Source organism: Pseudomonas sp. MIL19 (assembly GCF_028680365.1).
Lineage (GTDB): Bacteria > Pseudomonadota > Gammaproteobacteria > Pseudomonadales > Pseudomonadaceae > Aquipseudomonas > Aquipseudomonas spirodelae.
The window spans coordinates 1-57671 of record NZ_JAPPVG010000007.1; the positions used below are offsets into that span (position 1 = coordinate 1).

The 57671-nt window shown below is 60.0% G+C and carries 50 protein-coding genes (1 of these 50 running past the window's edge); 25 read left to right on the top strand and 25 right to left on the bottom strand.

Going from position 1 to position 57671, the window contains the following annotated elements:
* Nucleotides 1-71: 71 nt before the first annotated feature.
* From ltrA to N1078_RS06755, 4 genes are all read right to left on the bottom strand, one after another.
* Nucleotides 72-1493: a group II intron reverse transcriptase/maturase gene (gene ltrA / locus N1078_RS06740; RefSeq protein ID WP_042920460.1), complete on the bottom strand. Its 1422-nt coding sequence runs from the start codon at nt 1491-1493 to the stop codon at nt 72-74.
* Between the two features lie 482 nt (nt 1494-1975).
* Nucleotides 1976-3343 (bottom strand): DUF1329 domain-containing protein, encoded by a 1368-nt coding sequence (locus N1078_RS06745; protein ID WP_274087440.1) that lies wholly within the window; start codon nt 3341-3343, stop codon nt 1976-1978.
* 30 nt (nt 3344-3373) lie between these two features.
* On the bottom strand, nt 3374-5344 hold the full coding sequence (locus tag N1078_RS06750) for a DUF1302 domain-containing protein (RefSeq protein ID WP_274087441.1): 1971 nt from the start codon (nt 5342-5344) through the stop codon (nt 3374-3376).
* A gap of 372 nt (nt 5345-5716) precedes the next feature.
* Nucleotides 5717-7399 carry a fatty acid--CoA ligase gene (locus N1078_RS06755; RefSeq protein WP_274087442.1) on the bottom strand — a complete coding sequence of 561 codons (1683 nt, stop codon included), beginning with the start codon at nt 7397-7399 and terminating at the stop codon, nt 5717-5719.
* Nucleotides 7400-7571: 172 nt separating this feature from the next.
* On the opposite strand from N1078_RS06755, the gene N1078_RS06760 reads away from it, so the two are divergent.
* A complete protein-coding gene (locus N1078_RS06760; protein WP_274087443.1) occupies nt 7572-8747 on the top strand; it encodes a thiolase family protein in 1176 nt (391 codons plus the stop codon).
* Between the two features lie 68 nt (nt 8748-8815).
* Here the strand turns inward: N1078_RS06760 and N1078_RS06765 are convergent, their stop codons facing one another.
* The 5 genes from N1078_RS06765 to N1078_RS06785 all read right to left on the bottom strand — a co-directional run bounded on the left by N1078_RS06765 (nt 8816) and on the right by N1078_RS06785 (nt 13528).
* Nucleotides 8816-9973, bottom strand: coding sequence for a phospholipase D-like domain-containing protein (locus tag N1078_RS06765; RefSeq protein WP_274087444.1), 1158 nt, complete (start codon nt 9971-9973; stop codon nt 8816-8818).
* Between the two features lie 109 nt (nt 9974-10082).
* Nucleotides 10083-10421: an amidase gene (locus tag N1078_RS06770; RefSeq protein WP_274087445.1), complete on the bottom strand. Its 339-nt coding sequence runs from the start codon at nt 10419-10421 to the stop codon at nt 10083-10085.
* Nucleotides 10418-11542, bottom strand: coding sequence for a serine hydrolase domain-containing protein (locus N1078_RS06775; RefSeq protein ID WP_274087446.1), 1125 nt, complete (start codon nt 11540-11542; stop codon nt 10418-10420). Before N1078_RS06775 ends, N1078_RS06770 begins: the two co-directional genes overlap by 4 nt.
* Nucleotides 11543-11664: 122 nt before the next feature.
* Entirely contained in the window at nt 11665-12450 is a 786-nt protein-coding gene (locus tag N1078_RS06780) for an MBL fold metallo-hydrolase (RefSeq protein ID WP_274087447.1), read from the bottom strand.
* Nucleotides 12451-12640: 190 nt separating this feature from the next.
* Complete coding sequence (locus N1078_RS06785; protein WP_274087448.1) at nt 12641-13528, bottom strand: acyl-CoA dehydrogenase family protein; 888 nt, start codon at nt 13526-13528, stop codon at nt 12641-12643.
* 140 nt (nt 13529-13668) lie between these two features.
* Between N1078_RS06785 and olsB the strand changes: the two genes are divergently transcribed.
* Together olsB and N1078_RS06795 are read left to right on the top strand one after the other, a co-directional pair.
* Nucleotides 13669-14427, top strand: a complete 759-nt coding sequence (gene olsB, locus N1078_RS06790) for an L-ornithine N(alpha)-acyltransferase (RefSeq protein WP_274087449.1) — start codon at nt 13669-13671, stop codon at nt 14425-14427.
* A gap of 82 nt (nt 14428-14509) precedes the next feature.
* Nucleotides 14510-15298, top strand: a complete 789-nt coding sequence (locus N1078_RS06795) for a lysophospholipid acyltransferase family protein (protein ID WP_274087450.1) — start codon at nt 14510-14512, stop codon at nt 15296-15298.
* Here N1078_RS06795 and N1078_RS06800 read toward each other — a convergent pair.
* Nucleotides 15295-15879: an acyl carrier protein phosphodiesterase gene (locus tag N1078_RS06800; protein ID WP_274087451.1), complete on the bottom strand. Its 585-nt coding sequence runs from the start codon at nt 15877-15879 to the stop codon at nt 15295-15297. The two genes, N1078_RS06795 and N1078_RS06800, sit on opposite strands and share 4 nt — an antisense overlap.
* Nucleotides 15880-16007: 128 nt before the next feature.
* Between N1078_RS06800 and N1078_RS06805 the strand changes: the two genes are divergently transcribed.
* The 6 genes from N1078_RS06805 to codA all read left to right on the top strand — a co-directional run bounded on the left by N1078_RS06805 (nt 16008) and on the right by codA (nt 22777).
* Nucleotides 16008-16310, top strand: coding sequence for an ArsR/SmtB family transcription factor (locus tag N1078_RS06805; protein ID WP_274087452.1), 303 nt, complete (start codon nt 16008-16010; stop codon nt 16308-16310).
* Between the two features lie 37 nt (nt 16311-16347).
* Nucleotides 16348-17514: an MFS transporter gene (locus N1078_RS06810; protein ID WP_274087453.1), complete on the top strand. Its 1167-nt coding sequence runs from the start codon at nt 16348-16350 to the stop codon at nt 17512-17514.
* A gap of 17 nt (nt 17515-17531) precedes the next feature.
* Nucleotides 17532-18581: an alkene reductase gene (locus N1078_RS06815; protein WP_274087454.1), complete on the top strand. Its 1050-nt coding sequence runs from the start codon at nt 17532-17534 to the stop codon at nt 18579-18581.
* Between the two features lie 448 nt (nt 18582-19029).
* Nucleotides 19030-20304, top strand: a complete 1275-nt coding sequence (gene codB, locus N1078_RS06820) for a cytosine permease (RefSeq protein ID WP_274087455.1) — start codon at nt 19030-19032, stop codon at nt 20302-20304.
* Entirely contained in the window at nt 20301-21542 is a 1242-nt protein-coding gene (locus tag N1078_RS06825; RefSeq protein WP_274087456.1) for a PucR family transcriptional regulator, read from the top strand. The genes codB and N1078_RS06825 overlap by 4 nt, the downstream gene beginning before the upstream one ends.
* Nucleotides 21539-22777, top strand: a complete 1239-nt coding sequence (gene codA, locus N1078_RS06830; protein ID WP_274087457.1) for a cytosine deaminase — start codon at nt 21539-21541, stop codon at nt 22775-22777. Before N1078_RS06825 ends, codA begins: the two co-directional genes overlap by 4 nt.
* A 3-nt stretch (nt 22778-22780) precedes the next feature.
* On the opposite strand, the gene N1078_RS06835 is transcribed toward codA, so the two are convergent.
* The 4 genes from N1078_RS06835 to N1078_RS06850 form a co-directional block, all read right to left on the bottom strand.
* Nucleotides 22781-23650 carry an efflux RND transporter periplasmic adaptor subunit gene (locus N1078_RS06835; RefSeq protein ID WP_274087458.1) on the bottom strand — a complete coding sequence of 290 codons (870 nt, stop codon included), beginning with the start codon at nt 23648-23650 and terminating at the stop codon, nt 22781-22783.
* A 10-nt stretch (nt 23651-23660) separates the two neighbouring features.
* Nucleotides 23661-23867, bottom strand: a complete 207-nt coding sequence (locus N1078_RS06840) for a DUF1656 domain-containing protein (protein ID WP_274087459.1) — start codon at nt 23865-23867, stop codon at nt 23661-23663.
* Nucleotides 23854-25842: an FUSC family protein gene (locus N1078_RS06845; protein ID WP_443218094.1), complete on the bottom strand. Its 1989-nt coding sequence runs from the start codon at nt 25840-25842 to the stop codon at nt 23854-23856. Before N1078_RS06845 ends, N1078_RS06840 begins: the two co-directional genes overlap by 14 nt.
* A 280-nt stretch (nt 25843-26122) precedes the next feature.
* Complete coding sequence (locus tag N1078_RS06850; protein WP_274087460.1) at nt 26123-26968, bottom strand: ATPase; 846 nt, start codon at nt 26966-26968, stop codon at nt 26123-26125.
* A gap of 248 nt (nt 26969-27216) precedes the next feature.
* Between N1078_RS06850 and N1078_RS06855 the strand changes: the two genes are divergently transcribed.
* Nucleotides 27217-27528: a hypothetical protein gene (locus N1078_RS06855; RefSeq protein WP_274087461.1), complete on the top strand. Its 312-nt coding sequence runs from the start codon at nt 27217-27219 to the stop codon at nt 27526-27528.
* 1 nt (nt 27529) lies between these two features.
* Here the strand turns inward: N1078_RS06855 and N1078_RS06860 are convergent, their stop codons facing one another.
* The gene (locus N1078_RS06860) at nt 27530-28522 is read right to left on the bottom strand and encodes an NAD-dependent epimerase/dehydratase family protein (RefSeq protein WP_274087462.1); all 993 of its coding nucleotides are present in this window, start codon (nt 28520-28522) and stop codon (nt 27530-27532) included.
* A 168-nt stretch (nt 28523-28690) separates the two neighbouring features.
* Between N1078_RS06860 and N1078_RS06865 the strand changes: the two genes are divergently transcribed.
* Nucleotides 28691-29746, top strand: coding sequence for a saccharopine dehydrogenase family protein (locus N1078_RS06865; protein WP_274087463.1), 1056 nt, complete (start codon nt 28691-28693; stop codon nt 29744-29746).
* A gap of 36 nt (nt 29747-29782) precedes the next feature.
* Here N1078_RS06865 and N1078_RS06870 read toward each other — a convergent pair whose 3' ends face one another.
* The gene (locus tag N1078_RS06870) at nt 29783-30679 is read right to left on the bottom strand and encodes a LysR family transcriptional regulator ArgP (protein WP_274087464.1); all 897 of its coding nucleotides are present in this window, start codon (nt 30677-30679) and stop codon (nt 29783-29785) included.
* Between the two features lie 98 nt (nt 30680-30777).
* Between N1078_RS06870 and N1078_RS06875 the strand changes: the two genes are divergently transcribed.
* The 4 genes from N1078_RS06875 (at nt 30778) to N1078_RS06890 (ending at nt 35099) form a co-directional block, all read left to right on the top strand.
* The gene (locus tag N1078_RS06875) at nt 30778-31179 is read left to right on the top strand and encodes an ACT domain-containing protein (RefSeq protein WP_274087465.1); all 402 of its coding nucleotides are present in this window, start codon (nt 30778-30780) and stop codon (nt 31177-31179) included.
* Between the two features lie 5 nt (nt 31180-31184).
* Nucleotides 31185-31811, top strand: a complete 627-nt coding sequence (locus N1078_RS06880; RefSeq protein ID WP_274087466.1) for a LysE/ArgO family amino acid transporter — start codon at nt 31185-31187, stop codon at nt 31809-31811.
* 172 nt (nt 31812-31983) lie between these two features.
* On the top strand, nt 31984-32565 hold the full coding sequence (locus N1078_RS06885) for a superoxide dismutase (protein ID WP_274087467.1): 582 nt from the start codon (nt 31984-31986) through the stop codon (nt 32563-32565).
* 470 nt (nt 32566-33035) lie between these two features.
* A complete protein-coding gene (locus tag N1078_RS06890) occupies nt 33036-35099 on the top strand; it encodes a putative bifunctional diguanylate cyclase/phosphodiesterase (protein WP_274087468.1) in 2064 nt (687 codons plus the stop codon).
* Between the two features lie 61 nt (nt 35100-35160).
* On the opposite strand, the gene N1078_RS06895 is transcribed toward N1078_RS06890, so the two are convergent.
* On the bottom strand, nt 35161-36057 hold the full coding sequence (locus N1078_RS06895) for a GIDE domain-containing protein (RefSeq protein ID WP_274087469.1): 897 nt from the start codon (nt 36055-36057) through the stop codon (nt 35161-35163).
* Between the two features lie 3 nt (nt 36058-36060).
* Entirely contained in the window at nt 36061-36633 is a 573-nt protein-coding gene (locus N1078_RS06900; protein ID WP_274087470.1) for a LemA family protein, read from the bottom strand.
* A gap of 202 nt (nt 36634-36835) precedes the next feature.
* On the opposite strand from N1078_RS06900, the gene N1078_RS06905 reads away from it, so the two are divergent.
* From N1078_RS06905 to N1078_RS06935, 7 genes are all read left to right on the top strand, one after another.
* Complete coding sequence (locus N1078_RS06905) at nt 36836-38158, top strand: imelysin family protein (RefSeq protein ID WP_274087471.1); 1323 nt, start codon at nt 36836-36838, stop codon at nt 38156-38158.
* Nucleotides 38159-38528: 370 nt separating this feature from the next.
* Nucleotides 38529-39944 carry a di-heme oxidoreductase family protein gene (locus N1078_RS06910; RefSeq protein ID WP_274087472.1) on the top strand — a complete coding sequence of 472 codons (1416 nt, stop codon included), beginning with the start codon at nt 38529-38531 and terminating at the stop codon, nt 39942-39944.
* 9 nt (nt 39945-39953) lie between these two features.
* A complete protein-coding gene (locus N1078_RS06915; protein WP_274087473.1) occupies nt 39954-41015 on the top strand; it encodes an imelysin family protein in 1062 nt (353 codons plus the stop codon).
* A gap of 9 nt (nt 41016-41024) precedes the next feature.
* Nucleotides 41025-42119, top strand: a complete 1095-nt coding sequence (locus tag N1078_RS06920; protein ID WP_274087570.1) for a DUF1513 domain-containing protein — start codon at nt 41025-41027, stop codon at nt 42117-42119.
* Nucleotides 42120-42392: 273 nt separating this feature from the next.
* Nucleotides 42393-44018, top strand: a complete 1626-nt coding sequence (locus N1078_RS06925) for a methyl-accepting chemotaxis protein (RefSeq protein WP_274087474.1) — start codon at nt 42393-42395, stop codon at nt 44016-44018.
* Between the two features lie 187 nt (nt 44019-44205).
* The gene (locus N1078_RS06930) at nt 44206-45336 is read left to right on the top strand and encodes an efflux RND transporter periplasmic adaptor subunit (protein ID WP_274087475.1); all 1131 of its coding nucleotides are present in this window, start codon (nt 44206-44208) and stop codon (nt 45334-45336) included.
* Between the two features lie 26 nt (nt 45337-45362).
* Complete coding sequence (locus N1078_RS06935; protein ID WP_274087476.1) at nt 45363-48413, top strand: multidrug efflux RND transporter permease subunit; 3051 nt, start codon at nt 45363-45365, stop codon at nt 48411-48413.
* A 100-nt stretch (nt 48414-48513) separates the two neighbouring features.
* On the opposite strand, the gene N1078_RS06940 is transcribed toward N1078_RS06935, so the two are convergent.
* From N1078_RS06940 to N1078_RS06960, 5 genes are all read right to left on the bottom strand, one after another.
* Nucleotides 48514-48738, bottom strand: a complete 225-nt coding sequence (locus N1078_RS06940) for a hypothetical protein (protein WP_274087477.1) — start codon at nt 48736-48738, stop codon at nt 48514-48516.
* A 584-nt stretch (nt 48739-49322) separates the two neighbouring features.
* Nucleotides 49323-50966: a chaperonin GroEL gene (gene groL / locus N1078_RS06945; protein WP_274087478.1), complete on the bottom strand. Its 1644-nt coding sequence runs from the start codon at nt 50964-50966 to the stop codon at nt 49323-49325.
* Nucleotides 50967-51024: 58 nt separating this feature from the next.
* The gene (locus N1078_RS06950) at nt 51025-51318 is read right to left on the bottom strand and encodes a co-chaperone GroES (protein WP_019827816.1); all 294 of its coding nucleotides are present in this window, start codon (nt 51316-51318) and stop codon (nt 51025-51027) included.
* Nucleotides 51319-51532: 214 nt separating this feature from the next.
* The gene (locus N1078_RS06955; protein WP_274087479.1) at nt 51533-51982 is read right to left on the bottom strand and encodes an FxsA family protein; all 450 of its coding nucleotides are present in this window, start codon (nt 51980-51982) and stop codon (nt 51533-51535) included.
* A 63-nt stretch (nt 51983-52045) separates the two neighbouring features.
* The gene (locus tag N1078_RS06960; protein WP_274087480.1) at nt 52046-52777 is read right to left on the bottom strand and encodes a HugZ family pyridoxamine 5'-phosphate oxidase; all 732 of its coding nucleotides are present in this window, start codon (nt 52775-52777) and stop codon (nt 52046-52048) included.
* Nucleotides 52778-52962: 185 nt separating this feature from the next.
* On the opposite strand from N1078_RS06960, the gene N1078_RS06965 reads away from it, so the two are divergent.
* The gene (locus N1078_RS06965) at nt 52963-53721 is read left to right on the top strand and encodes an SDR family oxidoreductase (protein WP_274087481.1); all 759 of its coding nucleotides are present in this window, start codon (nt 52963-52965) and stop codon (nt 53719-53721) included.
* A 182-nt stretch (nt 53722-53903) separates the two neighbouring features.
* Here N1078_RS06965 and N1078_RS06970 read toward each other — a convergent pair whose 3' ends face one another.
* Together N1078_RS06970 and N1078_RS06975 are read right to left on the bottom strand one after the other, a co-directional pair.
* Nucleotides 53904-54908 (bottom strand): DUF481 domain-containing protein, encoded by a 1005-nt coding sequence (locus N1078_RS06970; RefSeq protein WP_274087482.1) that lies wholly within the window; start codon nt 54906-54908, stop codon nt 53904-53906.
* A gap of 110 nt (nt 54909-55018) precedes the next feature.
* The gene (locus N1078_RS06975) at nt 55019-56017 is read right to left on the bottom strand and encodes a DUF481 domain-containing protein (RefSeq protein ID WP_274087483.1); all 999 of its coding nucleotides are present in this window, start codon (nt 56015-56017) and stop codon (nt 55019-55021) included.
* On the opposite strand from N1078_RS06975, the gene N1078_RS06980 reads away from it, so the two are divergent.
* Both N1078_RS06980 and N1078_RS06985 read left to right on the top strand, forming a co-directional pair.
* Nucleotides 56016-56408: an MGMT family protein gene (locus tag N1078_RS06980; protein ID WP_443218095.1), complete on the top strand. Its 393-nt coding sequence runs from the start codon at nt 56016-56018 to the stop codon at nt 56406-56408. The two genes, N1078_RS06975 and N1078_RS06980, sit on opposite strands and share 2 nt — an antisense overlap.
* Nucleotides 56409-56451: 43 nt before the next feature.
* Nucleotides 56452-57671, top strand: the 5' portion of a protein-coding gene (locus tag N1078_RS06985; RefSeq protein WP_274087484.1) for an AmpG family muropeptide MFS transporter. Its footprint extends 325 nt past the window's final position; 1220 of the gene's 1545 nt are visible here — the first part of the coding sequence; the start codon lies at nt 56452-56454; the stop codon falls past the right edge of the window.

A 57671-nucleotide genomic window follows, 5' to 3' on the forward strand; every position in this document is an offset into this window, starting at 1 on the left:
ATCGGGTAGGAGGCGGCCTCACGGCCGCCGTCCTCCCACACCACCGTGCGTACGGTTCCGTACACGGCGGTTCAGGCCATGCGGTTAAGCCGATTGATCGTATCCAGTATCGAGACCAGTCCAAGTCTGTCCCATAGCTTCTTCGGCAGCGCCTGATTCATATGCGGCGCTCCTGAGTTCCACCACGGGCCTCGGCCATTGAAGGCCGACTTGCAGGCACGCTCCTCGCTCAATCCCAGGCGCATCAGGTTGCGCGCCCTCGTAGAGGGCTGCTTCCATTGCCGCCAGATGACACAGCGAAGTTTGTGCCTGACCCAGCCATCCAGCTCTTCCAGTGGACGCTTGCTCTGGCTGAGCTTGAAGTAGCCTGCCCAGCCTCGCAGCACCGGGTTTACCCGCTCGATGACATTCGCCATCTTGTGGCCCCGCACCCCTCGCAGCAGTTCCCTGAGACGGTCGCGCACACGGCGCAGGCTCATGGTTGCCACTCGCAGTCTAGGCTGCGAGTGCCAACTCATCCCATACCCCAGGTAGTCGCATTTCCACGACCCAGCCACGCGACTCTTGTCCCGATTCAGTCTCAGTTTCAGACGGTGATTCAGGAACCGCTCGACACTGGCCAGCACTCGTTCGCCAGCACGCGGACTACGGACATAAATGTTCGCGTCATCGGCATAGCGCACGAAGCGATGGCCTCGCCGCTCCAACTCACGGTCGAGTTCATCGAGCAGGATGTTCGACAGCAGCGGCGAAAGCGGGCCGCCTTGCGGCGCCCCCTCCTGCCGATGGCTGACAACCCCGCCCGACATGACGCCCGCTTCGAGGTAACGGCGGATGAGTCTGAGCACCTGTTTGTCTTCGACATGGCGCTCAACACAGAACATCAGGATGTCGTGGTTGACCCGATCAAAGAACTTCTCCAGATCGAGTTCCACGCAACACCTATGACCCGCCGCCACATGGGTGCGGGCCATCTCGACAGCCTGGTGAGCGCTTCTGCCCGGACGGAAGCCGTAGCTATAGTCCGAGAACAGCGGATCGAAGATCGGCGTGAGCTGTTGCAGCAGGGCTTGCTGGATCAGGCGATCCACGACACTGGGAATGCCCAGTTGCCGCATACCGCCCTGCGGTTTGGGAATTTCGACCGCCCGCACTGCCTGGGGATGGTATTCACCTGCCAGCAGCCTGACCTTCAGGATGGGCCAATACTGTTTCACGTAGCCTGCCAAGTCGGCGACNGTCATGCCATCGGCACCCGGCGCCCCCTTGTTGCTGACCACGCGCTGATACGCACGCTTGAGATTCGCCGGTGCAAGCACCCGCTCCATCAGCGTGTCCGGCTCCGCGTTCATCCACGTCACCGACGCCGCCGATACCTCTGCGCTGTCAGGCGTCATCCTCGGCCTCTGGCCGGGACTCGGGGTGACAGTCTTCTCTTGGAGAAATTTCTGCATTTCGGTTATCGACGAGACGCTGACGCCTACTGGCGGCATGACCTGTTCGGCCCTTGATGGCGTGGTTGACCGCCACTTACTACGGCCTCGGCTGACTTCTGCACGCCCATCCCGTCGCCTCTCGACAATCGGTAGCACAATGGCAAGCGTACAGATCTCCCAGGGTAATTCGCGCGACCTTCCTGCTTATGCCTGTCGGATCTACGTCGCAGCGTTCCGTGCAAGTATCGGGCTTTGGCGATTATGGCCACCTCACCCCGCTGCGCCGCCTCATCCGCTTCCTGTTCGTCAGGCCAGCATTTTGCCTCGGGCTTCCTTCAGATTCGCAGTCGCCCGCGACACCCTTGCCTTCAGCTAACACTTCCCCTTGCCGGGTGTGTAGAGGACTTTCACCTCCAAGTCGCCAGGCTCACCACCACAGTGAACCCGACAGCGCCAGTCACGGCGCTACGCGCCATGCCTGGCGCACCATAAAAAAACCGGCCCTCTCAGGCCGGTCTTTTATGCCGCTTTACTCAGGTTTAGCGAACGCCCGCCTGGCGCAGGGCCGCAGGGGTGTAATCGCTTTCCTTAGCCGGATAGTCGAACTCGTAAGCGCTCTTCTCTTCGTTCTTCATACCCAGAGCCAGGTAACGACCGGACAGCAGGTCATACAGGGTCTCTACGCTGTACCACGGCACTTTCTTGTCGTAGTAGTACTGAGCATGGGCTTCAGCCACACGCCACAAAGTACCGCGACCGTCATAGTGGTCAATTACAGCTGCTTGCCAGGTATCTTCGTCGAGATAGAAGTCACGCTTGGCATAGATATGACGCTCGCCTGACTTCAGGGTTGCAGTCACATTCCATACGCGGTGCAGTTCGTAACGGGTCAGGTCCTGGTTGATGTGACCAGCTTTGATGATCTCGTCGTATTTCAGCTTCGGCGAGTCCAAACGATAGCTGTTGTAAGCAATATAGATATCCTTCTTACCGTTGAGCTTCCACTCGTAGCGGTCAGGTGCGCCGTTATACATGTCGAAGTTGTCGGAGGTACGTAGGCCATCGGCGGCAGTACCTGGGCCGTCGTAAGACACCTGTGGTGCACGCCGCACACGACGTTGACCAGCGTTGTAGAGCCAAGCCAGACGCGGTTCCTTCACCTGGTTAAGTGTTTCGTGTACCAACAACACGTTGCCGGCCAGACGCGACGGCGCCGTTACACGTTGCTTGAAGTAGAACAGCACGTTGCTTGGCTTGCTGGTGTCGGCATCTTTCAATGCACCCCGGAAGGTGAACTCATCCTGGAAGTAAACCAGGCTGTAGGAGCCATTGGCTTGCGGAGTCGCCTGAGTCACCAGACGCTTCACGCTGCCGCCACGGTAGCGGGTGATATGGTTCCAGATGGCTTCCAAACCGTCTTTCGGGATTGGGAAAGGAATGGCCTGATCGAAATTCTCAAGACCGTTACCGCCCTCAACCATCTTGGTATTCACAGCGTTTTTCTTCACTGCATCCAAGACAACATCCGGCATGGTGGCTGAACGATGAGTCGCGAAAACCGGCATTCTGTAGCTTTCCGGATAACGCTTGAACATCGCCAACTGGCCTGGGGTCAGCTTGTCTTTGTACTGATCCACGTTTTGCGCAGTAATGGTGAACAGCGGTTGCTCATTAGGGAACGGGTCCGCGAGAAAACCACCAGAATCAACAGCACCTGCGTTAGTAGGCAAACCACCCGTCCAGGCCGGGATCGAACCATCCGCATTGCCAGCCATTTCCGCACCAACAGGCGTCAGCGTAGTTCCCAGCTTGGCCGCTTCATCTGGCGATACTGCTGCCATCACACTGCTAGCCAGCAGCGTGAGTGTCAACGCGCCGGTTTTCAGCAGACTTTTTGTTGTTTTCATAGTCATAGTCGTCCTCAAAATCTCGTCCGCTTAGAAGTTCATACCAAAGCTGAGTGCTACGAAGTCGCGATCATCAACAGTCGAATACTTACCATCAAAGAAGTTGGTGTAAGAAAGGCTGGCGGTGTATGTATTTTGGTACTCAGCATCTAAGCCAAGGCTGACCGCTTTACGGCCTTCTTCAAAGTTACCACCTGGGCCAGGCGAGTAACCGTCAACGTCATGTGACCAGGCTACACTCGGCTTCAGGTTGATACCGGCGAACACATCCGGGTATTCCCAGATAGCACGTGCGCGGTAACCCCATGAGTCGGCCGTAGTAAACCCATCTTTGTCACAGGATTTACCCAGCAAACTGCCATTACTTTTCCCACCAGCAGTGCTGACGTTTACCGGACCACACATTGCACCAGCAGTGCCGAAAATCGGATCGCGGCCATAGCGAATATCATCGCTGCTTTCCAAGCCACCGACGTGAGTCCAGCCTACTTCACCCACCAAGGTTAGGCGGGATGCGCCCATAACTTGATCAAAAAAGTGAGTGAACGTGGTTTGCAACTGAGTGATTTCTTTGCGCTTATAACCGTGTAGTAACCCTTCCGAATCAGGACCTAGAGGCGACACTGCGTCATAAGGACTTAATGATCCTACTGGGTTCCCAGCATTCAAAATGCCAACATTTATTCCACGAAGACCCGCATACAAAATATCCGTGGAATTTAACTGCACAGGAGCATTCGGACGATAGCTAAGCTCTCCACTCCAAGCTGTACCAGTGGGCAAAGTGGTTGAAAAGCTTAAACCGTACAGTTTGATATCTTCAGGGTACTCAATGAAGTAGCCACCATTCGCAGCCATGGTAACCGCACCGATATTTGCAGCTGCAGGCACAGCTGCAGCATTGAAATTACCACTGGGGTTTGCTGCACCAGTAACGAGTGTATTTATTGCACGTGTAGCTCCAGCACTCGGCGATGCACCACTAAAAATCGGGGCACGGCTATGATAATTCATTGCATAGGCGCCAAACTCAGTATCGAGTGGCTCAAACATATAGCGGAAAGCCAACCCCCACTGACCGCTATCACGAGCGTCCACATCTCCACGGCGCGGAACGATTAGCCCCTCGCTGGTTGATGAAACCATTGCTGCATTGGTCCCAAGCGCTGTATTAAGAGCTTTCAAGTTCCCATTAATTGATGCCAATTGTGCCGGACTTAAAGAAGCCAGAACATTCAGATTCTGATCACAACCATCAGCAACGATATCCGCCTGAGCAAAGAACGTGCCGCAGTTGTCTGTTACCGTCTGGTCCCACTCAAGCTGGTAGAACGCCTCCATAGAGAGGTTTTCAGTCAGGCTTTGGGCAACATAGAACATATTAACTGGAATCAAGCCTTCCTTAATTTCCGCGCCAGGACGACGAAACGCTGACACATCAACCGGGTTGATTGAGTTAATACCGTTCTGGATAAAGGTACTCTCACCCCAACTAACAACTTGCTTGCCTAAGCGCACGGAACCCGGCTGATCAGCGATGGAGTAGTTGTGATAAACGAACGCATCGAGAATTTGGGCGCCAGAAGACTTCTGACCCTCTTTACGATTGTTGTCACTGATGTCTTTAAATTCGCGACCTTCATCTTTTAATTCAAAGTCATACCAATATTTGCCGCGAACAAATACACCGGTATCACCGTATTTCAACTCAAGGTCATGGATACCCTTGAAGATTTTGGAGAAAGTCTCTCCACGCTTGAAGTTCAGGTGACCGTCATCTGAGGTTTGCGACAGACCGCGACCACCGTTGTTAACACCGATCAGGTCTTTATCCGCTTTTTGCGTAGACCAGCTGGCGCCAACGGACATCGAGGAGTCGATTTGACCTTCGATCTCACCAATATTGAAGGTAACGCCGAATGCAGGGGCGGCGAGGGTGGATGCGAGGCTGACGGCCAGTGGCAGTCTTGCCAGGCGCCAGGTTTGTTTTGTTTTTGTCATCGACGCTACTCCATGTGTTTTTTTGTTATGGATGGTGCGGACTATAGCCAGCGGGTACTTCTCCTTGATCCCTCGAAAGGGTGATTTTTAGCTCCCAGGCACTCTGGCTCGCTGGTTTCAGCGTGCTCGCCACGACCGGCAGAGCCAAGAATGGTTTGAAGGGAGCAATTAGCAAGCCAAACGCTTGTTTGACTGAACAGTCACAAAAATCAATCTCGCTTGCAGTCACTGGTACAGCGCACAACGCCGCACAAGCAACTCTAAAAGCCGTCTAAAGAATCAACTTAAGCGCTTGATTTGCATGATCTAAATGACACTTAAAAGCTGCCGTGTAACGAACGCGGCCTAAGGCTGCGCCCGTTACAAAAATGCTTAAACAGTGGAGAGAAATGGACTACCGGCGGCCTGCCACTGAACGATATCCAGACGAATACGTTTCTTGTCGAGCTTACCGACGCTGGTCTTGGGAACTTCGGTAACAAGAGCAATTTGCGACGGTATCGCCCACTTGTTGATGCTGCCTTGATCGACAAACGGCTTGAGGTGTTCCTTCAGCCCCTTGGCATCCAGGCTCTGCCCTTCACGTAACACCAACAAAGCAAACGGCCGCTCGCCCCACTGCGGGTCGACCACACCCACCACAGCTACTTCTCGCACCGCGGGGTGACGGCTGATCAAGTCTTCCAGTGCTAGGGAGGAGATCCACTCGCCGCCGGTCTTGATCACATCCTTAATGCGGTCGCGGATATCGATAAAGCCGAAATCGTCGATGGTAGCCACGTCACCGGTGTGCAGCCAGCCGTGCTCCCACAGTTCAGCGCCCTTCTCCGGCTCGCGAAAGTAACCCTGAGTCAGCCACGGGGCACGCAGCACCAGCTCGCCCTGGCTTTCGCCATCAGCCGGTAACAGGGTGCCATCGGCAGACATAATGGCGGCTTCTACCAACGGAACGGGCACGCCGGCTTTGATTCGGTAAGTGGTGCGCTCGTCTTCGCTGCCGGCCATCAACTCATCATTGATATGTGCGCAGGAAATCAGCGGGCAGGTTTCTGACATACCGTAAGCAGCAGTCAGCTGAATGCCGCGCGCTTTAGCCGCGTCGTAGAGTGAGCGGTTGAGGGCGCTGCCGCCGATGATCATTTTCAACCCGCCGAAATCATGATCCTGAGCGATTGGGGCGTTCATCACCATTTGCAGAATGGTCGGCACACAGTGAGAAAAGGTGACCTTTTCCTGCTTGATCAGCTGGCACAGCATGTCCGGCTCATAACGACCGGGATAGACCTGTTTAACCCCCAGCATGGTGGCGACATAAGGGATGCCCCAGGCGTGCACGTGGAACATCGGGGTAATCGGCATGTACACATCGTTAGTACCCAGCAGGCGAATGCTGTCCAGGCTGCCCAGCACACTGGCCTCTGCCAGGGTATGCAATACCAGCTGACGGTGACTGAAGTACACGCCTTTGGGGTTGCCGGTGGTGCCGGTGGTGTAGAAGGTGGTGGCGATTGAGTTTTCGTCGAAATCTTGGAAGTCGTAGCGGGGGCTGGCCGCGGCGAGCAGGTTTTCGTATTCACCCACAAGGCCGCCCACGTCTGCGGACTTGTCCGCTGCGTCGGTGAGCAGAATGGTTTTCTCCACTGTGGTCAGCTGGCTTTCAATGCCTTTGTAGAGCGGTACGAACTCGCTGTTAACCAGCACGAACTTATCCTCGGCATGGTTCATGGTGTACAAAATCTGATCGGCCGAAAGGCGGATGTTGATGGTATGCAGCACCGCACCGATCATCGGGATGGCGAACATGCACTCCAGGTAGCGGTGACTGTCCCAGTCCATCACCGCCACGGTATCACCGGCTTTGACCCCCGCCTCAGTCAGCACGTTGGCCAGTCGGGCAATCCGCTCATTGAGGGTGGCGTAGCTGTAGCGCATCTGGTCGCGGTATACGATTTCACGACTTTTCTCATAACGAATACCGGACAACAGCAGGCGCTTGATCAACAAAGGAGCTTGATGAGCATTCGCGGCGGCGGGAATCAAACGGGTCTGCAGCATGGCGGTACCTTAATTCACGAGTTTTATCAGTGAGGCCAATTTAGAGCCCTCGGCGGTCGCCCAAATCAGCCCAAAGAATGATTTTCCGCATGACTCTTTGGGCATTTTTAGTCACGCAGTAGAATCAATGGTTCGTCATTGCGTTCATTTACCTCATATAGGAAGTTTTCCGATGTCCGATATTGTCATCGTCAGCGGCGCACGTACGCCGATGGGTGGTTTTCAAGGCAGCCTGTCGAGCGTTGCGGCGGTAGACCTGGGCGCAGCCGCTATTCGCGCGGCCGTTGAGCGCGCGGGCATTGCCCCGGCCGACGTGCAGGAAGTGATCATGGGCTGCGTGCTGCCGGCCGGCCTGAAACAAGGCCCGGCGCGCCAGGCGTCGTTGAATGCCGGCTTGCCGGCCGCCACGGGCTGCACCACCATCAACAAGCTCTGTGGTTCGGGCATGAAGGCGGTGATGCAGGCCTTTGATGCGCTCAAGGCTGGGAGCAATGAGGTGATGATCGCCGGCGGCATGGAAAGCATGTCCAACGCGCCCTACATCATGACCAAAGCCCGCGCGGGCCTGCGCATGGGGCATGGCGAGATCAAAGACCACATGTTCCTCGACGGCCTAGAAGATGCTCGCACGGGCCGCCTGATGGGCTCCTTCGCCCAGGAAACCGCCGACCAGTACGGCATCACCCGCGAGGAAATGGACGCCTATGCCATTGAATCGCTCAAACGCGCCCAAGCCGCCATCGCCAGCGGCGCGCTGAATGCGGAAATCGTCCCGATCACCGTCAGCGGCCGCAAGGGCGATGTACTGGTCAAAGACGATGAGCAACCATTGAACGCTAATTTGGAGAAGATCCCCGGCCTCAAGCCAGCCTTCCGCAAGGACGGCACAATCACCGCTGCCAATGCCAGCTCGATCTCCGACGGCGCCTCCGCCCTGCTGCTGATGACTGCCGACGAAGCCGCCAAACGTGGCCTCAAGCCGTTGGCGAAAATCGTCGCGCACGCGACCCAGAGCCAGGACCCGAGCGAGTTCACCATCGCGCCGATTGGCTCGATCACGACCCTGCTGAAGAAAACCGGCTGGAACAAGGCCGAGGTCGACCTGTTCGAAATCAACGAAGCCTTTGCCATGGTCACCATGCTGGCCATGCGTGAACACGGCCTGGATCACGCCAAGGTCAACATCTACGGCGGCGCCTGCGCCCAGGGTCACCCGGTCGGCTCCACCGGTTCGCGGATTATCCTGACCCTGATCAATGCGCTGAAAAACACCGGCGGCAAGCGCGGCATCGCCTCGCTGTGCATTGGCGGGGGTGAAGCGACGGCCGTGGCAGTCGAGCTGATTTAAGGCAATACAGCCTGCAACAGAGTGGCGCGCGCCCTTGCGTGCGCCGCCGCTCTGGGCAGCAGCCCGACTCAGCGACGACGATTTAACAGTTTGAACATCAGCTGATCCAAAATGCCCCAGATTTTCTGCTGCACGCGGATGTACCAAGGTCTGGCCAACCAGGCTTTGCCATCAATCAACTGGCTGTCGGCAAAGTCTCGCTCAAAGCACGCCGCCACGCTGGCGGTAAACGAGGGATCGAGCGCCTCAAGGTTGGCATCCAGGTTAAAGCGCAGGTTCCAGTGGTCGAAATTGCACGAGCCAATGCTCACCCAGTCGTCCACCAGCACCATCTTCAGGTGCAGAAAACGCGGCTGGTATTCGAATATCTGCACACCGGCCTTGAGCAAACTGGCGTAATAGCGCTGCCCGGCAAACCGGATGGGCGGATGATCCGTATTGTTACCGGCCAACAGCAGGCGCACATCAACACCCCGCGCAGCCGCTTGGCGCAGGACCCGGCGCACCCGCCACGTAGGGAGGAAATAAGGTGTGGCCAGCCAGATACGCCGCTTGGAGCTGCGCATCATGCGTACCAGCGAAAACAGAATGTCGCGATGCTGTACCGCATCGGCAAACGCGACACGGCCCAAGCCATCGCCCACAGCGGGTATTGCCAATAAAGTTTTCACACGCAATGGCAAGCGCGGTCGCCAGACGATCCAGCTTTGATCCACCCGCCACTGCCGTTCAAACAGCTGCAACCAGTCGGCCACCAGAGGGCCGCTGATTTCCACCATCACCTCATGCCAGCGGCTCTCGGCTTCACCTGGCAGCCAGAAGGCATCGGTGGCACCGGTGCCGCCGACAAACGCGAACTGCTCATCGACCACCAACACTTTGCGGTGGTCACGATGAAAGTTACGCACGCCATGCCGCCAGCGCACCGGGTTGTACCACCGCACCTGGATACCCGCGGCACCCAAGCGCTGACGGTCTGCCAGCAGCAAGCCTTGCCCGCCGTAGCCGTCAAACAGACAGCGCACCGTGACACCGCGCAGCGCCGCAGCACACAAGGCATCCAGCAACGCCGTGGCGCAGGCGCCGCTTTCCAGCAGATACAGCTCCAACTCAACATGGCGCTGAGCCGCATTAATACGTTTGAGCATTTGCGCGAAAAAACACGGTCCATCGACCAGCAGGCTTACCGCATTGCCGCGCCGCCAAGGGAATACGCTATAGGCCATGGGGCCCCACACAACACTGGGTTTCAGGCATGACAGGTCACGGAAAACAACGAAGAGGCCACCATAGCTGCCCTGCCCGGCAATGCAAGCCTGCGCAATGGCGTTGGCCTCAAGGCTTGGGTAACGCAGCGGGTTCGGGCAGCAGCTGACAACCCTGGCGCAGGCTCAGCCACTGCGCACTGTGCGTACGGCCCAGACCGCGAGCCGTAACGCGCTTATGCGCTGCATCATCCCAAAAGCCTGACAACGGCACGTACTGCGCCACGTAAGCCTCGCAATAATCCGCCGGATTGTTGGCCACGTAGCGGCATGAGCAATATTCCTTGGCTGAGTACGCGCCGATGATGTCGGGGAAGGCTTGCAGATGGGCGCGGTTTTGCCAGATCAAGGCGGCGAGCAACAACACGATCAGCAACAACACTGCACTGAACGGGCGACGACGGATCATGGCTGCACCTCAGTGGCCATGGCCGCGAGTACCAGTTTGAGGAAGTGATTGCGATCAAAGCTAGCATCACGATCATCGGCGTAACGCACAATCACCAGCTTCTCGTCAGGCAACACATACAAACCCTGCCCCCAGTGGCCTGAGGCGACCAACATGTTGCTCGGTGCATCCGGCCAAGGTTTACCCGCGCCAGCCACCGCCACGTTAAGCCACCATTGCCCGCCAGGCACCGCGTCACCAGGCTTCTCGGCCTGCGGCTGGTAATTGGCAAACGGCGTGCGGTTGAATTCGACCCAGGCCTTGGGCAGCAACTGCTGCTCGCCCCAGCGGCCATCGCGCTGCATCAGCAGGCCAACGCGGGCCAGGTCACGGGCACTCATGTAAGCGTAAGACGAGCCGACAAAGGTGCCCGCGGCATCGCGCTCCCACACCGCCGTCTTGATCCCCAACGGGTCAAACAGTGCAGTCCAGGGGTAATCGGCATAAGCCTCGGCGCCGACCATATTCTTCAATGCCGCAGCCAGTACGTTGCTGTCGCCACTGGAATAGCGAAAGCGCTGACCCGGTTCGGCGTCGGCGCTGTGTGCGGCCGTGAAAGCTGCCATATCGCTGCGCCCACGGGTGTAGAGCATCGCCACCACTGAGGATTTCAGCGGCGCGTATTCATAGTCTTCCTGCCAGTCCAGGCCCGAAGCCCAGTTGAGCAGGTGGCCGATTTTCACCTGCGGATGTGCGGCAAATGGCGGGTAGTAATCGGCCACCGGGGCATCCAGACGGAAACGCCCTTCACCGTAGGCGACTCCCATGGTGGTCGCCAACAGGCTCTTGGCCATCGACCACGTCAGGTGCGCGGTATCGGCCGTGGTGGGCGCGGCATAACGCTCGTACACCACTTGGCCATCACGTATCACCAGCAGGGCATCGGTGCGCACGCCCTGGCGGGTCGCGTCATCGCGGGTCGGGAAGGCGTAACGTTCAAGCTCACTGAGCGCGGCACTGGGCAGCGTCGGCTGGCTGGCCCAGTCGTCAGCTGGCCAGTTTTCGGCCTGCGCGGTCGCGCCACCCAGACCGAAGACACACGCCAGTATCAGCCGTCGTGCGGGAAACAGAGTGAAGGACATGGCGCCGCCTCTACAAGGATCGAAGGCGGCACCCTAGCATGGCGTCGATGACGACAAAAAGCGTCGAACGCGCCTGTTTATCCGGCGATTCGGCGCGAAACGTCAGTGCACTTAGCCGCCGATTACTTGGGTAGGCGGTAGTCTTCGGGGCCCATCAGGTCCATGCCGCATTCGAGGTTTTCGATCCAGTAGAGAAAAGCATTGATCATTTCCGCGCCGATAAACGGCCGCCCGTGTTGCGGCACGATCATCGCCACATCCATCTCGCGCACCATGGCCGCCCACAGTCGGCAAACCTTGTTGCCGGCCATGTAGCGCCGGTGAAAGCCGAGCATGTTCGGCACATGGTTGACGAAGTCCGTCACCGGGTGCGCGTCATCCACCAGGGAGGCGCCCATATCGCCAGAGAAGAGGATTTTGCTCACCGGGTCATACAGCTGGAAGTTACCCACCGAGTGCAGAAAGTGCGCCGGCACTGCTTTGAGCTTGCATTTGCCGAGGGCAAACGACTGGCCGCGATCCGGCAGTGCGATGATCCGGTCAAAGGTGTTGATGCCACGGCTGAGTGCCAGATAGTTGGCCGTCAGGTGCGGCAGAAAGCGCGCCCACAGCTTGGAGCAAATCACCTGCGCGCGGGTGTGCAGCAGCCATTTGTCCAGCGAGGCGATGATGTCCGGGTCCTGGTGCGACGCGAAGATGTAGGTCAGGTCCTGCACCGGGATGTGCTTGGACAGCTCCATCGACAGCGGCGTGTAGGTCAAGTCGCCGCCCGGATCGAGCAGTAGGTATTGCTCGTTGTCGGTGATCAGAAACTGGTTGGACTGCACGCCCTCACCGCTGACCAAGTCATCGAACATCATGCACTGATGCTCGCCGTTATCGAACAGCACTATAGGCTCGCGTCGCATGGCAGGCTCTCTCCCGAAAGGCGGCGAGCTTAATGCTGAAGCGAGCCGGCCTTACTGATCTGGATCAAGCCGACATGGCATGCGTTCGTTACGACTCATAAACCGCTGATCTCTATTTCGTCGTGGCTGGATAGCGCGCCATCCACCCTACATCTGAGCAAACGCTCGCGGATACATCCCAGGCATTGCATTACAGCGTTGTACCAAGCACTGCCAAAGCCTTCTCCAAGCGCTTGCGCCGCGCACTGTTGGCTATTGACAGCAGGCCCTTGTCGCGTTGCCACAACTGCGCCCAGTGCCAGTCGCCGGCGGCAAAGGCGGCATCCAGCTCACCACCCAGGCTGTCGAACTGGGCAAACAGACCGGCCAGCAGCAGATGGCTGCCAGCTGCGCTCGGGCATTGCCGCGCCATTTCTGCACAACCGGCCAACAGGCCAAGTAGGCGTAGCTGCAAGGCTTGCGGCCAGCTTGAGTCCTGGCCTACGGCAAACAGCCAAGCCGTCAATGCCGCCAGCACATGGGTGTCTTCCAGCGTGCGAAAGGGTTTCACGTAGTCATCCCAGCCATCACCCGGCAGGCGTTCGCAATGCGCCTCGTGCAGGTGCAAACGGCCATGGCTGATGTCCGGCATCAGCGGCAACGCTGGCAAGGTCTCGACGTGCACGCCCGGCGCGCCGTTGCGCACCACACCCAGCGCCAGCCTTACCGGCTGGCCGGGTTCATCCTCACGCGCGGCCACCAGCAGCCAGTCGGCGGCTTCAGCAGCGGTGACGAAATCCTTGCGTCCGGTGAGCGTCAGTGCGCTGATCCGCGTGCTCATGTCCGCCGTCTGGGTGCTGCGGTTTTCAGTCACGCACAACGCGCCCAACGTCCAGGGCGCAGCCGGCCAGAGTGCGCGCAACGCGCCTTGGTAACCGGCAAGAAACGCCAACCCCGGCGTTGCCGCCAAGCGCCCGCCGAGCACCGCCAGCTGCAACGGCGTCGGGTTAGCGCTGCGTTCGAGCAGGCTGGCGTACCACGCCTCTAGGCCCACGACGGGCAGACGCGCCTGCGGGCTCAACAATTGTTGCCAGTGCATGCATTGCTCCTTGTTGGCGTTATCTGTCACACAAGCATCACCAAAGCTTAACGGTGATGACACCACCGCTACCTAGCCTGAGCTTGCCCAACAAGATCGACCGGCCGCAAGACAAAAAACCGGCTTACGGAGACTCAGGCATGACTCAGATGGCAATCACCCGCGACCGCACTACTCCAGCACGGCGCCTGCAGGCCGAGCGTTTACTCGGTGCTGCCGCGCTACGCGAAGCCCAGGCCTTGCGCTTTCGCGTATTCAGCGCCGAGTTCGACGCCAAGCTCAAGGGTGCCGAGCAGGGTCTGGACATGGATGACTATGACATTCACTGCCAGCACATCGGCGTGCGTGACATGAACAGCGGCCAACTGGTGGCCACCACGCGTCTGCTCGATCATCAGGCCGCAGCCAGCCTGGGGCGCTTCTACAGCGAAGAAGAATTCAGCCTGCATGGCCTCGTGCACCTCGAAGGGCCCGTACTGGAAATCGGCCGCACCTGCGTTGACCCCGCCTACCGCAACGGCGCGACCATTGCCGTGCTCTGGGGCGAACTGGCCGAAGTACTCAATGAAGGCGGCTACCGCTACCTGATGGGCTGCGCCAGCATCTCTATGCAAGACGGCGGCATCCAAGCCCAGGCCATCATGCAGCGCTTACGAGAGCGCTACCTGTGCACCGAACACCTGCGCGCCGAGCCGAAGACCCCGCTGCCGGCGCTGGATGTGCCGAGCAACGTGATCACCGAAATGCCGCCACTGCTCAAAGCCTATATGCGCCTGGGTGCGAAGATCTGCGGCGAGCCGTGCTGGGACCAGGACTTCCAGGTCGCAGATGTGTTTATCCTGCTCAAGCGTGATGAGCTTTGTCCGCGCTATGCCAAACACTTTAAGGCAGCGGTATAAGCGCCCGTCGAGCACAGTTGCGCAACTCGCCGGCACGCTGTAGACAGTGCCGCCGTTTGTGTCTTGGCAACGAGAGAGCCTGATGAAGAAATTGCGTTTATACCTGCGCTTAGCGCGCCTGTTGGCAGTGATCAGCCTTGGCACCCTATTGGCGGCGGGCATCACCTTGCTAGAGCGCCTGGTACGGCATGACCTGATGCCAACCCGCCAACGCCTGACTCGCTGGTTTCTCGCACGTTTGGCGGCGGCGCTGCCGTTCCGTCTGCAGGTGCAGGGTGAGCTACCGCAGCAGCCGATGCTGTGGGTCAGCAATCACGTGTCCTGGACCGATATCCCGCTGCTCGGCATGCTCACTCCGCTGTCGTTTCTGTCCAAGGCCGAGGTGCGCAGTTGGCCCGTCGCAGGCTGGCTGGCACTCAAGGCAGGCACCCTGTTTATCCGCCGCGGCTCGGCGGATAGCGGGCTGCTCAATCAACAACTCGGCAACCACTTGCAGCAAGGGCGCAACCTGCTGATCTTCCCCGAAGGCACCACCACCGATGGCCTCGATCTGCGCACCTTTCACGGCCGCCTGCTGAGCAGCGCCATCGACAGCGGCGTCGCGGTGCAACCGGTGGCCATCCGTTACCTGCGCGGAGGCCAGCCGTGCAGCGTGGCGCCGTTTATTGGTGATGACGATATGCTCTCGCACCTGCTGCGCTTGCTCGGCAGTGACCTGGCTGAGGTGCAGATCCAGCTGCTCACGCCGATTGCCAGCGCCGAGCTGAGTCGCAATGCCCTGGCGCGCGCCGCACAGCAATCGATCCGGCAGGCACTGTTTGGTGCAGCCGAGGCTGAGCGGCCAGTAGCCATTCAAGACCAGGCCGCTTAATCCGCCAACCCTCGCTCACGGGCAACAAAGGCCTGTAGCTCGGGATAAAACTGCTGAAAATCCGCCAGCAGCGGCTGGTACAGCCGCTGCAACTCAGGCATCGCACCCTCCAACCCTTGTGGGCGCGACAGGCGTCGCTGAATCCCGCCGACCACCTGCTCCAGCACGGCAAATTCACGGTAACTGCCCAACCAGTCCTGCGCCGCCATACGTGGCGCAATCAGCGCCAGGCGCTCAGGCAAACGCGGCTCGGTATTGAGCACCTGATAAACCCGCCCGGTGAAGATAGGCAAAGGCTCGGCGGCGTAGTCGGTCCAGTTCAGCGCCAGGCAGTGATCGAAAAACACGTCCAGCAGAATCCCGGCATAACGTCGCCGCTCGGCAGGGAAACGCGCCCGCGCCTGCAACTGCAGCGGATGGCTGTCGGTAAACACATCAATGCGCCGGTGCAGGCGAATCGCCGCTTCGATATCCGCCGGCCACTGCCCGGCCAGCGGCCCTTTGACGAAATCGCCATACAGGCTACCGAGCAATTGAGCCGGCGCGTCGCCGCCGAGGTGTAAATGCGCGAGGTAATTCATGCCTTACAGCTTACACATCAGCACCCGTGATGATGACTATCGTCACGAACGATCTGTATATCGTCAGTGACCGATATAAGGTTCGCCCCATCGCGATATGGCGTGACAGCACACACGGGACGACCCGCATGCAACTCGACATTGATGAAGTGATCAAAGCCCTGTCCCACCCAGTGCGACGCGACATCCTGCAATGGCTGAAAGACCCGCAGGCGTATTTCGCCGACCAGGACCACCCGCTGGACATCGGCGTTTGCGCCGGGCAAATCGACCAACGCACCGGGCTGTCGCAGTCGACAGTGTCCGCGCACCTGGCGACCTTGCAACGCGCCGGCCTGATCAGCAGCAGAAAGGTCGGCCAGTGGAATTTCTTCAAACGCAATGAAGAGACCATCCAGGCGTTCCTCACGCACATCAGCCAAACGCTTTAAACCTAACCCTTATTCATCTTTATCAGGAACTGACGGCATGCCTACAGCGCTTCTCGTCCTCGCTTTATCCGCGTTTGCCATCGGCACCACGGAATTCGTCATCATGGGTCTGCTGCCGGAAGTGGCTGGCGACCTCGGCGTATCGATCCCCGGTGCCGGTTGGCTGGTGACCGGTTACGCCCTCGGCGTGGCCATCGGCGCGCCCTTTATGGCGCTGGTCACCTCCAGCTGGCCGCGCAAAGCCGCGCTACTGACGCTGATGAGCATCTTTATCGGCGGCAATCTATTCTGTGCCCTGGCCAGCGACTATCAAATGCTGATGCTGGCGCGGGTGATCACCGCCCTCTGCCATGGCGCGTTCTTTGGTATCGGCTCGGTGGTGGCCGCCAGCCTGGTGCCGGCTAACCGCCGCGCCTCGGCCGTGGCGCTGATGTTCACCGGCTTGACCCTGGCCAATGTGCTCGGCGTGCCGCTGGGCACCGCCTTGGGCCAATACGCCGGCTGGCGCTCGACCTTTTGGGCGGTCACGGTGATCGGTGTGATCGCATTGATCGGTTTGTGGCGCGTACTGCCGAATAAAACCGATGAAGTGAAGGCCGATTTTGCCAGCGAGGTGCGCGCCCTGCGCGGGGCTGGGTTGTGGCTGGCGCTGAGCACCACGGTCATGTTCTCCGCGTCGATGTTTGCCCTGTTCACCTATATCGCACCGCTGCTCGGTGATGTCACCGGCGTGTCACCCAACGGCGTGACCTGGACCCTGCTGCTGATCGGCCTTGGCCTGACCCTGGGCAACGTGCTCGGCGGCCGCCTGGCTGACCGCAATTTGAAAGCCACCCTGCTCGGCGTATTCGTCGCCATGGCCGTGGTCTCGACTCTGTTCAGCTGGACCAGCCAGGCGCTGATCCCGGCCGAAGTCACCCTGTTCCTCTGGGCCATCGCCGCCTTTGCCGCCGTACCCGCCTTGCAGGTCAATGTGGTGGCCTTCGGCAGCGGCGCCCCGAACCTGGTCTCGACCCTGAATATTGGCGCCTTCAACCTCGGCAATGCCCTCGGCGCCTGGGTGGGTGGCCTGGTGATTGCCGAAGGTTTTGGCCTCACCCGCGTGCCCCTGGCAGCAGCAGCCCTGGCTTTACTGGCGCTGCTCGCCACCCTGCTGACCTTCAGCACCCGTACGCCTGCACCTGAACTTGCACTCAACGAATAACCTGAGAGGACCGTCCCATGACTACGCTTTTTGACCCGATCAAGATCGGCGACCTTGAACTGAACAACCGCATCATCATGGCCCCGCTGACCCGCTGCCGCGCCGACGAAGGCCGCGTGCCCAACGCGATGATGGCCGAGTACTACGTGCAGCGCGCCTCAGCTGGCCTGATCATCAGCGAAGCCACCGCCGTGACGCCGATGGGCGTCGGCTACCCGGACACCCCCGGCATCTGGTCGGATGAACAGGTGCGTGGCTGGAGCAACATCACCAAGGCTGTGCATGCCGCCGGCAGCAAAATCGTCCTGCAGCTGTGGCACGTCGGCCGGATCTCCGACCCGATTTACCTGAATGGTCAGCTGCCAGTCGCGCCGAGCGCCATCCAGCCGGCTGGGCACGTCAGCCTGGTGCGTCCGATGAAGGACTACGTCACCCCGCGCGCCCTGGAAACAGAAGAAATCGCCGACATCGTCGACGCCTATCGCCTGGGCGCGGAAAACGCCAAAGCCGCCGGTTTTGATGGCGTGGAAATCCACGGCGCCAACGGTTACCTGCTCGACCAGTTCCTGCAAAGCAGCACCAACCAGCGCACTGACCGCTACGGCGGCAGCCTGGAAAACCGTGCGCGCCTGCTGCTGGAAGTCACCGATGCCGCGATTGAAGTCTGGGGCGCTGGCCGCGTGGGTGTGCACCTGGCACCGCGCGCCGACTCCCATGACATGGGCGACGCCAACCGCGCCGAGACCTTTACCTACATCGCGCGCGAGCTGGGCAAACGCGGCATCGCCTTTATCTGCGCCCGTGAGAAAGAAGCCGACGACAGCCTGTCGCCAAGCCTGAAAGAAGCCTTCGGCGGCGTGTTTATCGCTAACGAACGCTTCACCAAAGATCAGGCCAACGCCTGGCTGCAAAGTGGTAAGGCCGATGCCGTGGCCTTCGGCATTCCATTTATCGCCAACCCAGACCTGCCAGCCCGCCTGGCGCAAGACGCCGAACTGAACACCCCGCACCCAGAAACCTTCTATGGCAAAGGCCCAGTCGGCTACCTCGACTACCCGACGCTGTAAACCAAGTGGCTAGCCGCCTCAAGCCTAGAATCGAATAGGTTCCAGACCTGAAAACGCCCGGTGCATTGCATCGGGTGTTTTCAAATGCGCTATGCCTCGCCGTCATCTACGCGAAAAATTTGCTGCGCCCCCCCTATTGCGGGTCAGTTCGACACTGACTGGCGCTACGACGTGGTGATCAGTGACATCAAGACGTTTGCCAGCTTAGTTGCTCGCTTGCATCCGCTCATGACCCGAACCAAATGTGTGCAAACCAGTCACGACCTGCCCCGTTGCAGACCAGCCTGTTCACTTGTCACAAAAAAATGTTTGAAAAAACAGATAAACCCGCACTTTATTGTGCAAATTGCACAACTATCCTTGTACTTCTCGCCCAGGCATATGCCCCTAGATAAAGTGGCACGTTGCCTGCAAATGCCAGGTTCTTACCCACTCTGGAGAGATGGACATGAGCCAAGCCCCGCAAGACAGCGACTACCCCCTGAGTGAAGTGCCAAGTGGCGCCCGCAAAGGACTGCTATCAACCTCCGTTCTGCTGTTCGGCTTCACCTTCTTTACCGCTACCATGTTTGCCGGCGGCAAGATTGGCATGGCCTTCGACTTCAAAACCCTCATATGGGCCGCAGTGCTCGGTAACTTGCTGCTTGGGCTTTATGCGGCCGCACTGGGCCTGATCGCCTGCCGTAGCGGTCTCAACTCGGTGCTAATGGGGCGTTTCTGCTTCGGCGAGATGGGGAGCAAACTGTCAGACTTCCTCCTCGGCTTCACACAAATTGGCTGGTATGCCTGGGGTACTGCGACCATTGCTCTGGTGCTGGTACGCCTACTCGGCCTGCCCGAGGGGCTGACTATTCCGCTGATGGTGCTGTTTGGCTTTGGCTTCTGCATCACCGCCTTTATTGGCTACCGTGGCCTTGACCTGCTGTCACGTGTGGCGGTGCCGGCGATGCTGGTTCTGCTGGTTTCATCGCTGTGGATTGCTACGCGTGATGCAGGTGGCTGGACAGCATTGCTGGCCATCGAGCCCAAGGACAGCATGACGCTGAGCATGGCCATCACCCTGGTCTTCGGCACCTTCGTCAGCGGTGCGACCCAGGCCACCAACTGGACCCGCTTCGCCAAAAGCGGCCGCGTGGCGGTGTTTTCGAGCCTGATCGGCTTCTTTATCGGCAACGGTTTGATGATCATCGCCGGTGCCTATGGGGCCATCGTTTACCAACAACCGGATGTGGTTGAAGTGCTGGTACTGCAAGGCCTGTCCATGGCCGCCGTGGTGATGCTGTTCCTTAATCTGTGGACCACTCAGGACAACACCATCTACAACTTCGCCGCTGCCGGCTGCAACATGCTGCGCACAGACCGCCGCAAAACCGTGACCCTGGTCGGCGCCGGCATCGGCACCCTGCTGGCCATCGGCGGCATGTACGAAATGCTGATTCCGTTCCTGATCCTGCTTGGCTCAATCATTCCGCCCATCGGTGGGGTCATCATGGCCAACTATTTCTACTGCCATAAACAGCACTACCCGAAACTGGCCGAGGCGCAATTACCGGCCTTCAACTGGACTGGGCTTGGCGCCTACCTAATCGGTGCAGTGTGCGCGTACCTATCGCCCTGGGTTGCCCCCATCGTTGGCATTCTGGTCGGCGCGCTTGCTCATATCGTGCTGTTTGAAGTGCAACGTGCGCTGAACGGTCAACTGCAGGCCAAAGCCAACCCATGAGCCTACGCGTGGCTGACGTGCTCGCCCTCCCTGGTCTGCAAAGCCTGCAGTTACGGGCCGGCGCTGCTGGGCTGGACAACCCGGTACGCTGGCCATACGTGGCCGAGAACGAAGGTATTGCCGATTGGGTGATGGGCGGCGAGCTTATTTTCGTGACTGGCATCAACCACCCGCGCAACGAAGCCAACCTGCTGCAGCTGGTGCGTGAAGGCCACCAGCGGGTGGTCGCCGGCCTGGTCATTCTGACCGGCGAGGAGTTTATCCAGCACATCCCCCGCTCGGTGATCGACGAGGCCGAGCACCTCGGCCTCCCGCTACTGGAGCAGCCCTACCAGTTAAAAATGGTCATCGTCACCCAGGCCATCGGTACGGCACTGGTCGAGGAGCAAGTGCTCGGCCGCTCGCGCCAGCATGTGCTGGAACAGCTATTGGAGGGCGACTATCGCTCGCTGGAGGTGCTACTGCAGCGCGCCAACAACCTGCGCCTGCCGTTAGCGGTGCCGCGCCAGGTGGCGCTGTTCAAGCTCGAAGGTGGCGAGCGTTTATTCAGCACCGAACCGCCAGATCAAGCCGAACGTCAGCTGCAAAGCCACCGCCAGCAACTGCAACGCCAGTTAGAACAGAGCCTGAGTGAACTCGGTGACGCCCTGGCACCAATCTGCCAAGGCGAGCATTGGATCGCCCTGCTACCCGCCCGCGACAGCCAACACGAGCAACGCAATCGACGCGCCATGATGAAACTGCTGGAGCAGCTCAATCAGCAACTGGCACCGCTGCGCCTGTTTCTCGGCCTAAGCGACGGTGATCACCGCCCTGAACACTATGCCCACGGCCTGAGTGAAGCGCGCCAGGCCTTGGTCGCGGCGCAATCGTTCCCCGAGCGCCTAGGGCTTTGCAGTTTCAACGAACTGGGCGTGCTTGAATTGCTCGGCGCAATTCGTGACCGCACCCTGCTCGACCGCTTCGTCGAGAACATACTCGGTGCCCTGATCGGCGATGATTCGCGCCACGAACCCGTGCTAATGCCGACCCTGGAGGCGTGGTTCCATGAGAACGGTAACCTGGCCTTGGCCGCCCAGCGTCTGGCCGTACACCGCAACACCCTAGGCCATCGCCTGCAACGTATCGAAGCCCTGACCGGCTGTTCATTCGACGATCCGCATGATCGCCTGAACATCGCCGTAGCCCTGCAAATCTGGCGGCTCTCGCCGCCGCGAAGTACAAGGAATAGTGGATGAACATCGTCAACGCCCGCCTACGCAAGCAACCCGGCTTGTACCGCATCGAACTGGACGGTGAGCGCATTGCCGCGATCACGGAGCAGCCGGCCCTCGTTGCTGCCACGGCCAACGACCTGGACGCCGCCGGCAACCTGGTCACTGCGCCCTTTATCGAGCCACACATTCACCTCGACGCCACCCTCACTGCCGGCGAACCCGCCTGGAACATGAGCGGCACGCTGTTTGAAGGGATCGAGCGCTGGGGTGAGCGCAAGGCGTTGGTCACCCATGAAGACACCAAGCAGCGGGCGCGCAAGACCATCGACATGCTGGTCGACCATGGCATCCAGCACGTGCGCACCCACGTCGACGTGACCGACCCGACGCTCGCCGCGCTAAAAGCGATGGTCGAGGTACGCGAAGAGGTGCGTCACCTGATCGACCTGCAGATTGTGGCCTTCCCCCAAGAAGGTATCGAATCCTTCGCCAACGGCCGCGCATTGATGGAGCAGGCGATAGCCCTCGGCGCCGATGTGGTGGGCGGCATTCCGCACTTTGAGAACACCCGTGACCAGGGCGTTAGCTCAATCAAGTTCCTCATGGACTTAGCCGAGCGCACCGGTTGCCTGGTGGATGTGCATTGCGACGAAACCGACGATCCGCACTCGCGGTTTCTCGAAGTGCTGGCCGAGGAAGCGCGCGTGCGCGGCATGGGTGAGCGCGTGACTGCCAGCCACACCACGGCTATGGGTTCTTACGACAACGCTTATTGCTCAAAGCTGTTCCGCCTGCTCAAGCAATCGCAGATCAACTTTATCTCCTGCCCTACCGAGAGTATCCACCTGCAAGGTCGCTTCGACAGCTTCCCCAAGCGCCGCGGCCTGACTCGCGTGGCGGAGCTTGATCGGGCGGGGATGAACGTCTGCCTGGCGCAGGACTCCATCGTCGACCCTTGGTACCCACTGGGTAACGGCAACATCCTGCGTATTCTCGAAGCCGGCCTGCACATCTGCCACATGCTCGGTTACGACGATCTGCAGCGCTGCCTGGACTTCATCACCGACCACAGCGCGAAAACCCTGAACCTGGGCGAGCGTTATGGATTGGCGGTAGGGCGCCCGGCGAATGTGCTGATTCTGTCCGCGCCTGACGATTATGAAATGCTGCGCAGCCAGGGCCACGCGCTGGTTTCGATCCGTGCAGGCAAGGTGCTGATGCAGCGCACACCCGCGCAGATCAGCCGCCTCGGCTAGGCCTTAATCACGCGGGGCTGGCGGGGCAACCCTGACGCTGGCCGACATCCCCGCACTCAGGGGTACATCCTGCGGCAGGCTCTGCAACTCGATACGCACCGGAATCCGTTGGGCTAAACGCACCCAGTTAAAGGTGGGCTCAACGTTGGCCAGCAGCTGCGCATCTACCACTGCGTTGCGGTCGGTGATGCCGCGGCTGATGCTTTGCACCTTGCCCTGCAGCGGCTCATTGCTACTCATCAAGATCACCTCGGCTGCCGCACCGACTTGAATGCCGGGCAACTTGGTTTCCTCAAAATAGGCCTGCACATAGAAGGAGCCGTCGGCCACCAGCGCCATCACCGCCTGCCCGGCCTGCACATAGTTGCCCTGGGCCAATTGCAAGTTAGTGACCTGACCGTCACGCGGGGCGCGTACTTCGCTGCGCTGCAGATTAAGCACGGCCACCTTCACATCCGCCTCAGCCTGCTGAAGCTCGGCACGGGCGATTTGCGCGGTGATCAGCGCGTTTTCACGCAACTCCGCACTGATGGCCTGCGTGCCTAAACGGGCGCGCCGACTGGCCTCGTGTTGCCGCAGGTTTAGCTGCTGGCGACGGGTCTCCGCCATTGCCCGCGCCTTGTCCAGAGCGGCCTGATAGCGCTCACGGTCAATCGTCATCAACAGATCACCAGCCTTGACCTGCTGGTTATCCTGCACCTGCAGTTCGACGACCCAGCCGGACACATCCGGGGCAATGGTCACCACATCGGCGCGCACCCGGGCGTCACGGGTCCAGGGTGAAAACATATAGAAGTGCCACAGCCACCAGCCGGCCAGCACGGCCACTAAGACAACGACTAGGGTCACGACCACGCGGGGAAGTGCATTCATTTCCAACTCCTTACCAGGTGGCCAGCGTGGCGACTAACGCCGCCAGCACGCACACATAGAGGGCACAGTCGAACAACGCTTCGTGCCAGATCCAGCGCGCCAGGCCCGCGCGCTGTAAGCCCAGGCGCAATAGCCCGGTCAACAGCAACGCCAGCAGCGCATATAACAGCATTGGGCTGAGCAACACGCCGCCCACGGCCCATTCACGCAATTCCATCCGGCTCTCCTTGGCGCAGGCACCAGTGGCGCCAGCTGTGGGTCAATTGCAACAGTGCAGCCTCGGCCAGGCGCAGTTCGATGGCTGGCGGCTGCGCGTGCAGGGCTTGCACCAGCGTCTCGACAGGCGCTTGCAAAGCATCCGCACGCTCGGCCGCAGGCCCGCGACGTAGCAGGTCGCGCACCTCATTGAAGAAGCGCTGCTCGGCCGCGCGGGGCCGATTGCTAGCCGCCCCCAGGCACGCACGCAGGTGCAGCAGTTCATCACCCAGATCGAGGCTGTCGACACCATCGTCCCAGCGACTGCGGGCGGCCTCTGGCAGCTGCGGGTAATGCCGGGCCAGTTGCAACAAGCGGTCGGCCATGCGCCCACCGAACCAGTTCTCCGCACCCTCCAGCGCTCGCGTGCACAGCCGCGCCAGGTCATCCAGGGTCGCCCGCAATAAACGCCGGCCATGCCAGCACGGGTCGCGCAGGGTAATCAGGCGAAACGCCAGAATCGCGCAGCCAACACCGACGAGCATGGCCAGTGCCTCGTTGAGAAAGAACGCGACGTCATAAATCATGGTGTTGCTCGGCGCACAGAGCACGATGAAGTGCAAACAAAAGGAGGTTGCCGTGCCGGCCAGCGCCGGTCGCGCCATACCCAGCAGGCCGAAAAACAGTGGCACGCCGAGGACCAAGCCAAGCATGGCAAAGCTACTCAGTTGCGGCAGCAGCAGTTGGCCGACAATAAAGGCCACCGGCAACGCATAGAAAATACCGCGCAGGAAGGACATGCCGATCAGGTCGGCGTTCTCGCGGCTGGCAAACAGGCTGCACACCACCGACGCCAATAGCAGCGCACCACTGGCGGCGGGCCAGCCGGTCGCCAGCCAGAAGGCCGACAGCACCAGCAGCGCCAGGCAACTGCGCAGGCCATACACCGCCGCCGTCTGCAGATCGCGGTGCCAGGACAGTGCTGGCGAAGCATCGGCTGGAGCATCGCCCGACTCCACCGCCAGCAACGCCTGCTGCGCGCGCATCAGCTGACGCACCAACACCCCCAGGCGGGCCAAGCAATAGTGGCGGGGCGAGGTCATGCTGCCCTCATCAGATGCTGCACGCAGGCTGTCGTAGAGCGCTTGCTGCGGCTGCACTTCAGGGTTGGCCAGCAGCGCCTGAACCTGTTCCAGCCATGGCGCCAGTGCATGCGCATCCTGCGGCGCCAGTTGTTGCCACTGGCGCGCCACCCCACGGGCCAGCCGCAACAGCCCGAGCAACTCCCGGCTCAAGACCTGCAAGGCGCGCGCGCGCTGACGGCCGCTGCGGCCCTCGAACCAGGCATGTTCACGCTGGGCGTCCACCGCTACGATACGCCCGAGGGTTTCCAGCAGGCCCTGCCGTCCAGCCTCACGCCCCTGCAACGCGGCCGCCGCCACATGGCTAACGCCCAGCAAAGCCGCCCGCGCCTGCAGCACCAGCTGGTGTTCCACACGCTGCGGCCAGAGCACCGCGCTGACCACCATTGAACAGAGAATACCTAGGCAGATCTCGGTGCAGCGCGCCACCGCTTCATCGAACACCAGCAAGGGTTTGTCGACAATCGGCAGGCAGATAATCGCCACCGTGTAGCCGGCCAGCACGAAGGAGTAAGCCCACGCGCTGCGCAGCAAGGTAGACGCCGCCGTGCAGAGCCCCAGCCATAACGCCATGGTCAGCAGAAACAACCACGGGGCTTGAGCAAACGCGCCCATGAACACCACCGCCATGACCGTGCCCACCAGGGTACCCAGTAGCCGCGCCAAGCCTTTTTGCACGACCATGCCGGCCAGCGGCTGGGCCACGATGAAGGCCGTCATCAGCGCCCACTGTGGCTGATCTAACCCGAAACGCAGGGCACACCAAAGCGCCAGCCCGCCACTGAGCAAGGTTTTGCCCGCAAACTGCAAAGCGGCATTACTGGGCATCAGAAAAGCGGAAACAGCGTCGCGCACAGCGGCTACCTGAATGATTCACTAAACAAAAAGTAGCTGGCCATAACGGGAGCAGCTAAACATTCTCAGCTAATTATTAGCTGACTAACATTTTATATCCAGAATACCCTATCCATCTGTCGTCTTTGCTGAGCGCTACTGACGAGCCGTCAAACCCTGCGCGGCCAAGATGGAAAAACCCGCCGATTGGCGGGTCCATAACTGAAGGCGAGCGGTTAATCGCCCACTACTAGGTGCCACGGCAACAGACGCCCCGCGCACAGCCGAATCGCAAAGCGCCTCAGCGGGCGTCGATCTGCTGTTGTAGGTTCTGCACCTGGGCCTGCAGGGTGTTGATATTGCGGGTCATCTGCGCGCGGAAGGCGTCAAACTCGGCCGTGCTGTTACCGGCGGAACGGGTTTCCAGATCACCTTTAACCACCAGCAGATCCTGCTCCAGACGAGCGATGGCCTGGTTCGGGTTGCCGAGCTTCTTCAATGCCGCTACATCTGCGCTCATCCCGGCCACCTTCTCATCGAGTTTGGCTTGAGCCGCCAAGGCGCTCTTCAGGCTGGCCTGTTCTTTTGTCAGCGCTGCTTGCTCGCTACTGAGTTTGTTGAGTGTGGCTTCCAGCTTTGCGCCACCCCCTTCCTGGCTCTTCAGTTGCACGGCCAGCTGCTCAAGGCGTTTGCTTTGCTCGCTCTGCTGGCTGCTCGCACCCTGCTGGCGCTTGCCCAACTCCGCCAATTGGCTTTCCAGCTGTTTAACGCGCAGCTTCAGCGCTTCGCTGCCGCTGGTCACCGAAGACTCAGTGGCCACCACCTTGCCGGAAATATCCTGAATCCGCCCCGCCGCTTCCTCGCTGATCCGTGCGAAGCTCTCCTGGGTGGCTACCAGTTGCTGCTCCATCAAGCTGATCTGCTGAAAGCTCCACCAGCCGAGCCCGCCCAGGGCAATCATCAACGCGCCAACCAGCGCCCACAACGGGCCCGTGCTGGCCGGCTTGATCGGTGCAGCCGTGGCAGCACGGCCATAGCCATTGCCGCGCGGGGGCTCTGGGTGATCGGTCGCATACTCATCGTGATCGCGCTGTTCTGCCCGCAGGCTGGGCACGTGATCGAGTTCGTCGTGGGCATCGTTACGCATGGGTCAACCTTCAAGAAAGCGCGGGGGTCACAAATGCGGCGCAGTATAACGGTTCGCGCGCAACGCTTCAGTGTCGCGCCAAGTCGGGGCGAAACGCACTGACCAAGGGCACGGCACAGGTCATCGACACGCTGCAACCCGCGCAGTTCCGCAGACGCAGGGCTGGTATGCGCTTTGCAGTCACAGACTGGCGACATCGGCGCAACATCAGGGCATGCAGTCCGGCGGCAATAACGGGGGAAAGGTTCATGGAGCTAAACAGAGAAGTATTGGACTGTATGAAGAGCCTGCGCCGTCGGCTGCGAGAAGAGCTGGCGCTGGACATTCGCCTGAGCCAGCCAGACGCGATCAACAGCATGCTCAGCGCCTGTCTCACCTCAAGCAACGAGGAAACCCGCCGGCTGGGGCAGCTGCTCGCCCAGTACAGCGACCGCCCTTTCGCGCCGGCCGGCGCCGCCCCGCGCATGCAGGCCGGGCATCCGCTGCTGGTGGAAGAGCAGGCACCTCGGCCGACCAGTGACTCGGTGCGCATGTACCGCGGCCAACGCGTCTACGCCTGAGTCAGCGCGGGTGCTGCGCCTGCCACCCGGCGCAGAATTCATCCAACGCACTCCACAAACTGACCTTGGGGTCGTACCCCAGGTACTGCTGCGCGCGGCTGATATCCAGGGAGAAATCCTTAGCCATCACAGCCACGCCCAAGCGAAATAGCGTCGGCTCCGGACGGCCCGGCAAGAGCGTGCACAGCCCTTCATTCAACGTTGCGGCGCCGTAAGCCAGACCATAGGGCAGATGGCGTGTGACAGTTGGAAGGTCGAGTTTGCGCAACACATAATTGACCACATCCCACAGCGGCACTGGCGCGCCATTGCTGATGTTGTACACCTGCCCCAGTGCCGGCCCCGCGGCCAGCAGGCAACTCATCAAGGCCTCGTTAAGGTTGTGCACGCTGGTGAAGTCGACCTTATTCAAACCGTTGCCGATGATCGACAAGCGGCCCTTGCGCTGCATATTGATCAAGCGCGGGAAAATGCTGGTGTCGCCTGCGCCGGTGACAAACCGCGGACGCAGCGCCAGCACTTCCAGGCCAAATTCCTGGGCCGCGAACACGTGCTGCTCGGCGAGAAACTTGGTCTTGCCGTAATGATCGGAAAAACGCTTGGGCAGTTGCTCTTCCTTCAAACCGACATGTGCCTGGCCGTCGAAGTACACCGAGGGTGAAGACAGGTGCACCAGCCGCCGTACCTTCTGCTTCAGGCAGGCATCCACCACGTTTTCAGTAACACTGACATTAGCCTGATAAAAGTGCTCGTAACGCCCCCACACCCCGACAGCGCCAGCACAGTGCACCACCGCATCGATGCCCCGGCACAGCTGCTGCACCAGCGCCGGATCGGACAAGTCACCTTGGATAAACTCCGCACCACGTGCACACAGGTACTCAACGCCCTCGGCGCGGCGGCCGTTGACCCGCACATCCATGCCCTGCTCCAGAGCATGGCGGGCAAAACGCCCACCAATAAAACCGCTGGCCCCGGTTACCAGAATCTTCATTGCCGCCCCCCGCTGAACATACTCGATGCGCCACTTTAGCAGCGCCCAGTAGCGCTCGCCGTGGCATTGCAGGCCAGATCAACGACTGCGCCTACCCTCTAATAGCCCAGCAGCCAACGCGCTAGCAGCTAAGCTGTGCCCCACACCGTATGACAAAGGAGCAACTGAATGGCCACGCACTGGATGATCTACGGCGCAAACGGTTACACCGGCCACTTGATCGCCGCCGAAGCCAAGCGCCAGGGTCTCACACCGATTCTGGCAGGGCGCAACCCGGCGGCGGTGCATGCCCTTGGCAGCCTGCTGGGCCTGGAATGCCGGATTTTCGATATTCACCAGCCGGACCGCGCCAAGGAGGCCCTGGCCGATATTGCGGTGGTCGCCCATTGCGCCGGGCCGTTTTCTGCCACCAGTGCGCCGATGCTCGATGCCTGCCTGGCCAGCGCCACCCACTATGTCGATATTACGGGCGAGATCAGCGTGTTTGAGGCGGCGTATCGGCGTGATCAACAGGCGCGCGAACTGGGTGTGGTGGTATGCCCCGGCGTAGGCTTCGATGTAATCCCCAGTGATTGCCTGGCCGCCTGCCTGCATCAGGCGCTGCCCGATGCCACCCACCTGGCGCTGGGTTTCGACTCGGGCAGCGGGCTGTCGCCAGGCACCGCCAAAACCTCGGTGGAAGGCCTCAAGCTGGGCGGAAAAGTGCGCCGTGCAGGTGTCATCACCGATGTGCCGCTGGGCTATAAACGCCGCGCCATCAACTTTGGTCGCGGTGAAAAAACCGCGGTGACGATTCCCTGGGGCGATGTCTCCACCGCCTACCACTCCACGGGCATCGACAATATCGAGGTGTACCTGCCGACGCCGACAGCCGCGGCGATTGTCATGCGTCTGATCGACCCGCTGCGCCCTCTGCTGGGTCTGGATGCCGTGCAGAACTGGCTTAAGCGGCTGATTGAAAAACGCGTCAGTGGCCCCGATGAAGCCACCCGCGTACGCCAGCGTACCTGGCTCTGGGGCGAGGCGCGCAATGCCGCCGGCGTGGTGAAAACCGCTCGCTTGGAAACCGCCAACGGCTATGACGTGACCGTGCACGGAGCCCTGCTGGCGGTACGGCACCTGCTTGATTACAACGGCCCTGGCGGCTACTTCACCCCGTCGAAACTCCTCGGCGCACGCTGTGTGGAGCAATTGCCTGGCTCAAAAGCCATCCGCTTCGACTAAACCAATACCCGCTGCGCCACGGTTGGTGCTAGCGATTTAGCGCTTCGCGGCCACCAAACCGGCGACCGCATGGCGCTGCAAATGCTGGGTCAATGCGCTCAGCAGTTCGCCGCCGCTGCGCCAGTGATGCCAATACAGCGGCACATCCAGTGGCCGCTCAGGCAGTAACTCGCATAACCGGCCCGCCGCCAGCTCCCCCTGCACCTGCAGCTCAGGCATCAAGCCCCAGCCCAAACCGGCTTCGGCCAGCCGCACGAAGCCTTCGGACGACGGACACAGGTGATAAACAAATCCGCCTTCTACGCCCAGCGCCGACAGGTAGCGGTGCTGCAAGAGATCATCCGGGCCAAAGACAATCGCCGGCGCCTGCGCCAACTCCGTGGCTGTTACGCCGTGGGGAAAATGCCGCGCAATAAACCCGGGGCTGGCCAAGGCACGGTAACGCATGCTGCCCAGCAACAGTGCCCGTGCACCGGCCACCGGCCGTTCGCTGCCACACACACAGGCCGCCACCTCACCGGCCCGCATACGCTTGAGGCCAACATCCTGATCTTCCACCACCAGCTCCAGCAGCAAGCCCTGCTCCGTACAAAAACTGCCCACGGCCTGCGCCCACCAGGTGGCCAGGCTGTCTGCATTTAAGGCGATGCGTAGCCGCTCGGGTGGCCCGCCTTCATCCAGCCCAGGCACCTGCGCTTGGATATCACGTTCTAACAGTCGCACCTGCTGCACATGGTTAAGCAACCGCCGACCGATTTCCGTTGGTACCGGAGGCAGCGCCCGCACCAGCACCGGCTGCCCCACGCGCGCCTCCAGCAGCTTGATGCGCTGGGACACCGCCGACTGCGACAAACCCAGCACCTGAGCGGCGCGTTCGAAGCCGGCCTGCTCCACAACAGCCGCCAGAGCGGCGAGTAATTTGTAGTCGAGCAAATCAGTTTCCCTAATGAGTAATCACCAATATTTGTTTCTCTTATACATCCACGCGCAACAGACTCGCCACATTACCCACCACAATCAGAGCACTCTCCATGGCCGGCGAAACCTCACTGACAACCTTGCTACGCAGCATGACGCCCTTGCTGAATGAGGGTGCCTACGTCTTTTGCAGCCTACCTGACGCCACTCAACTGCAAGGTGTGCAGCCGCTGGGCAGCTTCCAGGAACGCGAAGGCCTAACCGTGATTGTGCAGCGCCAGCAGGCCGAACAGCTGCAGCTTGAAATCGATTATGTGGCGGCCTGGCTGACTCTCAACGTTCACTCAGCGTTAGCGGCAGTCGGTTTGACGGCGGCCGTGGCCGGCGCGCTGGCGGACGCAGGGATCAGCTGCAATGTGATCGCCGGCTATTACCACGACCACCTGTTTGTCGCCCATGCCGACGGCCCGCGTACCCTCGGCGTGCTGCAGCAACTGGCCAACGGCGCGGAGTAATCAGCATGTGGCAAAGCTATAGCAACGGCCTGCTGATCGCCGCCGGACTGATCATTGCACTGGGCGCTCAAAACGCCTTCGTCCTGGCGCAAAGCCTGCGCCGCGAACATCACTTACCCGTAGCCATGCTGTGCGTGGTGTGCGATGCCCTGCTGGTAACAGCAGGCGTGTTCGGTTTGGCGGCCGTGCTGGCACAGAACCCGATCTTGCTGGGCGGCGCCCGCTGGGGCGGTGCGGCGTTTCTGCTTTGGTACGGCGCCCAGGCCCTGCTGCGCGCCGCACGCCCGCAAGCGCTCAATCACGCTGACGAGACGGGCCCACGCTCACGTCGCGCGGTACTGCTGGCGGCACTGGCCGTCACCCTGCTCAACCCGCACGTTTATCTGGATACCGTGTTGCTGATCGGCTCGCTCGGCGCCCAGCAAACAGTGCCAGGGGCTTACGCCATGGGTGCAGCCAGCGCCTCATTTATATGGTTCACCGTCTTGGCACTGGGCGCCGCCTGGTTGGCCCCTTGGCTTGCACGCCCAAGCACCTGGCGCGTTATCGACCTGGGCGTGGCATTGATGATGTTCAGCATCGCCTGGCAGCTGCTACGCGACACAGCATTGGCTGAAACAGCTCTAAAATAAGCCCCTGCGTACTGCGCCAAGTTGGTTTCCCACACAGTTGTCGCGTGTTTAAGGCGCGGGGCCAGTGCTATGATCTTTGGCTTGCGGCGCAAAGAGATAACTCACGCCGCTCAAATGGCCGCCCGTGATCGGCCTCGCGCACACCGCACCTGACCTGATTAGGAGATAAACCATGGCTTTCGAATTGCCGCCGCTGCCTTACGCTCATGACGCCCTGCAGCCGCACATTTCCAAGGAAACCTTGGAATTCCACCACGACAAGCACCACAACACCTACGTCGTGAACCTGAACAACCTAGTACCTGGCACCGAGTTCGAAGGCAAAACCCTGGAAGAGATCGTCAAGACCTCCTCGGGTGGCATCTTCAACAACGCCGCCCAAGTGTGGAACCACACCTTCTACTGGAACTGCCTGGCACCCAACGCCGGCGGTCAACCGACAGGCGCTCTGGCTGACGCAATCAACGCAGCCTTCGGTTCCTTCGACAAGTTCAAAGAAGAGTTCAGCAAAGTTTCCATCGGCACCTTCGGCTCCGGCTGGGGCTGGCTGGTGAAGAAAGCTGACGGTTCCCTGGCGCTGGCCAGCACCATCGGCGCTGGCTGCCCGCTGACCAGCGGCGACACCCCGCTGCTGACCTGCGATGTCTGGGAACACGCTTACTACATCGACTACCGCAACGTACGTCCGAAGTACGTTGAAGCGTTCTGGAACTTGGTTAACTGGGACTTCGTCGCGAAAAACTTCGCGGCTTAAGCCTTGCGTTAGCTCACAACAAACCCGGCCAAGTGCCGGGTTTGTTGTTTATACGCATCTGGTTCTGACAACTGGCACGGCTATCCGCCAGGCAACTCAACCGACCACTCCCTAGGGTAGCCAACAACACTGAACCAACAAAGTGCGCGTCGCCCGCAAGCCTCCATAGCACCAGCGAATACTGCACCAAAGGTATTGTGGATAATCAGCTTAAGGCTGGTATACATTTCCAATCAGCACGGGCATTGCAATCAAAATGGCCAATCGTAAAAAAGCGCCCAACGGCGCTCAAGCCATACATAGCTCGCACCGATACACTGCAAACGACACCTAGATACGCCAGAATTCGCGCCATCGCAGCGCAACAGAATGTGTACGACACATGTGAGTAATGGCCCTTTGACTGCAAGCACGACTTTGCCAATACTCAGTGCGTCTGATGCCCACGGCTTCGAACAAGGAATCGCCACTTGAAGCTGGAACTCAAAAACAGTTTGTCACTTAAATTACTCCGCGTAGTGCTGCTCTCAGCGCTCATCGTCGGGGTTGTGTTGAGTTTCGCCCAAATCGTTTTCGACGCGTACAAAACACGCCAGGCCGTCGACAACGAGGCGCACCGAATCCTTGGTATGTTCCGTGACCCTTCTACCCAGGCGGTCTATAGCCTGGATCGGGAAATGGGCATGCAGGTAATTGAGGGTCTATTCCAGCATGAGTCCGTGCGCATGGCCTCCATCGGCCACCCAAACGAGCCGATGCTGGCAGAGAAATCCCGCGACCAGGTTGCCAGCCCCACGCGCTGGCTGACCGACCAGATTCTCGGCAAAGAACAGAGCTTCACCACTAAATTAGTCGGCCGTGGCCCTTACAGTGAGTACTACGGCGACCTCAGCATCACCCTCGACACAGCCCCCTACGGAGAGAGCTTCGTCACCAACTCGGTGGTCATCTTTATTTCCGGCGTGCTGCGCGCCATGGCCATGGGCCTGGTGCTGTATTTGGTCTACCACTGGTTGCTGACCAAACCACTGTCAAAGATCATCGAGCACCTAACCAACATCAACCCGGACCGCCCCAGCGAGCACAAGCTACCGATGCTCAAGGGCAACGAGAAAAACGAGCTGGGGTTATGGATCAACACCGCCAATCAGCTACTGTCCTCCATCGAGCGCAATACCAACCTGCGCCGTGAAGCGGAAAACAGCCTGCTGCGCATGGCTCAATACGACTTTCTCACGGGCTTGCCGAACCGCCTGCAACTGCAACAGCAACTCGACAAGATTCTCGAAGACGCAGGCCGCCTAAACCGGCGCGTGGCCGTACTGTGCGTTGGCCTGGATGACTTCAAAGGGATCAATGAGCAGTTCAGTTATCAGACTGGCGACCAGTTGCTGCTGGCCCTGTCAGACCGCCTGCGCAGCCACAGCGGTCGCCTCGGCGCTCTGGCCCGCCTCGGCGGCGACCAGTTTGCGCTGGTGCAGGCCGATATCGAGCAACCTTACGAGGCCGCCGAGCTGGCGCAAAGCGTACTCGACGACCTCGACAACCCATTTATGCTCGACCAACAGCAAGTGCGCCTGCGCGCTACCATCGGCATAACCCTGTTCCCGGAAGACGGCGACAGCACCGAGAAGCTGCTGCAGAAAGCCGAACAAACCATGACCCTGGCCAAGAGCCGCTCACGCAACCGTTACCAGTTCTACATCGCCAGTGTCGACAGTGAAATGCGCCGCCGCCGGGAGCTGGAAAAAGACCTGCGCGATGCCCTGGCCTTAAATCAATTGCACCTCGTTTATCAGCCACAGGTGGATTACCGCGACCACCGCGTGGTCGGCGTCGAGGCACTTCTGCGCTGGCAACATCCGCAACACGGCTTGGTTCCGCCAGATCTGTTTATTCCATTGGCCGAACAGAACGGCACCATCATCCCGATTGGCGAATGGATCCTCGACCAAACCTGCCGCCAACTGCGTGAATGGCACGATCAGGGCTTTAATGAGCTGCGCATGGCGGTCAATCTATCGACCGTACAATTGCACCACGCCGAGTTGCCGCGGGTGGTCAATAACCTGATGCAGGTCTATCGCCTGCCGCTGCGTAGCCTAGAGCTGGAAGTCACCGAAACCGGCCTGATGGAAGACATCAATACCGCGGCCCAGCACCTGCTTAGCCTGCGCCGCTCCGGTGCGCTGATTGCGATTGATGACTTCGGTACTGGCTACTCTTCGCTGAGCTATCTGAAAAGTCTGCCGCTGGACAAGATCAAGATCGACAAGAGCTTCGTCCAGGATCTGCTGGAAGACGAAGACGATGCGACCATCGTACGCGCCATTATTCAGCTGGGTAAAAGCCTCGGCATGCAGGTGATCGCCGAAGGGGTGGAAACCATCGAGCAGGAGGCCTACATCATCGCCCAGGGTTGCAACGAGGGTCAGGGCTACCTGTACAGCAAGCCACTTCCAGCCCGCGAACTGACGGCCTACCTGAAGCAGGCCAGACGCCTGAACAGCGCCGCCAACCCCGCAACGCTTTAATGCCAAACACCGATTAAAAAGCCCGCCAATCGGCGGGCTTTTGCTTATACAACGCATTCGCTTAAAAGCTATTGATCCCCAGTAGCCAGGCAGCGCCCAGCGCACCGGCCACACACAGCACCACACCGCCTGCCGCTTGCCAGTAGAGCTGACGCACCAGCTCATCCTCACCGGCGCAGGACAGAATAAACGGCTGAGTTTCGCGCGGTTTGGCCAAGTGATGCTGCACCGGCTGAGCACTTTGCCGACGATGACGGTCTTCGGCTTCCAGGCTCGCGGCGAGCTGCACCCGCTGCCACTCCCGCTCATCCAGCTGACCATTACCGTCGCTGTCGAAGCGCTGCAGCAGGCCGCCAAAGTCCCCCTTCCACTCACGAATCACAGCACCTTGTGCGGCTGTCAGATCCAGCCCCTGACGCCCGCCTCCGCTGCTGCGAAAGTCGCCGATGGCATACAGCGGTTGGCCGGCATGCAAGCGTTCCTCGGTATAGCGGTAGCGCTCGCCATCGCTAAATAGCGCCCGCCACCCGGTTTTCGCGGTGCCCAGCGGGTGGCGCAAGCTGCCTTTCCAGACATCACGCGTCTGCGGCCGTACCTGTGCGCCACGCGGGTCAATCAAACAACTGCCGGTGCTGTCGTCAAGTTGCAGCAAGGCTTCGCTGCTGGCGCTTTCGAGGGTACGCCAGCTACGTTTCTTGCCGCTTGAGGTGTATTCCTCGATTTTGTAACGCCACCACAGACAAGGGGTATGGGTCAGCGGCCCAAGCAGCGGCGCCTCGGCGCGGTCATGCAGCACGCCGTAGAACTCGACATAGCCCTGGGCGGCCGAGCGAATCTTCGAGGTTGGTGTGTCGAGCAGGTGCCGCGCCTGCGCAAAACGCTGCAAAAACAACCAGGCACCGCCTGCGCTCACCGCCACGCTGCAGGCCAGCCCAATCAATTGCCCGGGGTTATCCACGGTTTAACCAAACAGCGATTTGAGGTCGACATCAGCCTTTTCCGACTCGCTAAATTGCAACAGCACGGCTTCCTTAAAGGCAAATGCGCGCGCAATCAGCACATCGGGAAATTGCTCGATGCGCACGTTGTTCAAATTGACCGCTTCGTTATAAAGCTCGCGCCGGTCGGCAATGCCGTTTTCTAGGCCACTGATGCGCTGTTGCAAGTGCTGGAAACTTTCATTGGCTTTCAGCTCCGGGTAGTTCTCGGCCAGCGCAAACAGCTGACCAAGCCCGGCACGCAAACCCGTTTCGGCCTTGCCCAGCGCCTGCATGTCACCTTTTGCCTGAGCATTAGAAACCGCCTGACGTGCGGCAATGACGGCCTCCAGCGTGCCGCGCTCGTGCTGCATGTACTGTTTGCAGGTTTCCACCAGCTTGGGCAGTTCTTCGTGACGCTGCTTGAGCATCACCTCGATATTCGACCACGCCTTGCTCACGCCGTGCTTTAAACGCACCAGCGCGTTGTAGAGCACCACGGCGTAGGCCGCGAGCAGAATCAGTAGCACAACAATGACGACACTGGTCAGGCTCATGCGTTACTCCGAGCGGTTATCAAAAAACAATTATGTCGAGCATTTTAGCCCTATCAAATGGCCCTATCGCAGACCTTGCACACAGCTATTAGTGAAAAAACACCAACGACCCTTTGCGCAAAATGAAAATCTTTCGCATTATGGTTAAGTTTTTGCGCCTACTTGCACGGGCACTTCACTCTTACTTGCAAAGGATTCCGCCATGCTCCGTATGCCCCTGGCCTCAGCCAGCCTGCTTGCCATCGCCATTTCACTCGCAGGTTGCGGTGAAGACAAAGCCCCCGCCACCCCTGCTGCCAGCAGCACCAGCGCACCGGCAGTGGTCGCCAGCCAAGTCGACGAAGCCGCCAGCAAAGCTGTCGTCAGTCACTATGCGGACCTAGCCCTGGCCGTTTTCAGCGACGCGGCCAGCACCGGTAAGGCACTGCAAAGCGCAATTGATGCACTGCTCGCCAACCCGAACGACGACACCCTGAACGCCGCCCGTGAAGCCTGGTTGGCAGCCCGCACGCCGTATATGCAAAGTGAAGTGTTCCGTTTCGGCAACGCCGTAGTCGACGACTGGGAAGGCCAGATGAATGCCTGGCCGCTGGATGAAGGGCTGATCGACTACGTCGCCACGGACTACCAGCACGCCTTGGGCAACCCGGGTGCCAGCGCCAACATCATCGCCAACACTGAAATCCAGGTCGGTGAAGACACACTCAATGTCAGCACCATCACGCCAGAACTGCTGGCCAGTCTGAATGAACTGGGCGGTTCCGAGGCCAACGTTGCCACCGGCTACCACGCCATCGAATTCCTGCTCTGGGGCCAAGACCTCAATGGCACCAACCCAGGCGCCGGCGAGCGACCTGCAACCGACTTCGTGGTAGGCGAAGGCGCTACCGGTGGCAATACCGAACGCCGCCGTGCCTTTATCAAAGCAGCCAGCGATCTGCTGGTCAGCGACCTCGACGCGATGGTTATGCAATGGCAAGCCGGTAACGCCGACAACTACCGCGCCGAACTACAAGCCGACACCGCCGAGAACGGCCTGCGCAAGATGCTCTTCGGCATGGGCAGCCTGTCGCTCGGCGAATTGGCCGGCGAGCGCATGAAGGTCGCGCTGGAAGCTAACTCCACTGAAGACGAGCACGATTGCTTCAGCGACAACACCCACAACTCGCACTTCTACAACGCTAAAGGGATCCGTAACGTTTACCTGGGCGAGTACAAGAAAGTTGACGGCAGCACCCTGAGCGGCCCGAGTTTGTCGTCGCTGGTGGCCAAGGCTGACGCCGCCGCCGACAACACGCTGAAAGCGGACCTAGCAGCCACCGAAGGTAAACTGCAGGCCCTGGTCGACAGCGCCAACAACGGTCAGCACTTCGACCAGCTAATCGCGGCTGACAACACCGAAGGCCAGCAGATCGTTCGTGACGCCATTGCTGCCCTGGTCAAGCAAACCGGCGCCATCGAGCAGGCAGCCGGCAAGCTGGGGATCAGTGATCTGAATCCGGACACCGCCGACCACAGCTTCTAAGCGCGCAGGACTTGCCGCGCGTTTAGATGCTGCGTTGAAACAGCCTCTTTCGCGCTGGCTCACAACGTCCGAAAAGCGATAGCGCATAGAAAGCCGCGACGCCTTAACTGGAGTCGCGGTTTTTTTGTGGCCTACCATCCCTGGCGGCCACCCCTTCGGGGCCGCCTCTACGCAACATCAAAAATCGCTCCCGGCGACTCTTTGCGGCCTGCCCTACCTGACTGGGCTGTCGCTACATAACACCAGCAATCGCGCCTAGCGTTTTACGGCCTGCGACTTTTAACCACCACTGATAATGCAAATCCGTCTTATTTAATGCAGATCAGGCTGTTAATATCGGCGGCCTGTTTTTCTGTCGCGGACCTCTCCCATGCTTGCGCCGCATCGCATTGCTTTCCTGCTGGCCTTGAGCCTGAGCTTGGTCGCCTGCGATAAACCCCCACAGTTCACCCAGGCAGAGCCTGGCGAAGCCCTGTCTGCCGGCAGTGCCACTGTGCGCAAGGCAGACCAGAATGCCTTTTCCTTGCCCTCGGCTAATCTGTCGCCTTCACGTCGGCTGGATTTCAGCGTTGGTAACAGTTTCTTCCGCAACCCTTGGATTAGCGCACCGGCCACCACTACCGCGCGTGATGGGCTGGGCCCGCTGTTCAACACCAACGCCTGCCAGAACTGCCATATCAAGGACGGTCGCGGCCACCCACCAGGCCCGGATGCGCAGAACGCGGTGTCCATGCTGGTACGCCTGTCGATCCCGGCTGGCAGCGAGCATGCGCAGATCATCAAGCGCCTTGGCGTACTCGCCGAACTCACCTATGGTAGCCAATTACAGGACATGGCCAATCCCGGCACGGCGCCTGAGGGCAAGGTACGGGTCAGTTACAGCCTGCAGCGCGTGAGCTTTGCCGATGGCCTAGAGGTCGAACTGCGCAAGCCTACCCTTGAGATCAGCCAGCTCGGCTACGGCGCCCTGCATCCCGACACGCTGTTTTCCGCTCGTATCGCCCCACCGATGATCGGTCTCGGCCTGCTGGAAGCCATTAGCGAGGCTGACATCCTGGCCAATGTCGACCCTGAAGACCGCAACGGCGATGGTATTTCCGGGCGCGCCAACCAGGTCTGGGACCGTGCCGAGCAGCGCACAGTACTCGGGCGCTTCGGCTGGAAAGCCGGGCAACCCACGCTCAACCAGCAGAATGCCGACGCCTTTGCCAATGACATGGGCCTGACCAGCAATCTGATTAGCCAGGACAACTGCACGGCGGCGCAGCTGGACTGCCGCACCGCGCCTCACGGCGGCGAGCCGGAAGTCAGCGACAACATTCTCGCCAACGTGCTGTTCTACACCCGCAACCTCGGCGTACCCGCACGACGCGGCGCGGACACCGCGCAGGTAATCGCCGGCAAAAACCTGTTCTACCAGGCCGGCTGCCAAAGCTGTCACACCGCGCAATTCACTACCGCCGGCGACGCTGCCGAACCAGAGCTGGCCAATCAAACCATCCGTCCGTACAGCGATTTGCTGCTGCATGACATGGGCGCCGGCCTGGCCGACAATCGCCCGGAGTTCCTCGCCAGCGGCCAGGAATGGCGTACCCCACCGCTGTGGGGCATTGGTTTGACGGAAACGGTTAATGGTCACACCCAGTTTCTGCATGACGGTCGCGCACGCAACCTGCTAGAAGCCATCCTCTGGCACGACGGCGAAGCGCAAGCCGCCAAACAACACGTCCTGACCTTCAACGCTGATCAGCGCCATGCGCTGTTGGCTTTTCTGAACTCGCTGTAGGAGTCACTCATGATCCGCTCCCCCCTGGGCCTGGCCCTACTCAGCCTGACACTCACGGCTTGCAGCCCGAGCAACCCGCAACAGCAGGTCAGCCAGGCGCTGGCCGATGGCGTACTGCTACCCATCTACAGCGCTTGGCACGAAGCCGACCGCCAACTGGCCGTGAGTGCCCAGGCCTTCTGCAGCGACCAGCAGAGCCTGACCGAGGCCCGCCAGGCCTTCGCCAGCGCGCAAAGCGCCTGGGCCGCGGTACAACCGGCAGCTGCCGGTCCTCTGGCCGAAGGCAACCGTGCGTGGCAAGTGCAGTTTTGGCCCGACAAGAAAAACCTGGTCGCGCGCCAGGTTGAAGCACTGCTCAACAGCAAGCCTGAGCTGACGCCAGCCGATCTGGGTAAATCCAGCGTCGTCGTGCAAGGCCTGACAGCCTATGAATACCTCTTGTTTGATCCGGCAATTGACCTGAATAACGCCGAGCAGAAGGCCCGCTATTGCCCGTTGATGATCGCCATTGGTGAGCATCAGCAAGCACTCGCCGCCGATGTGCTGGCCAGCTGGCAGCGTGCCGACGGCATGGCCGCACAGCTAAAGAACTTCCCCAATGAGCGCTACGCCGAAGCAGCGGAAGCGGTGGCGGAGTTGCTGCGCACTCAGGTCAGCGCTATCGATGGGCTGAAAAAGAAACTTGGCACGCCCATGGGCCGTCAGAGTAAAGGCCAGCCACAGCCTTATCAGGCCGAAGCCTGGCGCAGTAAAGCCAGCCTTACCAACCTTGCCGCCAGCCTGGCCAGCGCCGAACGCATTTGGCTGGGTGCCGAACAGGATGGCATGCAGGCGTTGCTCGGCAGCGACCAAGCCGAACTGAAACAGCGCATCAACGCGGCCTACAGCGACACCCGCCAGCGTCTGGCCGCCGCACAGCGTCCGCTTGGCGAGCTGCTCAGCGACGAAGCCGGCCGCGCCGAACTGAACGCCCTGTATGACAGCCTGAATACCCTGCATCGCCTGCATGAGTCGGAGCTGGCGAAGACACTGGGCATTCAACTGGGCTTCAACGCCCATGACGGTGACTGAGTGATGCAGATCAAACGCCGTACCTTCCTCGGTTTGGGTGCTGCTGCCTTAGCGGCTGGCGCCTTGGGTGGCTGGACGCTGATGCACAGCGGCCCACAACCGCTGCTGCTCTCGGCACGCAATGACAGGAGCGGCAAGCATTTTGCGGTGGGCTACCGCCTGGATGGCAGCCAGGTGTTTGCCACCCAGGTCAACGAACGCTGCCACGACGTTATCGGTCATCCGTTTCTACCGATGGCGTTGTTTGTAGGGCGCCGTCCAAGCACCGAGAGCTACCTGATCGACACCCGCGACGGCCGACTGCTGCAAACCCTGCGTTCAGCAAAGCAGCGCCACTTCTACGGCCATGCGGTGTTCCACAAAGACGGCGAATGGCTGTACGCCACGGAGAACGACACCCGCGACCCCGGTCGCGGCGTACTGGGGGTTTATCGCCTGCAAGGCGAACAGCTGCAACGTACTGGCGAGCTCTCCACTCACGGCATCGGCCCGCACCAGCTGCTCTGGCTGCCAGACGGTGAAACCCTGGCAGTGGCCAACGGCGGTATCCGCACCGAAGCCGACAGCCGCGTGGAGATGAACCTCAACACCATGGAGGCCAGCCTGGTGCTGATGCGCCGCGATGGCAGCCTGGTGAGCAAGGAGCAACTGCCAGAGCGGATGAACAGCGTGCGGCATATGGCTGTGGCCAGCGACGGCACTGTCGTCACCGGCCAGCAATACATGGGCGAGCTCAGTGATCGAGTACCGCTCCTGGCGATCAAGCGCCCCGGCCAGCCCTTCCAACACTTCCCGGTCGCCGATGCGCAGCGCCAGCTGATGAATCAATACACGGCCAGTGTGGCAATCCACAGTGAGCTACGCCTGCTGGCCTTGACCGCGCCACGCGGCAACCGGGTGTTTATCTGGGACCTGGACAGTGCAGCGCTGCGCCTGGATGCGCCCCTGGCTGACTGCGCGGGCGTCGGCGCGGTGGCTGAAGGTTTTGTCGTCAGCAGCGGTGTGGGCCGTTGCCGCCTGTACGACTGCCGCGGCGAGCGCATCGCCAGCCAGCCCCTGCAACTCCCCGCTGGCCTCTGGGACAACCACCTGCGCATGGCCTGAAGGCGCTTTACCCGGCTCGGTTGTATTAATACAACCGAGCCGCAGCGTAAACAGAGCCTGAGCAATAGGCACCTTGCGTTACGCGCAACTGTCTTAAATCTGTAACATGCTTGCGGCAGACTAAAGAATATTGCCGGCGCGCCGATCTATACGTTCTATAGGCCGCAACCTCCAGGCAACCCGGCCTAACCGATACCAGTCGATAGGGATCTTCGCAGTTAGGCCACTCAACGGCCTCGGTATTCTGCCTCCCACCTCCAGGGGTATCAGCCATTGTCTCTGCAAAAATCCTTACGCACGCAAATTCTCGCCCTATTTGGCGGCAGCCTGACGCTGATTCTGATCACCGCGCTCGCCTGCTTCAGCTTTCTATCAAATGGCATGCAGAACTACCGCGCCCTGCTCGAGGGGCCGCTGCAAGAATCGACCTTAATCGACGTCGCCAACCTGGAATTCAAAACCCAGGTGCAGGAATGGAAGAACGTATTGCTACGCGGCAACGACAGCGCTCAACTGAATAAATACTGGGGCCAGTTTGAGGCCCAGGAACGCAAGGTTCAGGACACCCTGGGCCAGCTCAGCCTGCTGGCAAGCAATGACCCCACCCTGAAAAGCAAAATCGATAGCCTGCGCCGCGAGCACCAGAACCTGGGCAGCAAATACCGCCTAGGCCGCGACGCCTTTATCGCCGCCGGGGCTGACGCCAAAGCGGGCGACAAAGCGGTTTCCGGCATCGATCGCAACGCCACCCAGCAGATGGAGGCGCTGGCTAAGGAGCTTCATGAACAAGGCGTGCACCAGGCCAGCCTGATCAATACCGCAGCCGACCGCACCATCACCCTTGGCACCCTGCTGATGCTGGGCGCCACCGTGATCATCACGCTATTCAGCATGTGGCTGATCAACCGCAACATGATCAACCCCATCCGTGAGCTGATCGAACACATCACCCTGCTAAGCCATGGCAACTTCGGCAAGCGCGTGGAATCCACCCGCCAGGATGAGCTGGGCAACTTGGCCGTGGCGGCCAATATCCTGCGCGACTTCCTCGCGGACACCTTCAGTCGTCTCAAGCGCAGCACTGAAGACCTCGATACCGCCAGCGGCGAACTCAACTCCATCGCCACCTTGATGGCCCAAGGCACCCGTGAGCAGTTCTCGCGCACCGACCAGGTCGCCACGGCGATGCACGAAATGTCCGCCACGGCGCAAGAAGTAGCACGCCACGCAGCTGAAGCCGCGAACGCCGCCGATGACGCCGACAGCGCAGCCCGCCAGGGTGAAACCGTGATGCAGGCCACCATCCAGACCATCACCGATATTCGTGGCGAAATCAGCAACACCTCCGACGTTATTCGCCGCCTGGAAAGCGACACCGGACGCATCAGCAAGGTGCTGGAAGTGATTCGCGGGATTGCCGAGCAAACCAACCTACTGGCCCTCAACGCTGCTATCGAAGCGGCGCGAGCAGGCGAGCAGGGCCGCGGTTTTGCCGTGGTCGCTGACGAGGTGCGCACCCTGGCTCAACGCACGGCCGAGTCCACTGCAGAGATTCACCAGATCATCGATACCGTACAAACCGGGGCCGTCAATGCGGTACGTGCCATTGAGAGCGGCCAGCAACGCAGCGAAGAAGGCGTGACCCAGGTCACCGAAGCCGGAGCCACCCTGCAGCTGATCACCAGTGCGGTTGAAGCCATCCGCGACATGAACCGGCAGATTGCCACTGCCGCCGAGGAGCAGACCTCGGTCGCCGAAGACATCTCGCGCAACCTCACCGAGATCACCGCCATTGCCACTGCGAATCAGGAGAACGTGCAGCGCACCGAAAGTGCCGGAAAGAACCTACACGAACTGTCTGGACAACTGAGTGACGTGACCCAACGCCTAAGCGCCTGACCCGCGTAACTGTAAGCAAAATGCCAGCAAATGCTGGCATTTTGCTTATTAAACGATCAATAAACCCGCGACAGCCGGCCCGGCAAACTTTTGCAAATGCGAATCTTTGACATGGCTTTTAAGGGGGTCTACTGTGCCCAACTTGCCTATTCCCAGGCCCCTCCCCATCTTGCCAAGGAACCGGAATATGTTGCTCCGCCGCATGCTGATCATGCTCGGCGTGGTACTCCTCGTGGTACTCGCCCTCGCCGCCTATAAAGGCTTCTCCATCTACCAACAAGTGCAGATGTTCTCGGCACCGCAGCCGGCCATCAGCGTGGATGCCGCGGCGGCCGAAGAACGCCCTTGGCAGACCCGCCTGCCGGCTATCGGCACACTGGTCGCCTTCCAGGGCGTCGACCTGACAGTTGAAGTCGCCGGCACCGTACAGAAGGTACTGTTCCGCTCCGGCGAGCAGGTCACCTTGCAGCAGCCGCTGATCCAGATGAACAGCGATGTTGAGCAAGCCAGCCTGGCCACCGCACAGGCTGAGCTGGGCCTGGCGCGTGTGGAATATGAACGCGGCCGCAGCCTGGTCAACCGCCAGAGCATCTCCAAGAGCGAGTTCGACCGCCTTTCCGCCAGCCTGCAAAAAGCCAACGCCAGCGTGGCGCAGCTAGAGGCGCTGCTGGCGAAAAAACGCATCCTCGCGCCCTTTGCCGGCACCATCGGCATCCGCCAGGTCGATGTCGGTGACTACCTGGCCTCCGGCACCGCCATTGCGACCCTGCAGGACCTGAGCAAGCTCTACGTCGACTTCTTCCTGCCAGAACAGGCCGTGCCCAAGCTGGGCATCGGTGAACGCGTGCGCTTCAACGTGGCGGCCTACCCAGGCGAGGTGTTCGAGGGCGAAATTGCCGCCATCAACCCCAAGGTCGAAGACACCACCCGCAACGTGCAAGTGCGCGCCATGCTGGTCAACCCGGATAGCAAGCTGCTGCCCGGTATGTTCGCCAACTTGGAAGTGCTGCTGCCGGGCGAGCAGAACGTCGTTGTCGTACCGGAAACCGCGATCACCTACACCCTCTACGGCAACTCGGTGTACCTGATCAGCGAGAAAAAGGATGACAACGGCCAGGTGGTCAAAGACGACAACGGCCAGGCCGAACTGGCAGTCGAGCGCCGCTACGTCGAAACCGGCGAGCGTCGTGAAGGCCAGGTGGTGATTGTCAAAGGTCTGCAAGCCGGTGAGCAGGTGGTCTCTGCCGGCCAGCTGAAGCTGGATAACGGTGCCCACGTGAGCATCGCCAACGCGCAGGACAAGCCGAGCGCCGAGTAATCGCGCAGGCTCAAAGGAACTTATTTATGGCTTTTACTGATCCCTTTATCCGTCGCCCGGTACTGGCGACGGTGGTCAGCCTGCTGATCATCCTGCTTGGTTTCCAGGCATTCAGCAAACTGACCATTCGCCAGTACCCGCAGATGGAAAACGCCCTGATCACGGTGACCACGGCTTATCCCGGGGCCAATGCCGAGACCATTCAGGGCTATATCACCCAGCCGCTGCAACAGAGCCTGGCCAGCGCCGACGGCATTGATTACATGACCTCGGTAAGCCGGCAAAACGTGTCGATCATTTCAATCTACGCGCGTATCGGCGCCAACAGCGACCGTTTGTTCACCGAACTGCTGGCCAAGGCCAACGAGGTGAAAAACCAGCTGCCGCAGGATGCCGAAGACCCTGTACTGAGTAAGGAAGCCGCTGACTCCACGGCGCTGATGTACGTCAGCTTCTACAGCGATGAACTGTCCAATCCGCAAATCACCGACTATTTGTCACGCGTCATCCAGCCCAAGCTGGCTACCCTGCCCGGCATGGCCGAGGCCGAGATTCTCGGCAATCAAGTGTTCGCCATGCGCCTGTGGCTCGACCCAGTGAAGATGGGCGCCTATGGCGTGACCGCTGGCGACGTCAACGAGGCGGTGCGCAAGTACAACTTCCTCGCCGCGGCGGGTGAAGTAAAAGGCCAGTACGTGGTCACCAGCATCAACGCCGAAACCGACCTCAAGTCCCCCGAGGCCTTTGCCGCTATCCCGCTGAAAACCGTGGGCGATAGCCGGGTGCTGATCCGCGATGTGGCGCGGGTGGAAATGGGCGCAGAAAGCTACGACGCAATCAGCTCCTTCGATGGCACGCCATCGGTGTATATCGCCATCAAGGGCACGCCCGGGGCCAACCCGCTGGATGTGATAAAAGAAGTACGCAAGGTCATGCCGGACCTGGAAGCCCAGCTGCCACCCAACCTCAAGGTGTCCATCGCTTACGACGCCACGCTGTTTATCCAGGCGTCCATCGATGAGGTGGTCAAGACCCTGTTTGAAGCGGTGCTGATCGTCATCGTCGTGGTGTTCCTGTTCCTCGGCGCCTTCCGCTCGGTGCTGATCCCGGTAATCACCATTCCGCTGTCGATGATCGGCGTACTGTTCTTTATGCAGCTCATGGGTTACTCGATCAACCTGCTGACATTGCTGGCCATGGTGCTGGCGATCGGCCTGGTGGTGGACGATGCCATCGTGGTGGTGGAGAACATCCACCGGCATATCGAAGAAGGCAAAACGCCTTTCGATGCGGCCATCGAAGGCGCGCGGGAGATCGCCGTGCCGGTGGTGTCGATGACCATCACCCTGGCGGCGGTGTACGCGCCTATCGGCTTCCTTGAAGGCCTCACGGGCGCGCTGTTCAAGGAGTTTGCCCTGACCCTGGCCGGTGCGGTGATCATCTCTGGCATCGTCGCCCTGACCCTGTCACCGATGATGTGCGCCAAGCTGCTGCGCCATGAAGAGAATCCATCGGGCTTGGCGCACAAGCTCGACCAGATTTTCGATGGCCTCAAGCAGCGCTATCAGCGCGCCCTGCACGGCACCCTGGACACGCGCCCGGTAGTGTTGGTGTTTGCGGTGATCGTCATGTGCCTGATCCCGGTGCTGCTTAAGTTCACCAAAAGCGAACTGGCCCCCGAGGAAGACCAAGGCATCATTTTCATGATCGCCAACGCACCGCAGCCCACCAACCTGGAGTACCTGAACAAGTACACCGATGAATTCGTCAGCATCTTCAAGGAGTTCCCCGAGTACTACTCCTCGTTCCAGATCAACGGCTTCAACGGCGTGCAATCGGGTATCGGGGGTTTTCTGATGACCCCGTGGAACGAGCGCGAGCGCACGCAAATGGAGATCCTGCCGGAGGTGCAAAGCCGCCTTTCGCAAATTGCCGGCCTGCAGATCTTCGGCTTCAACCTGCCCTCCCTACCGGGCACGGGTGAGGGCCTGCCGTTCCAGTTCGTGATCAATACGCCGAGTGACTATCAGTCACTGCTGCAGGTGGCGGAGAAGGTCAAAACACGCGCTGTAGAGTCGGGCAAGTTTGCCTTCCTCGACGTTGACCTGGCCTTCGATAAGCCAGAAGTGGTGGTGGAGATCGACCGCGAGAAAGCCGCGCAAATGGGCGTATCCATGGAAGACCTCGGCCTGACGCTAGCCAGCCTGCTCGGTGAAGGCGAGATCAACCGCTTCACCATCGACGGGCGCAGCTACAAGGTGATTGCCCAGGTCGAGCGCGCGTACCGCGATAATCCCGAGTGGCTGGGCAGCTACTACGTGAAAAGCGAAAGCGGCGCGATGCTGGCCCTGTCCACCCTGGTCAAGGTCAGCGACCGAGCCCGGCCGACCCAGCTCAATCAGTTCCAACAACTCAACTCGGCGATCATTCAGGGCGTACCGATCGTCAGCATGGGTGAAGCCATCGAAACCGTTGAGCAAATCATGCGCGAGGAAGCACCCGCAGGTTTTGCCTACGACTTTGCCGGCGCCTCGCGCCAGCTGGTGCAGGAAGGCAACGCGCTGTACGTGACCTTTGGCCTAGCCCTGGCGCTGATCTTCCTGGTGTTGGCGGCGCAATTCGAAAGCTTCCGCGACCCACTGGTGATTATGGTCACGGTACCGCTGTCGATATGTGGCGCGCTGATACCGCTGTTCCTCGGCCTGTCGAGCATGAACATCTACACCCAGGTGGGCCTGGTCACACTGATTGGCTTGATCACCAAGCACGGCATCCTGATCGTCGAGTTCGCCAACCAGCTGCGCCGCGAAAAAGGTCTGTCGCGGCGTGAGGCCGTTGAGGAAGCGGCGGCGATTCGCCTGCGTCCGGTGCTGATGACCACCGCCGCGATGGTCTTCGGTATGGTGCCGCTGATCCTCGCCACCGGCGCCGGCGCGGTCAGCCGCTTCGATATTGGCCTGGTGATCGCCACCGGCATGTCGATCGGCACCTTGTTCACCCTGTTCGTGCTGCCCTGTGTCTACAGCCTGCTGGCGCAACCGGATGCACCCGCAGCACCTGCCAAGGCTCACGGATAACACAGCGAAGCGAACCGTGGCGGCCATGGAAGGCCGCCCACAAAAAAGCCCTGCATTGCAGGGCTTTTTTGTGGGCATCAAGTACCTCAGGTAACGCGTATCAACCTTGCGAGCGCGCGCCCTGGGACAGGCTAAACATAAACAGCAGCAAGTCCTGATCAGGCCTCATCACCTCGCTTGCGCGCGCCTGCAGCGGTATCGGGCAATAGCCACGTTCGCTCAACGTGATGACCTGGGGGCTGGCTTCGTGCCAAGCCGCCGCCGCGAGCGAGGCCACGCTGAGTGCGCCTACTAAAAACAAACCTCGTGCGATTTCTAACTTCATCACTGCAACCTCTTGATAGCGCTGCCAAACGCTGTTTGTAGACCCTAGTTCACTGATCACCGCTGCGTCGCGTTAGGCGACAGACGGCCGTTAGTGCCAGACGCTTCCGGCAACTGCATTCAGATCGTCCTGATCCACACGCAAGCCATTTGGCAGGCCACGCCTTCGAACCGCACACGCACCAATGGTTCAATACTTCAGCAAACCAGGGCATGGCCCCAGGCGGTAACAACCTCAGGGGCACTTAATTGCCCATTTGCATTAAGGCAGTGCGCCATAGAGCACAGGGTTTTAAAGCCGGCACTGGCAAACCGTAACCGACACAACCTCTACCCACCCCGTAAAAACAGCGTGGTAGAGCACATCCAGGTGAGGTCAAAACAAGAAGCGGCATGGCTGCTTAGCAGCACTGCGCAAATTGACAGGCTCCAGTCCGGGAGCACGGATTACCCAAAGCAATTGGCGTACCGCTTTGTTGTGCCGGACTGTTATAGCGCAGAAAAATGAAAACCCCGTGACAGGCACGGGGTTTTCTTTACAACGTACAGGCCGCCTGGCGACGGCCTGTGAGGGGCCGGGCTGGCTTACATCATGCCGCCCATGCCACCCATGCCGCCCATGTCTGGCATACCGCCAGCGGCTGGCTTGTCTTCAACCACTTCGGCGATCATCGCTTCGGTGGTGATCATCAGGCTACCGATCGAAGCGGCAGCTTGCAGTGCCGAACGAGTGACCTTGGCCGGATCGAGAATACCCATCTCGATCATGTCGCCGTAGGTGTCGGTCGCGGCGTTGAAGCCGTAGTTGCCCGAACCCTGCTTGACCTTGTCGACCACTACGCTTGGCTCGCCACCAGCGTTGGCAACGATCTGACGCAGTGGCGCTTCAACAGCGCGACGCAGCAAAGCGATACCCACGTCCTGATCAGCGTTGTCACCTTTCAGTTCGCTGATGGCCTGCAGAGCGCGAACCAGTGCCACGCCACCGCCAGGTACCACGCCTTCTTCAACGGCTGCGCGGGTAGCGTGCAGGGCATCGTCAACGCGGGCTTTCTTCTCTTTCATTTCAACTTCGGTACCGGCACCGACTTTGATCACGGCAACACCGCCAGCCAACTTGGCCAGACGCTCTTGCAGCTTCTCTTTGTCGTAGTCGGACGAAGTGTCTTCGATCTGCTTACGGATCTGCAGAACGCGCGACTCGATATCAGCCTGAACGCCAGCACCGTCGATGATGGTGGTGTTTTCTTTGCTCAGGATCACGCGCTTGGCGTTACCCAGGTGCTCCAGGGTGGCGCTTTCCAGGCTCAGACCGATCTCTTCGGAGATAACGGTACCGCCAGTCAGCACAGCGATGTCCTGCAGCATGGCCTTGCGACGATCGCCAAAGCCTGGCGCCTTAACGGCAGCGACTTTAACGATACCGCGCATGTTGTTCACAACCAGAGTCGCCAGGGCTTCGCCTTCAACGTCTTCAGCCACGATCAGCAGTGGGCGACCGGACTTGGCCACAGCTTCCAGAACTGGCAGCAGCTCACGGATGTTGGAGATCTTCTTATCAACCAGCAGGATCGCCGGGGCGTCGAGCTCGGCCACCATGGTGTCCGGCTTGTTGATGAAGTAAGGGGACAGGTAACCGCGGTCGAACTGCATGCCTTCAACAACCGACAGTTCGTTTTCCAGGCCCGAGCCTTCTTCAACGGTGATCACGCCTTCTTTACCGACTTTTCCCATGGCTTCGGCAATGATTTCACCGATGGAGCTGTCGGAGTTAGCGGAAATCGAACCGACCTGAGCGATGGCCTTAGTGTCAGCGCATGGCTTGGACAGGTTCTTCAGCTCAGCAACGATGGCGATGGTCGCCTTGTCGATGCCGCGCTTCAGGTCCATTGGGTTCATGCCAGCAGCGACGGCTTTCAGGCCTTCGTTGACGATGGCTTGAGCCAGAACGGTGGCGGTAGTGGTGCCGTCGCCTGCGTCATCGTTAGCACGGGAAGCAACGTCTTTAACCAGCTGCGCGCCCATGTTCTCGAAGCGATCTTTCAGCTCGATTTCTTTGGCAACGGAAACACCGTCTTTAGTGATGGTCGGCGCGCCGTAGCTCTTCTCGATGATCACGTTACGGCCTTTCGGGCCGAGGGTCGCTTTTACTGCGTCAGCCAGGACGTTGACACCGGTGAGCATTTTTTTACGGGCGGAATCGCCGAATTTAACTTCTTTAGCAGCCATGATGGTTATTCCTTAATTCGTTCAAATAGAGCGGAATTCGTAGCGACGGGCGCTGAAATCAACCTTCAATTACGGCGAGAATCTCGTTCTCAGCCATTACCAGCAGGTCTTCGCCATCAACTTTGACGGTGTTGCTGCCGGAGTACGGGCCGAACACCACTTTGTCACCGACCTTGACGGCCAGCGCACGCACTTCACCGTTGTCCAGCACGCGGCCGGTACCGACAGCGAGGATTTCACCGCTGTTGGCTTTCTCGGCAGCGGAACCTGGCAGCACGATGCCGCCTGCGGTTTTCTTTTCTTCTTCGCTGCGACGGATTACGACGCGGTCATGCAGAGGACGAAGCTTCATTGTCGATCTCTCCCAATAGATGGTTTTTCGACCGGTGTATGCACCGGTGGGTTAGCAAAATCCGGCTAGGCCGGTAGCACTACGCCAGGCGCAGCGCTGAAGTCTGATTTGTCTGAATGACAAAAAACCTTGCGGTGACCGCTACATAAGGGCGCGCGGAGGGATTTCAAGGGCTGAGGGTGAAATCTTTATCGAAAATTACCCGCCGGCGTACTCACTCGCGACGTTCGTACTCGCCTTCCAGCACATTCGGCCGCACTTGACCCGAGCGCGCGGCCTGGTCATCGAAAAAGGCGCGCTGACGCATGGCCTGTTCAGCCGCACGCAGACGCACCTTGTTAACCAACAGCCGACGGGTGAAGGGAATCAGACAGAAGATCCCGAAGAAATCGCTGATAAAACCGGGTAACAGCAACAGGCCACCGCCGACAGCAATCAGCAGGCCTTCAAGCATTTCCTGCTCAGGCAATTCACCACGCGCCAGTTTTTCCCGGGCACGCCACGCTGTAGCAACACCCGCCACCCGCAGCAGCACACTGCCGAGAATCGCCGAGCCTACGACCAGCAGCAGAGTCGGCAACACGCCGATGGTGCTGCCCACTTGAATCAGCACGGCCAGTTCAATCAGCGGGAAGAGCAAAAATAAGAACAGAAAAGCACGCATCAAAGGTTCCTTAACGGAAGAACAGCTTCCAGTAGAAGTGAAGTATGGGGTATCGCGCGGAATTCAAGCTGAAGGCTGACCATCGGTCGGCCAGACTGCGGCGCGGGCCAGGGTTACCAGGGCCTGGCGCACCTCAAGCGGACTGTTACAGGATGTTGGAAAGGCCAGCCAATGCACCCCTTGGGCAATACGCAGGTGGAAGCCTTCGCTGTCGACACCAACCATCTCGGCGGGGGCCTGACTGGGTAAACCGGCCAATTCGACGTAATGGTCGATGGCCACGGCATGATCGCTGTTCATGTGCTCGAGCATGCTGAGTTCACTGTCGCCGGCAAACGGATTGCTCAACGCCACCTGATCCAGCCAATGAATCGCGCCAAAACCACCGATATAACGCCAGCGCACCGGCTCCAGCCGCCAGAAATCGAAGTCATGCGCCTGGTGATAACCGCGCGACTCGGGGAAATAGCGGTAATAGCGCTGCGCGGCGGCCTCAATCTGCGCGCCATCCTGCAACGGTCGGGCTTCAGCGAGCAACGTGAGGCGACCAACCGCCTGCACATCCTCCGCACCACGCTCGCCCACCAGCAGTGAGCATTTGCCATCTTGTTTGAGGTTGTGGGTGTGCTGGGCAATGCGGCTGATCAATATCAGCGGATAACCGTCGGCATCCAGGCAATAGGGCACCACTGATCCGAAAGGGAAACCCGGCATGGCCTTGGAATGGGTGCTGAGCACGCCCCGGTATTCCTTGAGCAGCAATTCTCGGGCATGCTTGCCGGCTTTCACGCTCACCTTATGACTCCTTGCATAGAATCCGTCACTAACGGACAGGCGCTTTAGGATAACGGTTACAGCGCCGGCAAGGTTACACCGCAGAGCCGATTGAACCTCTCGTACGCCGAGCCAAACACTCTTAACGCGTTATGGCCGGCGCGGCAGCAGAGGTTGCAGCGGTTCCATTTACTTGGGGATACGCAATGCAACTCAAAGACAAAGTTATCGTCATCACCGGCGGCTGCCAGGGCCTGGGTCGCGCCATGGCCGAGTACCTGGCCGAGAAAGGCGTCAAACTGGCGCTGGTCGACCTCAACCAGGAAAAGCTCGACGAAGCCGTGGCCGCCTGCAAAGCCATGGGCGTAGAAGCGCGTGCTTACCTGTGCAACGTCGCCAATGAAGAACAAGTGATCCAAACCGTGGCGCAGATTGCCGACGATTTCGGCGCGATCAACGGCTTGGTGAACAACGCCGGCATCCTTCGCGACGGCCTGACCATCAAGGTCAAGGACGGCGAAATGACCAAGCTGAGCCTGGCCCAGTGGCAGTCGGTAATCGACGTCAACCTCACTGGCGTGTTCCTCTGCACACGTGAAGTGGCGGCGAAGATGATTGAGCTGAAGAATGAAGGCGCGATCATCAACATCTCCTCGATTTCCCGCGCCGGCAATATCGGCCAGGCTAACTACTCCGCCGCCAAGGCCGGTGTAGCCGCTGACACCGTGGTCTGGGCCAAGGAACTGGCACGTTACGGCATCCGCGTTGCGGGCGTGGCACCGGGCTTTATCGAAACCGAAATGGTTGCCAGCATGAAGCCGGAAGCGCTGGAGCGCATGACCTCGGTTATCCCGCTGCGCCGCATGGGCAAGCCGGCCGAGATCGCTCACTCGGTTGCCTACATCCTGGAAAACGACTACTACACCGGTCGGATCCTTGAGCTGGACGGCGGCCTGCGGTTGTAATCCGCACCGATCTGCTGCGCGTCGGCCACCCGTCGTTAAAAGCACTCGCGGGCTTGCTCATTTACAGCTGTAAACTCCGCGCCCGCGAGTGCTTTTGCCTAGGCTGACTCTAGCTCGCGAGAGCTTGAATGTTTAAAACAAAAAGCCCCGCATCTGCGGGGCTTTTTGTTTACAGCCTCAGCTTACCAACCGACGCCAAAACCCAAGCTATAACGAGTTTCGTCCAGCTCGCCTTCCGAGCCACTAACCAGGTCTTTCTCGGCCTTCATGTTCAGCGAGGCCCAGTCGGTCAGTTTGTAGCGCAGTCCTACGACGGCATCCAGGGTGTAGTCCGCGACATTCGCCAGTGGCTTACCCACCTCCCCATCGCTGAACAACTCGACACTCTTACCGATCAAGTAGCGGTTGTAATCCCACTTCATGCTCACGGCGTAAAAACGGTCTTGCTCGCCATTTTCATACTCATAGTCGCTGCGATTAAGCAGAGCACCCACGGAAAAGGCGCCCAGCTCATTGTCCCAGAACTGATAACCCGGCCCGGTGCCTAGCGTACGCTGACGACGCACGTCTTCAATGCGGTCACGCTTATATTCCATACGCCCCTGCCAGAACCATTTCTCAGTCAAAAAACGGTCAAGCGCATATTCGGCACTCCAGTCATCGGTGGTCACCACGTCATTCTGGAACTCACGGTTGTATTCCGCCTCGCCGTGGTGCCGCCACAAGCCATGGCGCGCCTGGGTTTTCAGGCTGACGTCATAGTCGTCGGTGTCGCGCTCGGCACGTTTGTAGTCCAGCGCGGCATCAATATTGCCCTTCCAAACGAGGTCCTCAACCAATGGCTTGGGCTTGAGAATCTGTTGAATACTGGCCAACTCAATGGTCTTGGGCGCCTCGCCGTTGACCAGCGTGACCTTGCCAGGTTCCGCCGCCTGCAGGGCTTTTGCCCGCTCGCCGCTGATGGCGCTTTCCTTGACCAGCAATTCCTGATCACTTTCTAGGGTAGCGATCTTGCTCCAGCTCAAGGCAATGGCACCGCCGTAGTCGGTTACCAGCAGCAGCTTGCCTCCGTCGTAGAACTTGATCTTGCCGGTCAGGCGGTCGCCGTTTTTCAACCAGACGGTGTCCGCCAATGCGGGTGTGGCAGCAAGCGTAAGGGCCAAGCAAAGCAGGGTTCTGGAAAACATAGGGAGAGGCTTTCTATCAAGGTGTGTGCGGAGGGCCGCGCATTATCCGTACGCACGCTGCCAGAGCAAGCACTGACCGACAGATGCACCGTGAGTTCAGCCTATTCGCCTTACCAACCGACACCCACCCCCAACAAATAGCGCCGCTCACTTGCGGACTGACCGAGCCCGCGCACTTGATCCAGCTCGTACAGCAGCGACAGCCGCGCCCATTGGTTCAGGCGGTAACGCAGGCCTACTTCACTGTCGAGTACATAGTCGATCTGCTCGATATCCGGCAGCTGTAGCTCGGCCGTACTGTAAAACTCCAAACGAGTGCCCCAGAGCAGACGTTTGTAATCCCAGGAAACCGAGTAGGTGTTGAGTGCCAGATCGGCATCGCGGGTTTGCAGTTGCAAACGATTGAATTGACCGACCACATCCAGCCGACCTAATTCGTTGTCCCAGAAACGATAACCCGGCCCTGTTCCCAGCGAACGCTGACGGGTGAAGAAGGCGAACTCATCTTCATTCTGTTCGGCACCGACCCGCCAGAACCAGTTATCCGTGATAAAGCGGTCAAGATCGTATTCCAACTGCCAATTGTCTGCGGTTTTCGCCCCATTCTTGACCTTGCGCTCCAAGTCACCGCTAAGTACGTGCCGCCAGCGCCCATGCTCCATGCGCGTATTACCCTTGAATTTCCACTCGTCGGTGTCGTTGTCATCGCGTTCCATATCAAGCTTGGCGTCCAGGTTGCCCTCCCAAAGACGGTCCTGCAGCACCGGTCTCGGTGGAATCAACCGCGTGATGCTGGCCAGCGGTACCGTCTGCGTACGCTCACTGACAACCCGCACCATGCCTTTGCCGGCGGCTTCCAGCTGATTACTGCGCTCGCTGTCGAGGCCCTGACGCCGAACCAGCAGGGGTTTGTCCGAACGCAGGGTGTCGATATCCTTCCAGGCAATCAGCACCTGTCCGGCATATTTGGTCTTCAGGGCCAGTTTTCCGCCATCGAGTAGAACTATCTCGCCGCTCAGACGGTCACCATTGTTCAGCCACACCGTGTCCGCCCACACAGGCGCGGTCAGACTAAGACTCAATAAACACAGCAGGTTACGTAGCAGCATGTTGGAAAAGCCAGATAGCGAGCCAGGACAAGTGCCGCAGCATGCCGCGCCAGGTCAGCACACAGCAAGCCAGACGGAGCGCTGCACGGCACTTTATGCAGCGCTGAGCCTAATACCCGCAGGCCGCGTGGTGAGCTACGGACAACTGGCCGCCTATGCCGGTTTGGGCCGCGCCGCGCGTTGGGTCGGGCGCACCCTCAGCCAACTACCGGACGGCACAACCCTGCCGTGGCACCGGGTCATTTGCGCAGGCGGGCGCCTCGGCTTACCTGCCGCTAGCCACGCCGGCACAGAGCAGCGCAGCCGCCTACGCGAGGAAGGTGTGCAAATCCATAACGATCGGGTGGATATGCCGCGCTATGGCTGGCGCCCAACAGAGCACAGCGGTTAGAGTGCGCCCTTTGTTAGGTCAATCTCAGGCTGATACCCCTTTAATGCCTCGTAAAAGCTGGCGTGATGCCATTGCTGCCTACTCCAGCCCGTCGACGTTGGTGCTGCTCCTGCTTGGGTTCGCCGCCGGCCTACCCTATATGCTGGTGTTTTCGACCCTTTCCGTCTGGTTACGCGAAGCCGGTGTAGCGCGCGACACCATTGGCTTTGCCAGCCTGATCGGCTTGGCGTATGCCTTTAAATGGGTGTGGTCGCCCCTGCTCGACCAATGGCGCTTACCGCTGCTGGGCAAGCTGGGCCGGCGCCGCTCCTGGCTGGTGCTGTCACAGATACTGATTGCCATTGGCTTGGCCGGCATGGCCCTGTGTGACCCACAAACCCACCTGACCTGGCTGATTTCCCTGGCTGTCTTGGTGGCCTTCGCTTCAGCCACCCAGGACATCGCCGTAGACGCCTATCGCCTGGAAATTGTCGACGACACCCGCCAGGCTGCACTCGCCGCCAGTTATATGGCCGGTTACCGCGTTGCCGCCCTACTGGCCACCGCCGGCGCGTTATATTTTGCCGAAGGTTTTGGCTCCACCGCCCTGCTCTATCAGCACGGTGCCTGGGCTGGCACCTACATGCTGTTTGCCATGTTGATGCTCCCCGGGCTGCTGACCAGCCTGTGGATGCGCGAGCCGGATGTGCCGTTGCGCACCCAACTCGCCGCGGCGCGTTATGGTTTCAGCCATCAAATTGCCTCGGTGCTGGTGTTGATTGTGCTGCTGGTATCGGTACCGGCGATGTTCACCCAGTTTTATTACACCGACTTTGCCAGCCTGATTAATGGTCAAAACAGCGTGCTCGACCTGCTGCTGGAAGACCGCGCCTTCCTGCGCGCTCTGCTCTACACCATTCTCAGCGCCCTGTGCTTGTCGTCCATGGGCCGTCGCGGCCTGGCCCCCGTACTGACGCCGGTCAACGACTTTATCGTGCGCTACCGCTGGCAGGCCTTCCTGCTGCTGGGCCTGATTGCCACCTACCGCATGTCGGACACCGTGATGGGCGTAATGGCCAACGTGTTCTATATCGACCAGGGCTTTACCAAAGATCAGATCGCCAGCGTCAGTAAGCTCTTTGGCCTGGTGATGACGCTCGTGGGGGCCGGGGTCGGCGGTTTGCTGATCGTACGGTTCGGCATTATGCCGATCCTGTTTATTGGCGGCGCCGCCTCAGCAGCAACTAACCTGCTGTTCCTGATGCTGACCGGCATGGGCGCGGA

Coding starts and splice junctions, on each gene's coding strand:
- N1078_RS06745 (WP_274087440.1), bottom strand. CDS start 3,343: ATGAAAACAACAAAAAGTCTGCTGAAAACCGGCGCGTTGACACTCACG.
- N1078_RS06750 (WP_274087441.1), bottom strand. CDS start 5,344: ATGACAAAAACAAAACAAACCTGGCGCCTGGCAAGACTGCCACTGGCC.
- N1078_RS06755 (WP_274087442.1), bottom strand. CDS start 7,399: ATGCTGCAGACCCGTTTGATTCCCGCCGCCGCGAATGCTCATCAAGCT.
- N1078_RS06760 (WP_274087443.1), top strand. CDS start 7,572: ATGTCCGATATTGTCATCGTCAGCGGCGCACGTACGCCGATGGGTGGT.
- N1078_RS06765 (WP_274087444.1), bottom strand. CDS start 9,973: ATGGCCTATAGCGTATTCCCTTGGCGGCGCGGCAATGCGGTAAGCCTG.
- N1078_RS06770 (WP_274087445.1), bottom strand. CDS start 10,421: ATGATCCGTCGTCGCCCGTTCAGTGCAGTGTTGTTGCTGATCGTGTTG.
- N1078_RS06775 (WP_274087446.1), bottom strand. CDS start 11,542: ATGTCCTTCACTCTGTTTCCCGCACGACGGCTGATACTGGCGTGTGTC.
- N1078_RS06780 (WP_274087447.1), bottom strand. CDS start 12,450: ATGCGACGCGAGCCTATAGTGCTGTTCGATAACGGCGAGCATCAGTGC.
- N1078_RS06785 (WP_274087448.1), bottom strand. CDS start 13,528: ATGCACTGGCAACAATTGTTGAGCCCGCAGGCGCGTCTGCCCGTCGTG.
- olsB (WP_274087449.1), top strand. CDS start 13,669: ATGACTCAGATGGCAATCACCCGCGACCGCACTACTCCAGCACGGCGC.
- N1078_RS06795 (WP_274087450.1), top strand. CDS start 14,510: ATGAAGAAATTGCGTTTATACCTGCGCTTAGCGCGCCTGTTGGCAGTG.
- N1078_RS06800 (WP_274087451.1), bottom strand. CDS start 15,879: ATGAATTACCTCGCGCATTTACACCTCGGCGGCGACGCGCCGGCTCAA.
- N1078_RS06805 (WP_274087452.1), top strand. CDS start 16,008: ATGCAACTCGACATTGATGAAGTGATCAAAGCCCTGTCCCACCCAGTG.
- N1078_RS06810 (WP_274087453.1), top strand. CDS start 16,348: ATGCCTACAGCGCTTCTCGTCCTCGCTTTATCCGCGTTTGCCATCGGC.
- N1078_RS06815 (WP_274087454.1), top strand. CDS start 17,532: ATGACTACGCTTTTTGACCCGATCAAGATCGGCGACCTTGAACTGAAC.
- codB (WP_274087455.1), top strand. CDS start 19,030: ATGAGCCAAGCCCCGCAAGACAGCGACTACCCCCTGAGTGAAGTGCCA.
- N1078_RS06825 (WP_274087456.1), top strand. CDS start 20,301: ATGAGCCTACGCGTGGCTGACGTGCTCGCCCTCCCTGGTCTGCAAAGC.
- codA (WP_274087457.1), top strand. CDS start 21,539: ATGAACATCGTCAACGCCCGCCTACGCAAGCAACCCGGCTTGTACCGC.
- N1078_RS06835 (WP_274087458.1), bottom strand. CDS start 23,650: ATGAATGCACTTCCCCGCGTGGTCGTGACCCTAGTCGTTGTCTTAGTG.
- N1078_RS06840 (WP_274087459.1), bottom strand. CDS start 23,867: ATGGAATTGCGTGAATGGGCCGTGGGCGGCGTGTTGCTCAGCCCAATG.
- N1078_RS06850 (WP_274087460.1), bottom strand. CDS start 26,968: ATGCGTAACGATGCCCACGACGAACTCGATCACGTGCCCAGCCTGCGG.
- N1078_RS06855 (WP_274087461.1), top strand. CDS start 27,217: ATGGAGCTAAACAGAGAAGTATTGGACTGTATGAAGAGCCTGCGCCGT.
- N1078_RS06860 (WP_274087462.1), bottom strand. CDS start 28,522: ATGAAGATTCTGGTAACCGGGGCCAGCGGTTTTATTGGTGGGCGTTTT.
- N1078_RS06865 (WP_274087463.1), top strand. CDS start 28,691: ATGGCCACGCACTGGATGATCTACGGCGCAAACGGTTACACCGGCCAC.
- N1078_RS06875 (WP_274087465.1), top strand. CDS start 30,778: ATGGCCGGCGAAACCTCACTGACAACCTTGCTACGCAGCATGACGCCC.
- N1078_RS06880 (WP_274087466.1), top strand. CDS start 31,185: ATGTGGCAAAGCTATAGCAACGGCCTGCTGATCGCCGCCGGACTGATC.
- N1078_RS06885 (WP_274087467.1), top strand. CDS start 31,984: ATGGCTTTCGAATTGCCGCCGCTGCCTTACGCTCATGACGCCCTGCAG.
- N1078_RS06900 (WP_274087470.1), bottom strand. CDS start 36,633: ATGAGCCTGACCAGTGTCGTCATTGTTGTGCTACTGATTCTGCTCGCG.
- N1078_RS06905 (WP_274087471.1), top strand. CDS start 36,836: ATGCTCCGTATGCCCCTGGCCTCAGCCAGCCTGCTTGCCATCGCCATT.
- N1078_RS06910 (WP_274087472.1), top strand. CDS start 38,529: ATGCTTGCGCCGCATCGCATTGCTTTCCTGCTGGCCTTGAGCCTGAGC.
- N1078_RS06915 (WP_274087473.1), top strand. CDS start 39,954: ATGATCCGCTCCCCCCTGGGCCTGGCCCTACTCAGCCTGACACTCACG.
- N1078_RS06930 (WP_274087475.1), top strand. CDS start 44,206: ATGTTGCTCCGCCGCATGCTGATCATGCTCGGCGTGGTACTCCTCGTG.
- N1078_RS06935 (WP_274087476.1), top strand. CDS start 45,363: ATGGCTTTTACTGATCCCTTTATCCGTCGCCCGGTACTGGCGACGGTG.
- N1078_RS06940 (WP_274087477.1), bottom strand. CDS start 48,738: ATGAAGTTAGAAATCGCACGAGGTTTGTTTTTAGTAGGCGCACTCAGC.
- groL (WP_274087478.1), bottom strand. CDS start 50,966: ATGGCTGCTAAAGAAGTTAAATTCGGCGATTCCGCCCGTAAAAAAATG.
- N1078_RS06950 (WP_019827816.1), bottom strand. CDS start 51,318: ATGAAGCTTCGTCCTCTGCATGACCGCGTCGTAATCCGTCGCAGCGAA.
- N1078_RS06955 (WP_274087479.1), bottom strand. CDS start 51,982: ATGCGTGCTTTTCTGTTCTTATTTTTGCTCTTCCCGCTGATTGAACTG.
- N1078_RS06965 (WP_274087481.1), top strand. CDS start 52,963: ATGCAACTCAAAGACAAAGTTATCGTCATCACCGGCGGCTGCCAGGGC.
- N1078_RS06970 (WP_274087482.1), bottom strand. CDS start 54,908: ATGTTTTCCAGAACCCTGCTTTGCTTGGCCCTTACGCTTGCTGCCACA.
- N1078_RS06980 (WP_443218095.1), top strand. CDS start 56,016: ATGTTGGAAAAGCCAGATAGCGAGCCAGGACAAGTGCCGCAGCATGCC.
- N1078_RS06975 (WP_274087483.1), bottom strand. CDS start 56,017: ATGCTGCTACGTAACCTGCTGTGTTTATTGAGTCTTAGTCTGACCGCG.